We start from the raw sequence: 57,671 nt of genomic DNA on the forward strand, positions 1-57,671 counted from the left end.
TTAAATGCACGCTCTCAAAATATTTCAGGCACTAAAGCACTAATACTATATAATTTATATAAAAATAAATTAATATTATTTCAAACTATACAAAATATAGAAATTTAACTTATGATATTTAATGCAAGTTATAAATTCAATCTATAATTTTACTTTAATCTATTATTAATTTGATGATTCAAACGTTAACTTAAAATGTAAAAAGTTATTAACATTTTTTAATTCAGTTATTAACAACCCTAATATGTAAGTTAACATTATAACAACAACCAAAAGAAGTTAGTTTTTAACAAAATATTATAACATAGTAGTAATAATTATCTTTTTATTATTATTTATTGTAAATAATTATTTTAAAATATACAATTACATATCAATAATATATTATATGAAGTTAATTAAATTACTTTTAGTAAAGATGCATGTTTTATTATTCTTAAACATAAATTTTTAAAAATAGGATTATTAATGTTACGTGAACAAAATTTCGATGTTATTATAGTAGGGGGTGGACATGCAGGAACTGAAGCTGCATTAGCTTGTTCCCGAATGAAAAAAAAAACTTTATTGCTAACTCAAAACATAAATACAATTGGAGCATTGTCTTGCAATCCTGCTATTGGAGGAATAGGAAAAAGTCATTTAGTTAAAGAAGTAGACGCCTTAGGCGGAATTATGGCAAAAGCAATTGACAAATCTGGTATTCAGTTCAGAATTTTAAACTCTAAAAAAGGATTTGCTGTCCGTTCAACTAGAGCACAAGCTGATAGGAAACTTTATAGTCAAACAATAAAAAAGACACTATTATTTCAAGAGAATCTATTAGTGTTACAGGCAGAAGTGGATGATGTTATTGTTAGTAACTACAAAATAATGGGTGTTATAACCCAAACAAAAATTAAATTTTTTTCTAAAGCTGTTGTATTAACCACAGGAACATTTTTAGGAGGTAAAATTTATATAGGTTCTAAATGTTTTTTAGGAGGGCGAATTAATGATTACTCTTCTATTAATTTAGCCCAACGATTAAAAGACTTACCTATTAAAATAGGTCGATTAAAAACAGGTACACCCCCCCGAATTAATAAACATACTATTAATTTTTCAAAATTAGATGTTCAATATAGTGACAATCCCTTACCTATATTTTCATTTATGGGAAACCAAAAAGAACATCCAAGACAAATTCCATGTTATATTACTGCAACTAATGAAAAAACTCATGAAATAGTTAGAAAAAATCTTAAAAAAAGCCCTATTTATTCAGGTTTAATAACGGGAATAGGCCCTCGCTATTGTCCATCAATTGAAGATAAAATCGTTCGCTTCTCCGATCGTAATGCACATCAGATATTTTTGGAACCAGAAGGATTACATGACATTGAAATATATCCAAATGGAATTTCAACTAGTTTACCTGAAGATGTTCAAGTAGAAATGATACATTCGATTAAAGGATTAGAACGAGCACAAATTACGCGCCCTGGTTATGCTGTTGAGTATGACTATTGTGATCCTAGAACTTTAAAACTAACTTTAGAAAGTAAGTTTATTGAAGGTTTTTTTTTAGCTGGGCAAATAAATGGTACTACAGGTTACGAAGAAGCTGCTGCTCAAGGTTTATTAGCAGGATTAAATGCTTCACTATATGCGTCTAATAAATGCGGGTGGTTTCCAAATCGAGGGCAAGCATATTTAGGAGTATTAATTGATGATTTATGTACTAAAGGTACAAAAGAACCATATCGTATGTTTACAGCAAGAGCTGAACATCGATTAATATTGCGAGAAGATAATGCTGATTTAAGGTTAACTAATATTGCAAAAAGCATGAATTTAATTGATAATTCAAGATGGACACGATACGTTGAAAAATTATCAAATATTAAAAATGAAACAACCCGTTTAGAAAATCTTAAAATTCGTTCTAAATTATATAGCATTACTGAATTAAATAATTTCTTTAGTATAAAAATAAATACAGAATCTACTGCCAAAGATTTATTAAAAAGACCAGAAATAAATTACTCTACTCTCATGTTATTTAAAAAATTTAGCCCTGGAATAAAAGATAAAGAAGCTTATGAACAAATAGAAATTCAAGAAAAATATTGTGGTTATATTAAGAGACAGATAAAAGCAATAAAAAATCAACTTAATAATGATTATATTGTATTATCTAAAATAAAAAATTATAAAGTTGTCAAGGGATTATCTAACGAAGTAGTTTCAAAATTGAATTTTTATAAACCATATTCACTTGGACAAGCTTCCAGAATTTCTGGAATTACTCCAGCTGCGATTTCTATTTTACTAATATATTTAAAAAAAAAATTATATAGTACATAATTTTTTTTACAAAATTTATGTTTTTTATCTGTTTTCTGTTTAGTTCTTTAATAATTTTAAAATTAATAATATTTTGGAATATTAAAATTATTAATTATACTGATTAAAATTTTTTTATATTTTTTGAAATAAATCAAATGTATTTTATATTCGAAAATGATATTTTTATTTTTAAATATCATATATAAAATTATATAAATTTATGATTTTTAATTTATGATGTAATTTAAAAATATCATTTTTATATATTAATTTTTAAATGTATTATTTTTCTATAATACTTATGACATCTGAGTATCATAAAAAATGGGATTATAAATGAACTTAGAACATAATTTTAACTTACCAAACTACATAAATCATCATCTTCATCATTTACAATTAAACTTAAGTAATTTAAAATTTCTAAATTTTAATGACAATTACATTCGAAATTTTTGGGTATGTAATTTTGATTCAATTTTTTTATCAATATTTTTAGGATTAGTGATTTTAATTTCATTTTTTAAAATTTCAAAAACATTTACAATACAAACGCCAAACAAAATACAAATTTGTATAGAATTAATAATAGATTTTATTAATAATAATGTAAAAGAAATTTATCATGGAAAAAACAAATTAATAGCACCATTATCATTAACAATCTTTGTTTGGATTTTTTTAATGAATCTCATGGATTTAATACCTATTGATTTAGTTCCATTTATTTTTCAAAACTTTTTCGAAACACAAATACCAATTAAATTAGTTCCTACAACTGATGTTAATATTACTATTTCTATGTCTTTAGTTGTATTTTTATTAATAATTTTTTATAGTATAAAAATAAAGGGTATAAAGGGATTTTTAAAGGATTTGTTTTTACAACCATTTCATAATCCTATCTTTTTTGTTTTTAATTTTATATTAGAAAGTATTAGCTTATTATCAAAACCAGTTTCATTAGGTTTAAGATTATTTGGTAACATGTATGCAGGAGAAATGATCTTTATTTTAATTTCAGGATTATTGCCTTGGTGGTTACAATGGATTTTAAGTGTTCCTTGGGCGATCTTTCACATTTTAATAATTTCGTTACAATCTTTTATTTTTATGGTATTAACCATTGTATATTTATCTATGGCTTCCACAAAACATTAGTTCAATGGTATAATGTTAATTATTTATAATAATGGAATAAAAGAGGAACAAAATGGATAATGTAAGCATGGATATGTTGTATATAGCAGTAGCCGTAATGATAGGATTAGCAGCCATAGGAGCAGCAGTAGGAATTGGTATTCTTGGAAGTAAATTTTTAGAAGGTGTAGCTAGACAACCAGATTTAACGTCTTTATTACGCACACAGTTTTTTGTAGTTATGGGTTTAGTTGATGCAATTCCTATGATTGCAGTAGGATTAGGTTTATATATGTTATTTGCGGTTATATAATGCACTGTATTTTATATATTTTAAATTTAAAGAAGTTATTAATAAATTTATATATATTCTTTACGTTATAATTTAGTAACGTAAAGATATATAATTTAATTTTTTTAATATAGGACGTAATAATATGGATTTTAATGTTACAATTGTTGGCCAAGCTATATCTTTTGTTTTATTTGTTTTCTTTTGCATGAAATATGTTTGGCCTTCAGTAATATTTATAATAGAAACTAGACAAAAAGAGATTAAAGATTCTTTGACGTTTATTGAAAATTCTAAAAAAGAGTTAAACATTTTTAAAGAAAATTCTAAAAATGAAATTAAAATTATAAAAAAAAATGCTTCTAAAATAATAGATTCTGCTATACAACAAAAAACACAAATTTTAAAACAAGCATACTTAGCTGCGGAAAAAGAAAAACAAACAATTTTAAAGCAAGCAAAACTAGATGTAATGATTGAATATCAGAAAGCACGTTATGAACTACGTCAAAAAGTTAGTAAGATAGCTGTAGAGATTGCTAAAAAGATAATAAATCGTTCTATTTGCATAGAAGAACAAAACAGTATAATTAGTTCGTTGATAAAAAAAATCTAAGGATTCAAATTTATGTCTAGTACTAAAGACGAATTACAATTATATGCAAAAGCAATTTACAACTGTGCTATATCTAACCATCAATCGTTAGATCACTGGAAGACAATGCTTCAGTTAATGGCTAATATATTAAATAATGAGATTATTAAAAATTTAATTTCAAAAGCTTACTTCTCACAGCATGTTATTTCTTTATTTATTGATTTATGTTGTAATAAAGTAAATCAATATGGAATTAATTTAATTAAAATTCTAGCAGAAAACAAACGTTTGATGCTATTAGAAAAATTATATAAAGAATTTATAAATTTATGTGAATTATATCAGGGAGTAGTTAATATAACTGTTATTTCCGCACACAAATTGAATGAAGAATATATTAGCAAAATTAATATCATGTTAAAAAAACGATTTTTCAAAAAAATAAATGTGACATACGTGATAGATGAATCAATTATAGGTGGTTTAATTATAAAGTTTTGTGATACAGTTATTAATGCATCCATTCATTCTCGATTAGAAAAATTATTAAATATTCTACAATATTAAAAGAAAATATAATATGCAAATAAGTTCTAGTGAAATTTGTGAATTAATAAGTAAGAAAATTGCAAAGTTTGATATTATAAGTTCAATGCATAATGAAGGAAGAGTTATTTCAGTTAGTGATGGTATCATACAAATTTATGGATTATCTGATGTTATGCAGGGAGAAATGTTATCGTTGCCCGGAGATAAGTATGCTATTGCTTTAAATTTAGAGAAAAATGTAGTAGGTGCTATAGTAATGGGTGAATATACGCATATTACTGAAGGTACTAAAATAATAAGCACTGGTCGTATTTTTGAAATTCCAGTTGGTTCTAAGTTTTTAGGAAGAGTGATAAATGCGTTAGGTGTTCCCATAGATGGTAAGGGTCGTATACAGGAAGAAAAATTTTTACCGGTAGAAATAAATGCACCAGGTGTAATTGATAGACAAAAAATTAGTGAACCGCTGCAAACAGGTTATAAATCTATTGATGCTATGGTGCCAATAGGAAAAGGTCAACGTGAATTAATTATTGGAGATCGTCAAACAGGAAAAACATCTTTAGCTATAGATACAATTATTAATCAGCGTAATACTAAAATTAAATGTATTTATGTAGCAATTGGACAAAAATTTTCTACAATTGTAAATTTAGTACGACAATTAGAAGATAATCAGGCATTAAATCATACAATTGTAATTGTTGCTTCTGCTTCTGAATCAGCAGCATTACAATATTTGGTTCCATATTCTGGATGTTCTTTAGGAGAATTTTTTCGAGATCAAGGAAAGGATGCGTTAATAGTATATGATGATTTATCTAAACATGCGATAGCATATAGGCAGATTTCTTTATTATTAAGGCGCCCTCCTGGAAGAGAAGCATTTCCTGGTGATATTTTTTACTTACATGCTAGATTATTAGAACGTGCTTGTAGAGTTAATAGTAATTATTTAAAAAACATTTTAGGGACTGTAAATAAATTTAGTACAGGTTCTCTGACTGCTTTACCAATTATTGAAACGCAGGATGGAGATGTTTCGTCTTTTATACCTACTAATGTGATATCTATAACTGACGGACAGATATTTTTAGAATCGAATTTATTTAATTCAGGAATTCGACCTGCAATTAATCCAGGGATTTCTGTTTCTCGGGTAGGAGGGGCTGCTCAATGTCAAATTATACGAAAATTATCTTCTGGGATAAGAACATCGTTAGCTCAATATCAGGAATTAATAGCTTTTTCTCAGTTTTCTTCGGAGTTAGATGAAATAACTAGAAATCAATTAATTCACGGAAAAAAACTTATTGAAATATTAAAACAAAAACAATATCACCCTATGTCTATAGCAGAGCAAGCAATTATTTTATTTGCAGCTGAAAATAATTTTTTAAATGATGTTTCTGTAGAACAAATTATAAAATTTGAAAAAATGTTATTACTTTTTTTTAATACAAATAATAGTGAGTTAGTTTTAAGTATAAATAATTATAAAAGAATTAATGATGTCGTTGAAAACCAGTTGAGTGATGTTATTAATGCATTTAAATTAACCAAATGCTGGTCATAAATATAGTAGTAAATAAGCTTTAAGGAGAAAAAAGCTTATGATTGGAATTAGAGAGATTCGTAGTAAAATGAAAAGTATTAATAATACAAAAAAAATTACGAAAGCTATGGAAATGGTTTCAATTTCTAAATTAAGAAAAATTAAAAAGCGAATGTGTTCTAGTCGCCCATATTTTAATATAATAAATCAAGTTATTTCTCATGTCATAACTGGAAATTTAGAACATTATCATACATATTTTAATCAAAGAAATGTTAAAAGAATTGGGGTAATTATTGTATCTACTGATCGTGGTTTGTGCGGTAATTTGAATACTCTTTTATTTAAAAAAGTATTAGAAGTACTTACAGAACATATTAATGAACATATATTGAATAATTTATTTGTTATAGGTACTAAAGCGTTAACGTTTTTTAAATCTTTTACAAATAATATTGTTTTTAGTCTTTCAAATTTGAAAAATGATTTTAAAATAATTGATTTGATGGAAATGATTCGTATTTCATTGGAGATGTATATATCTGGAAAAATAGATAAATTGTTTCTTGCATATAATAAATTTAACAGTACTATTATACAAACTCCTACACTTGTTCAATTATTACCCATTCTAAAACCTAAATTGGGTAAAAAAGAAGTAAAAAAAACCTGGGATTATATTTACGAATCTAATTCAAAAGTTTTATTAAATGTTGTGTTAAATCGTTATATTGAATTTCAAATTTATCAATCTATTTTAGAGAATTTAGTTTGTGAACAAGCTTCGCGTATGTTAGCTATGAAACAAGCAACAGACAATAGTGCAGATTTGTTAAAAGCGTTACAAATGAATTATAATAAAGTACGTCAATCTAGTATTACTCAAGAACTTACTGAAATTATTTCCGGTGCCGCTGCAGTTTCTTTGAATTAATTTAATAATCATTAGAGGACATATTAAATGATTACTGGGAAAATAGTTCAAATTATTGGAGCTGTAGTTGATGTTGAATTTTCTCAGCAATCAGTTCCTAAAATATTCAATGCGTTAAAAGTAGATAATCAAGGTTCTATCTTAATATTAGAAGTACAACAGCAATTAGGATCGGGAATAGTTAGAACTATTGCTATGGGATCTTCTAATGGATTAAAAAGAGGTTTATTAGTGGTTGATTTGGAACATGGAATTAAGGTTCCTGTTGGTACAGCTACGTTAGGTAGAATTGTTAATGTGCTAGGACAGCCAATAGATATGAAAGGACCTCTAAAAAATCATGATAATTCTGATATTGAATATTGGGAAATTCATCGAAAAGCACCAAGTTATAGTGAGCAATTAACATCTTATGAAGTTTTAGAAACAGGAATTAAAGTTATTGATTTAATTTGTCCATTTTCAAAAGGTGGAAAAGTTGGCTTGTTTGGGGGTGCTGGAGTAGGAAAAACTGTTAATATGATGGAACTAATTAGGAATATTGCTACAGAACATTCAGGATATTCAGTATTCACGGGTGTAGGTGAACGAACAAGAGAAGGAAATGATTTTTACCATGAAATGTCTGATTCACGCGTTTTAGATAAGGTTTCTTTAGTTTATGGTCAAATGAATGAGCCTCCTGGAAATAGATTGCGTGTTGCATTTACCGGTCTAACTATTGCAGAAAAATTTAGAAATGAAGGTCATGATGTTTTGTTATTTATTGACAATATATATCGATATACTTTAGCGGGAACAGAAGTTTCAGCATTATTGGGTCGTATTCCTTCAGCTGTAGGATATCAACCTACTTTATCTGAAGAAATGGGTGTATTACAAGAACGAATTACTTCGACTAATAAGGGGTCTATTACTTCTATACAGGCTGTATATGTTCCTGCAGACGATTTAACTGATCCTTCGCCTGCTACGACATTTTCACATTTAGATTCGACTATTACTTTGAGTCGTCAAATAGTTTCTTTAGGTATTTATCCTGCTATTGATCCATTAAATTCTACGAGTCGACAATTAGATCCTCGTATTGTAGGTCAGTTACATTATGATGTTGCATTGGGAGTTCGATCTATCCTACAGAGATATCAAGAACTTAAAGATATTATTGCTATATTAGGTATGGATGAATTATCTGAAGATGATAAAATATTAGTGTCTAGAGCACGAAAAATACAGAAATTTTTATCTCAACCTTTTTTTGTAGCAGAAATTTTTACTGGATTTTCAGGAAAGTATGTAAAACTTCAAGATACCATTAATGGATTTAAAGATATTATTGAAGGTAAAGTAGATCATGTACCTGAGCAAGCGTTTTATATGGTTGGTTCAATTAATGAAGTTATTGAAAAATCAAAAAAGTTATAATATGAATAATAATAAAGTATATTCTTTAAACGTTGTTAGTTTCGAGAAAATAATTTTTAATGATTTTGTGAAAAAAATTCAGGTTTCAGGAAGTGAAGGAGAATTGGGTATTTATCCTGGACATTTACAATTATTATCTTTAATAAAACCTGGGCCGTTATTAATTTTAGATGATCATGATTATCAGCATGTTATCTATATTTCAGGTGGAATTATAGAAGTACAACCCACGGTTGTTAGTATTTTAGCTGATACGGCTATTAGAGGTTTAGATTTAGATTTAAATGTTGTTTTAGATAAAAAACTAAAATTAGAAAATAAAATTAGTAACGTTGATTGTATTGACCGAAATGATGTGATACAACAATTATCATGTGAGTTAGCTAAATTACGTGTTATTGAAATGTTTAAAAATCAATATATAAAAAAAAATAATTAATATTTAAGGTTCAAATTGTGATAAATTAGTTCAAGCGGCAGGGAATAATAAAAGTATGAACATTCCTGTCGCATATTGTATATTTATGATATTAATAGCTATTAAGAGATATTTTATTAGCAAATTATTAATTTTATATATCAATATTGCTGGCTTTTAGTGCGTATAATTCTATAAATAATTTTCGAGGTTCTACAGAATCTCCCATTAAGGTATTAAATAATTTGTTAGTAGTATCAATATTGTGAAGTGTTATTTTTAGCATTCTCCTAGTTTCTGGATTCATGGTTGTTTTCCATAATTGTTCTGGATTCATTTCTCCTAACCCCTTATATCGTTGAATTAAAACGTTTTTAAAAGAATTTTGAATTAATAATTCAAAGTTTTTTTGGAAATTTTTTATAGAATATGTTTTGTTATTTTTTTTAATATGTATATTTTTTTGAATCATTTCTTGTAACTTTTTTCCTAAAGAATATATTTTTTGATATTCATAGCTGTTTATAAAAGTAATATCAAATTTGTACTCTTTAACTTCTGCGTTTTTTTGTATTTTTATTAGTGGTTCAAATATTTTGTCTTTTGAATTAAAAGTAATATGTGCTGAATAGTTTCTAGTACTGCTAGATTTTTTTTGTAATTGTATGACAAAGTTGTTAATCCAGTTATTTACATATACTTCATCATTTAAATTATTCAGTTTAGGATGATATAACATTTCATTGAGTATATTTAATGGAAAATTGTCTTTAATCTTAAAAAATATTGTTTGAATAATTTTGTATTCTGAAATTATTTTTTTTAGAGTATAGTTACATTTTATTTTGATTTCTTTATCGGTATTACTTTCTAATATGGTGTTTTCTAGCGCAGTAGAAAGTTTGTAGTTTTCCATTGTATTTTTGTCTTTAATATATCTTGTTTTATTATTTTTTGTTACTTTATATAAAGGTGGTTGTGCAATATATAAATATCCTCGTTGAATGATTTCAGGCATGTATCGATAAAAAAATGTTAGTAGTAAAGTTCGAATATGTGATCCGTCAACATCTGCATCAGTCATAATAATAATTCGGTGATAACGTAATTTTTCAGGATTATATTCATTTTTTCCTATTCCACATCCTAGTGCTGTGATTAATGTAGTAACTTCTTGTGAAGAAAGCATTTTTTCGTATCTTGCTTTTTCGACGTTTAAAATTTTTCCCTTTAAAGGTAAGATAGCTTGATTTTTTCTATTTCGTGCTTGTTTTGCTGACCCCCCAGCTGAATCTCCTTCAACTAAATAAATTTCTGATAATGCTGGGTCTCTTTCTTGACAGTCAGATAATTTTCCAGGAAGACCAATTAAATCTAGAGTTCCTTTTTTTCTTGTCATTTCTCTAGCACGACGTGCTGCATTTCTTACTCGTGAAGATTCTATAATTTTTGTTACGATATTTTTTGATTCTTGTGGATTTTCTAACAAAAATTCCATTAAAAATTCATTTACTAATGATTCTAATGCTGATTTTACTTCTGATGATACAAGTTTGTTTTTGGTTTGAGATGAAAATTTTGGATCGTTAATTTTTATTGATATAATTGCAGTTAATCCTTCTCTTGTATCATCTCCTATAATGTTTATTTTATTTTTTTTAATATATCCTTCTTTATCAAGATAATTATTCATAGTTCTAGTTAATGCTGAACGAAATCCAGATAGATGTGTACCCCCGTCTTGCTGCGGAATGTTGTTAGTATAGCAGTATATATTTTCTTGAAATCCTTTATTCCATTGCATAGCAATTTCTACTTCAACATTATTTTTTTTAGAAGAGAAATAAAATATTTTTGAATGTATTGGTTTTTTATTTTTATTTAAATATATGATAAATTCTTTCAACCCCCCTTGTTGATAAAAATTTTCGTTAATATGTTTTTTAGCATCGTCTAAATATATAGATACGTTAGAATTTAGAAAAGATAATTCTCGTAAACGTTTTGATAAAATTTCCCAATTAAATTGAGTAACATTAGTAAATATTTCAAGATTAGGCCAAAATCTTATTTTTGTACCCGTGATTTTAGTATAACCTATTATGGACAATGTGTTTTTGGGATAGCCATTTTTATAAATTTGGTAATATATTTTTTTATCTCGATATATAAATAGTTCTAGTTTTTTTGATAATGCGTTCACAACTGAAACTCCAACTCCGTGTAACCCTCCAGATACTTTATATGAAGTATTGTCAAATTTTCCTCCTGCATGTAATACTGTCATAATAACTTCTGCAGCTGAAATACCTTCTTCATCATGAATGTCAGTAGGAATTCCTCTTCCATCATCTTGTATAGAGATTGAATTATCGTCATGAATTGTTACAATTATGTTTTTGCAAAATCCAGCTAAAGCTTCGTCAATAGAATTATCTACTACTTCAAATACCATATGATGTAATCCAGTACCATCGTCTGTATTTCCAATATACATTCCAGGGCGTTTTTTAACTGCATCTAGACCCTTTAAAATTTTAATATTCGATGAAGTATAAGTATTTTTCATTTTTTTTCCTAATTGTATTTTTAAAAGGTATACGATATAAATATATTTTTCCATATAAATTTTACGTATAGGTCAATTTAATTTATTTTAAAATATTTTAAATGTAATTTATTTATGTTTTTAAAATTTATGTTAAAAAATTAATATTTTTATGAGTGTTTTAAAATAAATGCAAATATGTACTATGCATATAATGGCATAATGATGTAAATAGCTTTAGGTGCAATTTTGTAGTGATGGGCTTGAATTTGTATACTATGTGTTACATCGTTTTTTGATAAACAAATTTCTTGATCTTGAATAGCATTAAGAATGTCTATCATATATGAAGCATTAATTGACATTTTAATTTTAATGTTAGTATAGATGATGTCTATTATTTCAGAAGCTTCTTCATCATGTTGGTTGCTAGTTGTTATTAATAATTTGTTTTGATCATTCTTTATATTTACTCCTCTAAAATTTTCGTTGGATAAAATTGCTACTCTTGATAATGCTTCTTTAAATAATGTAGTATTTAAAATCATTTTTTTGCTGATATGCGTAAGTATCAATGATGTGTAATCTGGAAATTTTTCTGTTATAATTTTGCTAGTAAAAATTAAGTTTTTAAACTCTATTTGAAAATAATTGTTACTAATGTTTATTGATATTACTTCATTTGAGTAGTTTAATAATTTTATGAGTTCTAAAACTCCTTTTCGTGGTAGTATTATTGAATTATACTTTTTTTTATCCAAGTTGTGTAATGGTTTTTTGCATATCGCTATTCGATAACCGTCGGTAGCTACTGCATATAAATGTTGATTTCTAACTTCAAAGAATAAGCCATTTAAAAAATTCCGTAGATCTTGAATCGCCATTGAGAAATATGTTGCGCATAAAACATCTTTTAAGTCATTTTGAGATATAACAAAATTATTTTGATTTTCCGATATTTTCAAATTTGGAAAGTTTTTTATAGGTAATGTCGCTAATAGGTATTGATTGTTATGTGAGACGATTTTTAGTTTATTGTTAATATACTGAATTTTCAAATTATGATCTTTAGGTAGATTTTGGCAAATATTTAATATTTTTTTTCCTGATACTGTTATACTTCCAGGTTCTAGTAATGTAACATCTAAGATTATTATTTTGATTTCCATATCTATGTTAGTAGAAGTTAAAGTTATCGTATTGTCTTTCGCTATTAACAAAATGTTTTCTAGTATAGGAAATATGTGATTTCGTGTTATTAGGTTATTAACTTTTTTTAGTGATTTTATTAAAAATTTATTTAGTATTTCAAATTTCATAGGTTTATGATGATAATATCTTAAGTAAGGTTAAAAAGTCTTTTTTTATGTTATTATTTTTTTCTTGTAATTTTTTAATTTTTTTACAAGCATATAGTACTGTAGCATGATTTCGTCCATTAAATTCACGTCCAATTTCAGATAAACTTTTATTAGTTAATTTTTTGGATATAGCCATAGCTATTTGTCTAGGTTTAACAATTGATTTTAGTCGACATTGTGATAGCAAGTTTATTATTGTTATGTGATAGTAATTAGATACTACTTTTTGAATGTTTTTAATTGTAATAGATTTTTTTGGTAAAGAAAACAATTCTTGTAAAGTTTTGTAAGCGAAATTTATAGTTATTATTTTTTTTTTTGAATCAGAATTAGCTAATATTTTATTTAGTGCGCCTTCTAATTCACGTATGTTAGATTTTAAATTTTTAGCAATAAAAAAAGCGACTTTGTAAGATAAGTTAATATCGTATATATGCGATTTTTTGATAAGGATTTTTGTTCTTGTGTTTAAGTCAGGAGGATCAATTCGAATTGTTAATCCACATTCGAATCTAGATTTTAATCGCGTTTCTATACCATGTATTTTTTGGGGAAATTGATCTGAAGTAATAATTATTTGTTGGTTTCTATTTAATAGTGCATTAATAGTATGAAATAATTCTTCTTGAGAATGTTTTTTATATGCAAAAAATTGTATATCATCAATTAATAATGTATTGACAGAGCGATAATATTTTTTAAATTCTTCAATAGTATTATTTTTTAGTGAGGTAATCATATTTTGTATAAAATTTTCCGAATTTATATATATAATTTTTATAGTATTTTTATATTTTAAAATAGTATTTGCTACTGCATGTAGTAAATGTGTTTTACCTAGCCCACTTTTTCCATATAAAAAGAGTGGATTAAAGTAATTTTTTCCAGGATTATGTGCAATTTTATATATGGTTTTAAAAGCTAGTTGATTTGATTGTCCTTTTGTAAAATTTTGAAATGTATAATTTGTATTAATTTCAGAAGAATATATTATATTTGATAATTTTGTATTAACATTATAGGTTAATTTTGAATTTAGTATATTTTTTTTTAAAGTTAGTTCATTAAAAAACTTTTTTTGGATAATTTTTGGTTTGCATATTTTTAGCATTAATGTTGGTGTTGTATTAATGTTGCAGAAATTTTTAAGTAACTTTTTAAGATTTTCGATGTAGTTGTCTTTTATCCAATTGAATGAAAATTCATTTGGTGCATATAATATTAGTATGTTTTTTTTAAATTCAGCTTTAAGCGGGCGTATCCACATGCTAAATTCTATAGGCGACAATTTATTTTGTAAATATTTAAGACATTTTTCCCAAATTGAAGGTGACATATTTAGTTCCAAATAATAAAATAAACAAAATGTATAATTATTTTCTATAGATTATAAATTTTACTGTAGTGTTTTAATTGGTATATGTTTTAAAAAATTTTATGTTAGATATAAATTATAATCTTATTGCTTCGTATGTTGTAACAAGCAAAATGTTGAATATTAGTTCGTAATATTATTAACATAATAGTTTATAATTAAGTTTAAGATATTTTTTAGATAAAAATTGAATTTTTATAAATTCTAAAAACATATTTTTTCAAATATAATAATTATGTTAAAATTATAAACATGAAATTTTTAAAGTTTTAAATAAATTGTTTTTATAGATGTTTTATTTATGTTTTTTTAATTTAAATATATTTAAATCAAGTTTATTATATCATTCTACTTTTTATGATAGGGATTTAAAAATATGAAACGTACTTTCCAACCTTCTACATTAAAGAGAAATAGGTCTCATGGATTTCGTGCAAGAATGAGTACAAAAAATGGGCGTCATATTTTGTCTCGTCGACGTAGTAAATTTAGAACACGATTAACTGTTTCTTCTAATTAAGTTACAATAATGATATTAAGATGATCGAATTTTATTTTAATAAAAAACGTAGATTAATTACACCGAATGATTTTAATTATGTTTTTAAAAGTCCTAATGTTATCAGATGTAAAGAAATAACTATCTTAGGACGTTTGAATTTGTTATCATTTTCGCGTTTAGGAATTAGTGTATCTCGAAAGAATGTCAAGTATGCGTATCAACGTAATAAAATCAAACGCTTAATTCGAGAAAATTTTAGAATTATTCAGCATCGATTAGTTAGTTCAGATTTTGTAGTTATTGTTAACTCGAGTTCTATGCAGATAAGTTTTAAGTTATTGGCAAAAAAATTGGAAAATTTATGGTCTTATTATTATCAATGATATCTCGATGTTTAATTTTAATTATTCTGTGCTATCAGCGTTATATTAGTGTTTTTCTTTCACCTCGTTGTCGTTTTTATCCTACGTGTTCGCATTATGCAGTAGATGCTTTATATACTTTTGGATTGTTAAAGGGATTGTTATTAATTGCAAAGAGAATATTAAAGTGTCATCCCTTTCATTCTGGTGGTTTAAATAGTATATCTATAAAAACTAAAAGTAAAAGAGAATATTAAATATGCATTTACAAAGAAATTTTTTTATTTTGATATTTTTTTTTATTTCGTTCTTATTGTGGAAAACATGGCAACAAAAGGAATTTAGTTCTGATGTACATAAGATAATTAATAAATACGAGAATGTGAATTTAGTCAATAATAATATTAACAAATTAGCATCAAATATTATTATTAAAACTGATGTTTTAAAAATTCAAGTAAATTTGTATGGAGGTGATATAGAGAAAGCTGAATTATTGCATTTTAAAAGTAAATTGAATTCTTCTCAGTCATTGGTATTATTAGATACTAACGAAAATTTTGTATATCAAGCACAATGTGGAATAACGGGAAAAGATGGAGCAGATAACCTTCAAAAGCATATTCGACCATTATATATAGCAAAAAGAAAATATTATGAATTATCTAGACATAACAAAAAAATTGAAGTGCCATTACAGTGGATTTCGAAAGATGGAATTATTTATAAAAAAATATTTGTTTTAAAGTCTGGAGAGTATGATGTTTCAGTAAAATATAAAATTAATAATATTACAAATAAACATCTTAAAGTTTCTATGTTTGGACAATTAAAACAAACTATTAATTTACCTGAAGATAAAAACACTTATACAAACAATTTTGCATTGCAAACGTTTAGAGGTGCAGCTTATTCTTCAGATAACGATAAGTATGTCAAATATTCATTTGATTCTATTGTTAATAAAGAAAAGAAAAATATAGTTGTTACTCATAGCGGATGGGTGGCTATGCTTCAAAAATACTTTGCGACTTCATGGATTCCCGATAATAGTTATTTAAATACTATGTATATTGGTAGTTCAGGGGATAATTTAGCTGAAATTGGTTATTATTCGCGTCCAATAGATATATTTCCTCATAGTACTATTTCTTTAAGTTCAAAATTATGGATTGGTCCTGAAATACAAAATAAAATGGCAGTTATCGCATCTAATTTAGATTTAACTGTTGATTATGGATGGTTATGGTTTTTATCTCAACCTTTATTTAAATTGTTAAATTTTTTATATAATATTTGTGGCAATTGGGGTGTATCAATAATTTTAATTACATTCATTATTAAAGGAATAACCTTTCCATTAACAAAATCTCAATTCAAAACTATGGCAAAAATACGAAAATTACAACCTAAAATTAATTATATAAAGAAAAAGTTTAAAAACAACAATCAGAAGATTAGTGAAGAAATAATGTCATTATATAAAACGGAAAAGGTTAATCCATTAGGAGGATGTTTTCCATTATTTATACAAATGCCTATTTTTTTAGCGTTATATTATATGTTAATTAGTTCTGTTGAATTACGTCATGCTCCGTTTTTTTTGTGGATTCATGATTTATCAGATCAAGATCCATTTTATGTTTTACCTATACTTATGGGTGTTACTATGTTTTTTATTCAGCGTGTTACACCTAGTAATGTTACCGATCCAGTACAGAAAAAAATTATGAATTATATACCGATACTTTTTACAGTATTTTTCTTATGGTTTCCTTCTGGATTAGTATTATATTATTTAATTAGTAATTTAGTAACTATCATTCAGCAAAAAATTATTATTAAAGCTTTAAATAAAACATTAAAGTAGAATGATAGTTGAAAATTTTAAAATTTTGTGCATAGTCTAGGTTAGATAATATTAATAGTTTTAAGTATAAGTAAATTAATGATATGTAAGTAGTTATATATTTATTTAGTTTTTTTAATAATTTATTAAAACATTTTTAAAGGTGTTATTGATAATATATGAATGTTTTTAATGATACAATTGTATCAAGAGTAACTTCAGAAGGTAAAAGTAGTGTTGGAATTATAAGAATTTCTGGAAAATTAGCTTTTGAAGTTTCTATAAAAGTGCTAAATCGAGATTATCTTCCAATAAGAACTGCTTGTTATTTATCATTTTTAGATCTTTCTGGAAAAATAATAGATCAAGGTATTGTATTATGGTTTCCAGGGCCATCTTCATTTACTGGTGAAGATGTATTAGAATTACAAGGACATGGAAATCCAATTATTATCGATTTATTAATTACTACGATATTATCTATTCCTGGTATACGTTTAGCTAATCCAGGAGAATTTTCTGAACGTGCATTTTTAAATGGTAAAATTGATTTAGCACAAGCTGAGTCGATTTCTGATTTAATAAATGCTACTTCTGAACAAGCTGCGCGTTCAGCTATGCAATCCTTACAGGGTTTGTTTTCTATTTATATTAATAATTTAATAAAAGATTTTACTAAGTTTAGAGCAAAAATAGAAGCTCAAATTAATTTTTCAGATCATGAAATTAATGCGGATAACTTAGATGTTTTTATTGAACATGAAATAAATAGAATTATTTCACGCATTAAGAAAATACGAAATACTGCCATTCAGGGAAGTGTGTTACGAGAAGGAATTAAAGTAGTTATATCAGGTGCACCTAATTCTGGTAAATCTAGTTTATTAAATGCTTTGTCTTTAACTAATCGAGCAATAGTTACTAATTTTCCGGGAACAACTAGGGATGTTATCTATGAAAATATTATTATTAATGGTGTTTTGTTTATTTTAATAGATACTGCTGGTCTTCGTATAACTAATAATCCAATAGAGAATATTGGAATTGAACGTGCATGGAATGAAATTAAATTAGCAGAACATATATTATTCGTTATTGATGGATCTCGTAGTGTTCAAAATCAATTAAAAAATTACAACAATTTTATTAAATCTTTATCAAAAACTAGTTGTATAACTATTGTTTTTAACAAATCAGATTTAAGTAAATTTAAAATTAATTCTGATCTTCGTAATCTAAATAATGGCGTATTGGTATCATCTAAGACAGGGGTAGGTATTGAAGCATTACGTCAGCATTTATATTTTAGTTTTAAATCTAGTTTTGAAGTTAACAATTCAGAAGGTGTTGTTTCAGCACGTCGTCGTCATATTAATATTTTATCAATGGTGCTTGAAAAATTTTTGAGTAGTAAAAAAGATTGGAAAAAAATAAATAATATTGAATTATTGGCTGATGATTTACGAACATGTCAAGATCTTTTAGGTGGTATTACTGGAAAAATTACTTCTGATGAACTTTTATCTGAAATATTTTCGGAGTTTTGTATTGGAAAGTAAAATTTTTAGTTTTCTTCAATTTGGGTTATAAAAATATAAAAAATTATAAATGTGTGTTTTTTGCGAAAAAAAATTGTTTATGCATGCTATAGGATTGTCAGGATATTCTATAAGAGAAATAGTTAGTTCATTAGATCAACCTGTTTCTAATAGTTTAGTTAGGAATAAAGGTTTTGTTGGTAAGATATTAGAGTTGATTCTAGGTGTTAATGTGTTGCATGGTTACAAATGTATTGATTTTCCAAGTTTGGGAATTGAACTTAAATCTATACCAATTAATAGTTCAGGGTATCCTTTAGAACCAACGTTTATTTGTAATATTCCATTAAAAAATAATAGCTTGAACATTACTTGGAATAATTCGTATTTTTATAGAAAAATAAAAAAAATATTATGGATTCCAATCATAGGTAATAGGGTGGTTTCATTCTTAGACAAAATTGTTGGAGAAGCATTTATATGGACTATGAGTAGTGTCCAAGAAAAAATTTTAAAAAAAGATTGGGAAGAATTTATGGATTTAATTATTATTGGTAAAGTTGAGTATATATCTTCCAAACATGGACAAGTACTTCAAGTAAAAAAAAAATGTAAGAACAAACATGTGTGTATTAAATTTATAAATTATAATGGTTGTGTAAAATTTACTAATCCAAGAGCATTCTACTTTAGGAAAAGTTTTACTTGGTCGCTATTAAATTTATCTAAATAAATTATTATTTTTTGCCTGAAGGCGGAATCGAACCACCGACACGAGGATTTTCAGTCCTCTGCTCTACCGACTGAGCTATTCAGGCAAAAACGTTTATCTATTTAAGCATCAAATATTTAGTTATGTCAATATTTATTTTAATATAAAATGAATACTATTATGGGATAACGTGAATATGTGATAATATTGTGCCGTTAGTATTTTATTTTGTTAAATAGTAATAGTTTTTTTATTTTTTTAAATAATTTTTTTTTTGCACTTGAAAGTTTTAATTAGCATCCATATATCTTAGAAGTGGATACGTAAATTAAAAATTTTAGCAGCAGAGATTTTTGATAATAGGAGATTTATAGAATGAAAATTCGTCCATTGCATGATCGTGTTATTGTAAAGCGAAAAGAGGCAGAGTCTAAATCAGCCGGTGGTATAGTATTAACAGGTTCCGCAGCAGGAAAATCGACTCGGGGTACAGTAATTGCTGTAGGTAATGGTCGTATTTTAGATAATGGAAACTTAAAGTCTTTAGATGTAAAGGTTGGAGATACTGTAATTTTTAATGAAGGTTACGGTGCAAAAGTAGAAAAAATTGATAATGAAGAATTATTAATTTTAACTGAGAGTGACATATTAGCAATTGTTGAAGAATAATTTTGGGTATTCGTTAAATAACCATATTTAAGTTTAAGGAAATAAATTCAATGGCCGCTAAAGATGTAAAGTTTGGAAATGAAGCTCGTGTTAAAATGCTTCGGGGTGTTAATGTATTAGCTGATGCAGTTAAAGTAACTTTAGGACCTAAAGGTAGAAATGTAGTTTTAGATAAATCTTTTGGTGCTCCTAGTATTACTAAGGACGGAGTTTCTGTAGCACGCGAAATAGAATTAGAAGATAAATTTGAGAATATGGGTGCTCAGATGGTTAAGGAAGTTGCATCTAAAGCTAACGATGCTGCTGGAGATGGAACAACTACGGCTACTTTATTAGCTCAGGCGATTGTTAATGAGGGACTTAAAGCAGTTGCAGCTGGTATGAATCCTATGGATTTAAAAAGAGGTATAGATAAAGCTGTTATTTCTGCAGTAGAAGAATTAAGAATTATGTCGGTTCCATGTGCTGATTCTAAAGCTATTACTCAGGTAGGTACTATTTCTGCTAATGCTGATGAAAAAGTAGGATCTTTAATAGCTGATGCTATGGACAAGGTTGGTAAAGATGGAGTTATTACTGTAGAAGAAGGTACTGGATTACAGGATGAATTAGAAGTAGTCAAGGGTATGCAATTTGATCGAGGTTATTTATCTCCTTATTTTATTAATAAACCAGAAACTGGTATTGTAGAATTAGAAAATCCTTACATTTTAATGGCAGATAAAAAAATATCCAATGTTCGAGAATTATTACCAATTTTAGAAGCTGTTGCAAAATCTGGAAAACCATTATTAATTATTTCTGAAGATTTAGAAGGTGAAGCTTTAGCTACTTTAGTAGTTAATTCTATGAGAGGAATTGTAAAAGTAGCTGCAGTTAAGGCACCAGGATTTGGTGATCGAAGAAAAGCTATGCTTCAAGATATTTCTATATTAACTTCTGGATCTGTGATATCTGAAGAATTAGCAATGGAGTTAGAAAAGTCTACATTAGAAGATTTAGGGCAAGCTAAGCGAGTAGTAATTAATAAAGATACTACTACAATTATAGGCGGAATTGGTGAGAAATATAATATTCAAAGCAGAATAAGTCAAATTCGTCAACAAATTCAAGAAGCCACTTCTGATTATGATAAAGAAAAATTAAACGAACGTTTAGCTAAATTGTCTGGTGGTGTAGCTGTATTAAAAGTTGGTGCAGCTACAGAAGTAGAAATGAAAGAGAAGAAAGCTAGAGTAGAAGATGCATTACATGCTACTAGAGCTGCAGTGGAAGAAGGGGTTGTTCCTGGTGGTGGAGTTGCATTGGTTAGAGTAGCAGCTAAAATTTCTAACATAGTTGGTCAAAATGAAGATCAAAATGTAGGAATTAGAGTTGCACTTCGCGCAATGGAAGCTCCTTTGCGTCAGATTGTTTCAAATTCAGGTGAAGAACCATCTGTTGTTACTAATAATGTAAAAGATGGAAAAGGTAATTATGGATATAATGCTGCTACGGATGAGTATGGAGATATGATTAGTTTTGGAATTTTAGATCCAACTAAAGTTACTCGTTCGGCATTACAATATGCATCATCTGTTGCTGGGTTAATGATTACTACAGAGTGTATGGTTACAGATTTACCGAAAGATGAAAAATCTGATTTAGGAAACAGTAGCGCTCCTTCTGCTGGCGGTATGGGCGGAATGGGTGGTATGATGTAAAGATTCTAGTAATTATTTTGGATAATTTTTTAATATTTCTCTCCTTTATATTTTAGTTTTGGAGAGAAATATTGTGTATATTTTATTTCATGTTAAGATTAATATATATTTTACTATTTTTACCAGGGTGTTCACACACTAGCTTTGGGACTAAAAATCCTGATATCATACTAAGTAATTCAACAACAATAATAGATGCTTGCTTTTCAGACACATAAAAATGTGTAGTACTTTTTACTTTATCTAAGATATGTAAATAATACGGTAATATATTGATGTCGAACAGTTTGTTACTTAATTGCGATAGAATTTTTGCATTATCATTGATTCCGCGTAATAATACGCTTTGATTTAATAGTGTTATTCCTAATTTATGTAGTTTATTGATATTATATTGTAATTCATGATTGATTTCTTGAGCGTGATTGATGTGAGTAACAATTAGTATTTTTAATCGTGTTGTACTTAGTATTTTACATAAATTATTTGTAATTCTGCTAGGAATCACTATGGGTAGTCGTGTATGTATTCTTAATCTTTTAATATGATAAATATTAGATAAAGTATTGACAATCCATTGTATTTCATGATCTTTTGCCATTAGTGGATCACCTCCGGATAAAATTACTTCATTCAAATCAGTTTGATTTTTTATATATTGTATTGCTAAATTTAAATTTTCTTTATTTCCAGGATGTTGGGAATAGGGAAAATATCTGCGAAAACAGTATCGACAATTTATAGCACAATTTGTTTTCAGCAATAATAAAATGCGATTGTTATATTTTCTTATCAGTCCTGGAATTATTACATTTTTGGTTTCTTCTAGAGGATCTTGAACGAAGTTATGATTGTTTTTTAATTCTTTTGTGTGAGGTAAAATTTGCAGTAAAAGAGGATCAAAAGGATCGTTTTTTTTCATTCTAGATACAAAAGTTTTAGGAACGCGTAATGAAAATAGTTTTTGTACTTGAATATTTTTAAAATATTTAGTATTAGATTTTAAATTTAATGTACGTAAGAGTTCGTCAGGATTTGTAATTGCGTTAGTTAATTCTGTTATCCAGTCTTCTTTGTGATTTTTTTTTATTTTTTTATTTAGCATTTTTTTGTAATTAGTTTTTGAAATAGGTTAATTTTTTATGGAGTTATGTCATAGTAATCAATTAAAAATTGGTTTAAAAATTATTTATAACAATGAACCATGCATTGTTGTTTCTAATGAATTTATTAAACCGGGAAAAGGACAAGCATTTTTTCGTGTTAGATTAAAAAATTTATTAAATAAAAAATTGATAGACAAGACTTGTAAATATTCGGATTGTTTTAAAATAGCTAATGTAATAGAGATTACTGCTACTTATATGTTTACTGATAAAAAAGTATGGACTTTTATGGATAAAAAAAGTTTTGAACAAATATTTGTTGAAAAAAATATTATTAAGAATGTTCTTCCATGGTTATTAGAACAACATGATTACATAATTTCATTGTGGAATGATCAGCCTATATCAATTGTTTATTCAAGTAATTTTATTGAATTAATAGTTGTGAATACGATTCCTAATGCGAGATCTGGTGCTATTAATACTTATAGCAAATTAGCATTACTAAATACTGGTGTAACTATAAAAGTTCCAATTTTTATTCAAATAGGCCAAATAATAAAAGTTGATACCCGAACGAGCGAATACATTTCCAAAATTTCATAATTAAAATTATAAAACTTAATAATGATATTTTTTTTAAAGTTGCAATATGTATTTGTTTAAAATTCGTTCCCATGAATTTTTTTTCTATAACTGTCCCAGTTAAACGTCAACCATAAACTATTACCTAATCGCATACGATCAATGACACGTTCTCCTAATAAGATTTTTAAACCTCTATAATCTAAATTTGATAACATGCCTGTAGAACGTTTAGAAGATGAACGTCGGTCTACGATTTGGTTAATTATTACTTTTTCGTATCGAGACTCTATCTGCATACCTATTTCGTCAATCATTAATAGATCTACGTTGCTTAAGTTATTTAATAGTCTTTCTTCAGTAACATTGTTATTTCCATTAAATGTACTTTTTATGTTTGACATTAGATCAGCTACAGTTACAATTAACACACTTTTTCCATTTAAAATTAAATAATTTCCTATAGCTGAAGCTAAATGATTTTTTCCTGTCCCTGGTTTTCCAGAAAATATAAAACTAGCCATATTTTTGTTAAAGTTATGTGCGTACTCTTTTGACGCTATGACTACTTTTTTGTGTCCTTCATGTTCTATGTGATAATTCTCGAATGAGCAGTTCATGTATAGTTCGCGTATTCCTGATCTACCTAAAATTCGTTGCATTTTCATAGCTTTATTTTTTCTTAAAATAGCTTCTGATGATAATCTTCCTTGTTCTTGGTTCCATGCTAAAAGTTCTTCATCGTTATGAAATTTTGGTTTTATATGTTTTGGGACTATGCATTTCAAGCGTTTTAAAAATTTTATGTGATTTTTCACTATTCACCTCGAAAACCGATTTTAAGAGTTCTATTTTGGTTGAGAGATGGGTTTTAAAAAAAGTATTTTTTAAATGTTATATTAAGCTAATTATGATATTTTATATTAATTATTTTAGGTATGAGAATTGACGATTTATTTTGAATCATATATCTTATCATATAAAGTTAATAACACGTTATATTTTAAAAAATAATTTTTATTTGAAATTAATTATAATGTTTTTAAAAATTATTTACGTTCATGTATAAAGAGTAATGTATTTTTTTTGTTTTTTTTTCTTTTTTTAAGATCCAATTATTAGGAGGTGTAATTAATTTATTTAGTGTGTTTTCTTGTTCAATATAAATTAATGCATTATTTTTTAACCAATTATTTTTTATTAAAAGAGCAATTGTTTGTTTTAGCAATGTTGTTTTAAAAGGTGGATCTAGAAATATTATATCATAGGATTTATTTGGTTTTTTCAACCATTGGATAGTATTAGCGCGGATGACATGTACGTTAGTTATAGATAGTTTTATAAGTATTTTTTTTAAAAAAAATATGGCTTTTTTTTGTATCTCTATGCATGTAGAAGATAATGCGTAACGTGAAACAGCTTCTATTCCTAATGCCCCGCTACCGGAAAAACAATCTAAACAATGAGATTTTTTAATTTTTTCATTGCTAATCCAATTAAAAAGCGTTTCACGTATGTAATTAGTAGTCGGACGTAAATTTTTTGTATTTATTATAGGTATTCGAGAATTTTTGTATTTTCCGCTAATTATTTGAATTGAAGTAATTTTTGATTTTTTTTTAAGTATTTTCATTATTTTAAGATGTTTGTTTGTTATATTATATAATATTTAAGTTACTTTCCATGTATTTTGTTAATTAATGTTTTTTTAATGTTTTATTTAAAATTTTAATTAATTATATCAAAATAGGAATCCTAATTAAATGTTTAAAAAAAGAGTTTTTTCATGGTTTGGTTTTAAAAAAAATAAAACAAAGATTAATGATTTAGACGATCACATTAAAAAAAATAATCAGGATAATCTATCTCAAAAAAAATGTAATAATATTTGTTCTCAGGATAGTATAGCAAAAAGTACGAAAAGTGATTGTTGTTCAGAGAACGTCGCTAATTCGTCTGCAGTAAATGAAAGTCATAGTAGTTCTTTGATGAAATTAAAGTTAAAACAACACGTTAGTCATGTTAACAATAAAAATAGTTTTTTATTAACTTTAACTACAAAATTAGTGAGAACTAAAGAAGCTTTTAGCATTAAACTAAAAAATTTATTTTTTAAAAAGAAAACATACAACTCATTGTTGGATGATATAGAAGAGCAATTGTTAGTTTCTGATATAGGTGTGCGTACTACACGTGAATTAGTAGATAGTTTAATTAAAGTTTCTACTCAGCATGAGCTTAAAAATTTAAATTTAATTATTGAAATTTTAAAAAGTAAAATGAAAAAAATTTTAAACAAAGTTGAAGGCCCGTTAAATATTAATTATAAAAATTTGTTTGTTATTTTAGTTGTAGGTGTAAATGGTGTAGGAAAAACTACTTTAATTGGAAAATTAGCTAAAAATTATAAAAAGAAAGGAAAATCGGTAATATTAGCAGCTGGTGATACATTTAGAGCAGCAGCTATTGATCAGTTGAAACTTTGGGGAGAAATAAATTCTGTATCAGTCATAACTAGGGAAATTGGGTCAGATCCGGCTTCAGTGGTGTATGATGCAATTAAGATTGCAAAGTTGAAGTGCATTGATATTTTAATAATTGATACTGCTGGAAGATTACATAACAAAAATAATTTAATGGAAGAACTAAAAAAAATAAAAAGAGTAATACATAAAATAGATTCAACTATTTCTCAAGAAACTATGTTGGTATTGGATGCGTGTATCGGTCAAAATTCAATTAAACAGGTAAAAATTTTTCATGAATCATTGAATGTAACTGGATTAGTTATTACAAAGTTAGATAGTACAGCAAAAGGAGGTGTAATATTTTCTATTGCGCAAGAATTTTTAATTCCTGTTCGATATATTAGTTTTGGTGAGGATTTTGAAGATATTCAAGTTTTTAATAGCAACATTTTTGTTAACGCAATTTTAAGTAACAATACTTTAAAGTAATTATTATATTTGTAAACAAAGTATTTTTGTTTCAAGAAAAAATGTGATTTAGATATAAATATAAATATACGTTGGATTTTTTATGTTTTTAAAGTACTATATATAAGTAGAATTTTGTTCTATAAAAATAAAACTTTGTATGAATATTGAGTAGCAAAAATGATAAAAGTAGAAACAAAAACTTTGCCAGCTATTTCATTAGGTAATTTAGATTCGTATATTAGAGAAGCTAATTCATGGCCGATGTTGTCCTCTCAAGAAGAAAAATATCTTTCTGAAAAATTATTTTATCATGGTGATTTGAATGCAGCTAAAACGTTAATTTTATCTCATCTTCGGTTTGTAATTCATGTATCACGAAATTATTCAGGATATGGTTTATTACAAGCAGATTTGATTCAGGAAGGTAATATTGGTTTAATGAAAGCAGTTCGAAGATTTAATCCAAAAATTGGAGTTCGCTTAGTATCTTTTGCTGTGCATTGGATTAAATCTGAAATACATGAATATGTATTGAGAAATTGGCGAATTGTAAAAGTTGCTACGACTAAGTCGCAAAGAAAATTATTTTTTAATCTTAGAAAAACAAAACAAAGATTGGGATGGTTTAATGATCATGAATTAGAATTAGTAGCACAAGAATTAGGAGTAAAAAGGGAGGATGTAAGGGAAATGGAATCTCGAATGTCTGCACAAGATATTGCTTTGCATCATGTTCCCGACAATTTTCGTGAAGAACAAAATTTTTCATATACAATTCCATATTTAAAAGATAGTTTATCAGATTTTGCTAACCATGTTGAAGAAGATAATTGGGAAGCACACAAAACTAATAAATTAAGTAATGCTCTTTCTAGTTTAGATGAGCGAAGTCGTAATATTATTCATGCACGATGGTTAGATGATAGTGACCATAAGATGACGTTACGTGAGATTGCTCATAATTATGGTATATCTGCAGAAAGAGTTCGTCAATTAGAGAAAAATGCAATGAAGAAATTAAAAGTTGCTATAGAAACATGAATTTTTTAACATTACATTTTTAATTTTAACTCAATTAGATATATTTTTTTAAATTAATGTATAAGTTAATTTATATATTATTATATTTAATGTAGTATTATTCTACAGTGACTGATTTAGCTAAATTCCTTGGTTTGTCAATATTTTTTCCTTTTATTAAAGCAACGTAATATGCTAGCAATTGCAAAGGAATTACATAAATAATTGGTGATAGCAGAATTCCATCATAAGGAAGTCGTATAACGTTAGTGTTATCGTTAAATTTTGTAAGGTTATCTGAAAAAATATGTAATACCCCCCCTCTAGTGCGTATTTCTGAAATATTTAGTTTTATTTTATCGATTAAATTGTCATTTGGAGCGATTACGATAATTTGAGTAGATGAATCAACTAAAGCTAGTGGTCCATGTTTTAATTCTCCAGCAGCATATGCTTCTGCATGAGTGTATGAAATTTCTTTTAATTTTAAAGCACCTTCCATAGCAATGGGATAATTATGTCCTCTACCTATAAAAATGATATTATTTTTATCGGATAATTCTTTAGCTAAAGAATATATTAAACTATCGCATTTTAAAACGTTTTTAGTGATTTCAGGTAGTAAACGAAGAGTCTTAGCTACTTTATTTTCTATTTTTTCATCGTTTGTTTTTAGATTATTTATTTTTGCTGCTATCATTAATAGTATAGTTAATTGGGTTGTAAACGATTTCGTAGATGCTACCCCGATTTCTATACCTGCGTTGGTTAATATAGAAAAATTAGACTCATATACTAAAGAAGAACTAGAAGAATTGCATATTACTAGAGATCCTAAATATTCATGTTTTTTTGAATTTCTTAATGCTGTTAGAGAGTCTGCAGTTTCTCCAGATTGTGATAAGATTAAAAGTAAACTATTTTTCTTTACTATAAATTTTCTATGGCAAAATTCAGAAGCAATTTCTACATTACAAGATATTTTGGATAATGATTCAAACCAATATTTTGATACCATTCCAGCGTTGTAAGACGTCCCGCATGCTATTATATCAATATGTTCTATTTTTAATAATAATGCATGAGCGTTGTTGTTTAATTCGGAAAACTGTATTTTTTCATTTTTAGTAATTCTATTTCGAATTGCATTTTTAATTGCATAAGGTTGTTCGTATATTTCTTTTTTCATGTAATGTTGGTAGTGTCCTTTTGTTATAGAATCATTTTGAATGTTTGATATTACTATTGGTCTATGTACTAAAATACTGTTTTTGTTAAAAATAGTAATTTTTTTGTGAGATAATATAGCGATATCACCTTCATTTAGGTAGATAAATTTTTTAGTTATTTTTAGTAAAGATAATTGATCAGAAGATATGAAATTTTCTTGTTTTCCTAATCCAATTAATAAAGGACTTCCAGATCGAATAGCAATTAGAATATTTGGATGATAGCGATCCATAATTACCATGCTATAACTTCCAGTTAATTTCAAAATTACAGTTTGAATAGTTTTGAGCAAACTTTTATTGTTTTTATTTTGTTCATAGTGAATAAGATGCGCAATTACTTCTGTATCAGTATCTGATGTAAAGATATAACCATTTTTTTGTAATTTGGTTTTTATATTTAGATAATTTTCGATAATTCCATTATGAACGATAGCAATGTTTTTAGAGACATGCGGATGAGCATTTTTTTTTAATGCTAATCCGTGTGTTGCCCATCTGGTGTGTGCTATGCCGATGTTCCCTATTAACTGTTTAGTTTTATGAATTAAATTAATTATATTTTTAATTTTCCCTTGTGATCTTAGACGTATTATTTCTTTTTTTTTATTTATAATAGCCAGTCCTGAAGAGTCATATCCTCTATATTCTAGACGTTTCATTCCTTCTATTAGGATGTTTGTTACATTTTTTTTTGAAATCGCAGAAATTATTCCACACATATTGACGTGTGCTCCAACATGTTAAACTATGTTTTTTGTTATGTGATTTTAATAAGTAAATAAAATAATATTAGTATTATACATTTCACAGTTTTTTATGTATTTGTTTTTTTTCATTATAAACTAAGCTAGGTTCATGAATGTTTTTCATAACAGTTGTTCCTGCTGCAATAATTGTTCCTTTTTTAATATTAATAGGGGCAATTAATTGTGTACTAGATCCAATAAAAACGTTATCTCCAATGATAGTATCTAATTTTTTTTTTCCATTGTAGTTACAAGTAACAGTACCTGCTCCTATATTTACTTTTTGGCCAATTTGAGAGTTTCCTAAATAACTTAAATGTTTAGCTTTAGAATAGCTTCCTAATGTTGTTTTTTTTATTTCTACAAAATTTCCTACGTGTGTATTGTTTTTTAATACAGTTCCATGCTGAAGGTGTGTAAAAGGTCCAACAATACATTTGTTAGATATAATTGTTTTTTCAATGATACTATAGGCTTTAATAGTGCAGTTATTACCTATAGTACTATTTTTTATAATGCAACCTGGTTCAATTATTACTGAGTTTCCTATTTTTACAGATCCTTCTAGAATTACTCCATGATCAATTTTTATATTTTTCCCGTGTTTTAGTGTACCTCGTAAACTAAAATTAGATGGATTATAAATCATAATTCCAGATAATAGCAAAAGTTTAGCTTGTTGTTTTTGATATATTTTTTCTGCACGAACTAGTTGCAATAGATTGTTAATACCTTGTATTTCATCATTTTTTTCAGGACGAACAGAATTAATTTTATGATTGTCTTTATTAGCTAATGATATTATATCTGTTATATAGTATTCATTTTGATTATTTTTAGCATGAATTTGAAATATCCATTTTTTTAAGTTTGTTGAGGATACAATTAATATTCCTGAATTTACTTCTTTTATATTTAGTTGTTCATCAGTTGCATCTTTATATTCTATTATTTTAACAATTTTTTTATTTTTTCTGATGATTCGTCCATATTCTTCTGGATTATTTAATTTCGCAGTTAATAAAGTAATAGTAGAATTTTTCTTCTTTAGTAGCATTTTTTGTATGGAATTTTTTGATATTAAAGGTACATCTCCATATAAAATAAGTATATTTTCATGGTCTTTGTAATTATTTATGATTTGGCTAATTGCATTTCCAGTACCTAATATTTTTTTTTGTTTGATCCAAGTAATTGAGTTATTTTTGTTTTTAATTTTAAATTTTTTATATTGTTTATTGTAAATTACAGTGATTGTTTTAGGACAAAGTGATTGTGCTAGATTTATTACATGTTCAAGAATTGGTTTTCCTCCTAATAGATGTAGTAGTTTAGGATGATCAAATTGCATTCTAGTTCCTTTTCCAGCAGCTAAGATAATTATGTTGAGAGTATGGTTATTCATAATTTTATATTTTATTAGTTCATAATTTATAGTGTATTACGTTTTATGTATTAAAATACTAATTGATACAGTATTTAAAATTTTAATTTTCGTAAAAAATTTAGTATTAGTAAAATAATATTCATTTTAATGATTTTCAAATGTTAAATGTAATAATTTATATTATTAAGTAGATAAAATTAGTACATGTATTATTACTAAATAGTATTGTAAAATATTTATAATTGTTTTGTTGAATTTATAATTTAAAATAGTATAAAGTTTTTTAGATGTATTATATGGGAGAATTAATTTATGTACTATATCGTTGCATCAGATTTAGATGGAACTTTATTATCTCCTCAATTTTATTTAACAGAATATACAAAAAAAATTATTAAACGGTTAGTAAATAAAGGTATTTATTTTGTAATTGCTACTGGACGACATTATAATGAAGCTAAAGAAATTCAAAAAATGCTGAATGTTCCTGTCTTTTTAATTACTTCTAATGGTGCTAGAATTTATGATTTAAATAAAAAATTAATATATAGTTGTGATATAGAGCAAAAAGTAGTGAAAGAGTTATTACAAAAATGTTTACTTAATCACGATATATTAATTCAATTATATTCTCATAATAATTGGTATGTTAGTAACAATAATTATTCAGCATCATCTTTATATGTATCTTTCTCATTCAGGAGTAAAATTTTTGAATTTAAAACTATAATTAAAAAAAAAATTAGTAAAATATTTTTTACATGTAAAAATGTAAAAAAATTATTATGTTTGGAAAAATATATAATTAGTCATTGGGGAAAATATGTTAATGTTAGTTTTTCTTTTTTAAATTGTTTAGAAATTATGTCTAAAACGGTATCTAAAGGGAATTCATTACAATTAATAGCTAACATGTTAGGTTTATCAATTAAAAATTGTATTTCATTTGGTGATGGTATGAATGATAAAGAAATGTTAGACATGTCTGGAAAAGGTTGTATGATGGATAATAGTCATTATTTATTGAAAAAAAGTTTACCTAATTTGGAAATAATTGGGAGTAATAAATTTGATTCTGTAGCTATGTACTTAAATAAGATTTATTTTAAAAAATAATATTTTAGATGTAACTAGGAAATGTTAGTAGTTATTTATGATTAATACAAATTAGGTTATATGTTTAGTTTTGATAAGTTAATTTTAGATTTCAGTACTACTATATTATTTCAATTGTTTAAGATGATACTTTGTATAAGTCAATTAATGTTATCTTAAGCAATAAATAATTTTATACAGGATTTATATTATAATGATTAATAATCATACATTAGGTTTTCCAAGAATTGGTTTGTTTCGAGAATTAAAAGTCGCGCAGGAAAAATATTGGTCTAGAAAAATATCTAAAGAAGAATTGTTTTCAGTAGGAAAAACCTTAAGGGTTAGACATTGGCAGCAGCAGAAAGAATTGGGGATTAATTATATTCCTGTAGGAGACTTTTCTTGGTATGATCATGTGTTAGGAACGAGCATGTTGTTAGGAAATATACCTAAACGACATAAAAATGGCAATGATTTAGTAACCTTAGATACTTTATTTCGTGTTGCTAGAGGTGTAGCTCCTACTGGCGCATCTGTTTCTGCATCTGAAATGACTAAATGGTTTAATACTAATTATCATTATATTGTTCCTGAATTTAGTATTAAATCTGAATTTTGTTTTTCGTGGAGACAAATATTAGATGAAATTGATGAAGCACTATTATTAGGACATCAAGTTAAACCTGTGATTTTAGGACCTTTAACGTATCTATGGCTTGGAAAAGTAAAAGGAAAAAAGTTTGATCGATTGAATTTACTTAAAGAAATACTTCCTGTATATAAATATCTTTTATCAGAAATTAATGATAGAAACATTTCTTGGGTTCAAATTGACGAACCTATTTTAACATTAGAATTACCAGAAAAATGGAAAAATGCTTTTCGTTTTGCATATCAAAGTTTGTATGGATACAATAGTTTGTTATTAACAACATATTTTGGATCTGTTCAACATAATTTTTCTTTGATTTGCGAATTACCGATTCAAGGAGTACATTTAGATTTAGTTCATGGTAAATATGATTTAGTATTTTTAAATTCTTTTATTCCTGAAAAATGGTTAATATCTTTAGGAATAATTAATGGAAAAAATATTTGGAAAGCTGATTTAGTTATGTGGTTTAAAAGATTGCAGTTGTTTTCAAAATTACGTCATTCTTTATGGATTGGTACTTCTTGTTCGCTTTTACATGTTCCTATCGACCTTAAACTTGAGAATAAAATAAGTTCAGAAGTTAGGAGTTGGTTTTCGTTTGCGTTACAGAAGTGTCAAGAGTTAACATTATTACGTGATGCGTTGAATAATAGTAATACAGTTACAGAAGATATTAGAGTATGGAGTCAACCTATTCATTCTCGAAAGAAATCAGCTATAGTACATAATGTTGATGTAAAAGAACGCCTAAAATCAATTACATCGAATGATTTTAAACGAAATAATGTATTTTCAGTTCGGAAACAAAAACAACATAAGAATTTAAAATTACCAATTTTACCTACTACTACTATTGGTTCATTTCCTCAGACTGCAGATATTAGAAAAGCTCGATTTGATTTTAAAAAAGGAAATATCAATCACGACCAGTATAATACATTTATTTCAAAACATATTCAAAATGCTATTCTTAAACAAGAAAAATTAGGCATTGATGTATTAGTGCATGGTGAATTTGAACGTAATGATATGGTAGAATATTTTGGTGAACATTTAAATGGCTTTGTTTTTACTGAATTTGGTTGGGTACAAAGTTATGGTTCTAGATGTGTAAAACCACCAATAATTATTGGTGATGTTAGTCGTTCCAAACCTATTAGCTTAGATTGGATTAAATATGCTCAAACATTGACAAGTAAGCCAGTTAAGGGAATGTTAACTGGGCCTGTTACAATTTTGCTATGGTCATTTGTTCGAGAAGATTTATCTAAAAAAATAATATCAAGACAAATTGCATTAGCTTTGCGTGACGAGGTATTAGATTTAGAACAGTCTGGAGTAAAAATTATTCAAATTGATGAACCTGCTTTGAGAGAAGGACTTCCACTTCGTTTGAGTTTAAGAAACGAATATTTATCTTGGGCAGTAGATTCATTTAAGTTAAGTTCTTCTGGTGTTTGTGACGAAACTCAAATTCACACTCATATGTGTTACTGTGAATTTAATGATATTATGAATGCTATTGTATTATTAGATGCTGATGTAATTACTATTGAAACGTCGCGTTCAGACATGGAGTTGCTAGAATTTTTTAAAGAATTTAAATATCCAAATGATATTGGTCCTGGTGTATATGATATTCATTCTCCTAACATACCTAGTATAGAGTGGATAATGACGTTGTTGCGTCAAGCAATGCATTATATACCTGTAAAACGTTTATGGGTGAATCCAGATTGTGGTTTAAAAACTAGAACTTGGGATGAAACTTATTATTCTTTAGAAAATATGGTGCGTGCTGCAAAAATTCTTAGGAAGAAGTTATAACTTTCAATCATAATTTTTGTGTATTATATTGTAAAACGATGTTATAAATATATATAGCATCGTTTTTAATATATTATAATTGGCATTATATGTATTTATTAAATTATATGTGTTTTTTTAGAGTATTTAATAGTATATTATATACTATAAGATTAATGTTTAAATTTGTTTATGATTATATTATCAAATTAGTTTTTAAAATTTTGAAGTTTTCATTATTTTTTTTTTGATTATATTTGTTTTATTGTAGTTTTTATAATTTACTTGGGTATTTCGGTAAGATTTTGTGTTGCGTATTATTAATAATAATATTTAAAATATATAGTGTTTTTATTTTATTGATTTTTAGATATTAATTAATATTACAAAATTAAAGTACTAAAAAAATAAAGTTTAGTTTTTTATTAATTGAATTATTTTGAATGATATCAGTGTGCTTATGAGTATTATTTTTTGTTCTCTAAGAAATTAAATTTATAAATTACGGATTTTATTTTTGAGATTTTGTTAGAAATTTATTTATGTTTATTTTTTAAATAGTGTTGTTTAGTCTAGATTTTTTTTGAATTAATTTTATTTTACTTTGAAATTTTTAATGATATAAGAGATAATTTGGATATAATTATTATATTTTTTAGAAATAATATTGGTTTTGAAATTATATTCATAGGTTATTTTTAGGATTTATTAGTATAGGTATTAAAATTTTTTGTGTATTATGTTATTTAAACAAGTTTTTTATAAATAGAATTGTTTAGTAAAGTCGAAGTTTTATATGATATAAAAATTAATGATAAATTTTTTTTGATTTTATTTGAAATTTTTATACAATTCTGTATTGATTTTTAATTTTTTGAGTTAGTGTTTTAGTATGTTTTTATATTAGCATCGACTTTTTTAGTTTTAGTAATATTTTTTATGTTAAACAATTTTAGTATAGATGTTAGAACGCTTTTAAAAATTTTGAATTCATTAATACATTTTTGAAATAGATATTAATTTTTGCAGCGTAATTTTGAGAATTTGAAATTATTAATTTTATTAGTTTTATTAGCTTATGTGTTTCAAAAAGAATGATTTTGAAATTTATAAAAATTTAATGATGTTTGGTTTTCTTTTATGTGTATTAATAAGTTTTTTTATATATAGTAAGTTAATTTTATAATTTATATGATAAAACGTGTATTATAGCAGATATGTTTTTTTGTTTGAAATAATTTAATGAATTATTGAATTATAGTTTAAGTACAAATGTTATTTTGTGTTAAGTTTTTTATTAAAAATTTATTAACAATTAAAATTTAAAGTTTAAAATTTATCTTTAATATTTCTTGTTAATATATACGTTCTATTTTAGTGTTTAAAATATCTTTGTTTAGTAAAGATCATGGAAATGTTATATTTATTAGCTGACATTATAATTTCATTATCTCGAATTGACCCCCCTGGTTGAACAATACATGTTATTCCTGATTTAGATATTAAATCAATGCTATCTGAAAATGGAAAAAATGCATCTGAAGCTAATGTTGTATGATTTAAAGAAATATTATTATTGTTTGCTTTATAAATTGCGATTTTTGTTGCGTCTATTCGACTAGTTTGTCCTGATCCGATACTTATCGTAATTTGGTTTTTAATTAATACTATAGAATTAGATTTTAAATGTTTTACTACTCGTAAAGCAAATTTTGCGTCATTTATTTCTTGTTCGTTTGGACGTTTTTTACTAACTATATCCCATTGATTTATATTAATAATACTATTTGTGTTACTTTGTACTAAGATATCTCCATATATAGATTTAATGTCTATATTGTAATTCAGATAATTGTAGTTTGGATCATATTTTATGATTCTTAAGTTGGGTTTTTTATCGAAAATTTTTTTTGCTTCTTGCGTGAAATCAGGTGCTAAAATTATTTCTGAGAATTGTGTTTTAATAATTTTTCTAGCTGTTACGTCGTTTAATTTTTGATTAAATACAATTATACCTCCGAAAGCTGAAATTGGATCTGTTTCGTATGCTAATTTATAAGCTTGATCATTATTTTTTGCTGTTGCAACTCCGCAAGGATTTCCATGTTTTATAATAGCGCAAGTAGTTTTGTTAAACTCGTGAATACAAGATAATGCTAAATGAATATCAGAAAGATTATTATATGATAAAATTTTTCCTTGTAATTGTTTAATTTTCATTCTTCCAGATGTATTTTTTGAAGTGTTTGTATACCATGATGCTTGCTGTTGTTTGTTTTCGCCATAGCAAAGATCTTGTTTTTTTTTAAAATTAATTGTTAAATGTGATGGTAGTAACGTTTGTAATTGAGTATTTTTGGGTACAGTTTTATTTTTTTTAGATAAATATTGATAAATGTTATTATCGTAATTCATAGTATGTTTAAAAGCTATAGTTGCAAATTTTAGTTTTGTTGTTTCGGAAATAATGTTGTTATTTAAATTCATTTCATTGACGATGGATTGGTATAAATTAGGTTGCGTGACTACAAGAACGTTTTTATAATTTTTTGCTGCTGCTCGAACTATGGCAGGTCCACCAATATCAATATGTTCTATTATGTCATTTAAATGTAAGTTCGTATTATTTGAAGCTTCTTCAAATGGGTAAAAATTGATTACAACTATATCCATTAATATAATATTATATTTTTCTATTGTTTTTTTATCATGTTTTGGTTGTGCTAATATGCTAGCATATATTTTATGATGTAAAGTTTTTATTCTTCCATTCATAATTTCTGGAAAATTAGTATAATTAGTAATATCTGTTGCATAAATATTATTTTTTTTTAAGAAGTTAGCTGTACCTTTAGTTGCAAATAATTTTATGTTTTTAGATATTAGTGATTTAGAAAATTCAATGATATTTGACGTATCGGAAACACTAATTAATACGTTTTTTATTACATTTCTATTTGTCATAATTTTTAGTGTATACTTCATGGTTTTTAATATTGATTTGTAAATTTAATATAGGAAGTAAGGGTACTTCCTATATTGGTTAGTATTCATAATTTAAATTGTTTTAATAGCTGTTTTGAATGTTTTTCCAGAAATAAAAACTGGTGTCTTTGTGGCTGATATATGAATAGTTTGTCCAGTTTGGGGATTTCTTCCAATCCTAGCTGCTCTATTATTTACTTTAAAAGTACCAAAACCAACTAGTTGTACAGAATTTCCATCCTTGAGTGATTGTATAATAGCTGTTAATGTTATTTCCAAAATATTTTTTATTTGAATCTTGGATAAATTACTTTTTTTAGAAATAATGTTAATTAATTCAGATTTATTCATATTTTCCTCGCATTCATATATTTTAATAAAAATGTTATTTGAAACGTACTTTGTAGCATGTTTTGAAAACTTATATTTAAATGTAAAATATATCATATATTCAGATAATATAATTTATGTTTATATTTTAATATGTATTTTAGAATTTTTCATATAAAATTTTATGTTTTATATTTTTAGGTAGTATGTTATTTTAAAAGCGTGTTGTTATGTAAATATATTTTCTTTTTTGTTTAATTATTTTAGTATTTAATAAACTTACTTTAATTAATAATATTTTATGACGTAATTTTGGTAATGAAATAAATTAGAATAATTTTATTATCTTTTTAATATATTTTAAAATAGTTATTTTATTTTTAAATAAACATTTGCTTTTGTGCAAATGTTTATTAATATAAAAATATTACAATGTTGAATTTAGCAGTTCAGATAAGTTTGCAGATGCTTCTTCAACGCTAATTGATGAAGGTTTGTTTTTTTCTTTGGTTTTGTCTTTTTGGCAATTTTTTAGTCGTTTTTTGTGATATGCATATCCTGTACCTGCTGGAATTAAACGTCCTACAATGACGTTTTCTTTTAGTCCTCTTAGTTCATCTTTTTTTCCTGCTACAGATGACTCAGTGAGTACTCTAGTTGTTTCTTGAAAAGAAGCAGCAGAAATAAATGATTCTGTTGCTAATGATGCTTTAGTAATTCCTAACAAATCACGCGAAAATATTGCAGTTTTTTTTCCAATTTTTGAAAGATTACGATTAGAAACTTTTATTCTAGAGTATTCAACTTGTTCTCCATCTAAAAATTCTGAATGTTCAGATTTAATAATAGTAGCTTTTCTTAACATTTGTCTAATAATTACTTCAATATGTTTGTCGTTAATTTTAACTCCTTGTAAGCGATATACTTCTTGGACTTCATTAATAATATATTTAGTAACGGCTTGTACTCCTCTCAGTCTTAAGATATCATGAGGAGATTCAGGTCCATCAGATATAACATCTCCCTTTTCTACTCTTTCACCTTCAAAAACGTTTAATTGTCTCCATTTTGGAATCATTTCTTCGTATGGAGTGTTATTATTATATGGTGTTATTATTAATCTTCGTTTACCTTTAGTGTCTTTACCAAAAGATATAAATCCGCTAATTTCTGCTAAAATAGCTAATTCTTTTGGGCGTCTTGCTTCAAATAAGTCTGCTACTCTAGGTAATCCTCCAGTAATATCTTTAGTTCCTCCAGATTCTTGAGGAATTCTAGCTAATGTGTCTCCAGAACTAATTTTGATAGAGTTATCAACTTGAACTATAGATTTTCCAGGTAAAAAATATTGTGCAGGCATGTCTGTTCCAGAGATTAATACATTTTCACCGTTAGAGTCAACAATTTTTAAAGCTGGCCTTAAATCTTTTCCTAAGGAAGTTCTCTCTGATGTATCTAATATTACTATGGAAGTTAAACCGGTTAGTTCATCTGTTTGTCTTGTAATACTTTGTCCATCAATCATATCAACAAATTCTATATATCCATTAACTTCTGAAATTACTGGTATAGTATGAGGGTCCCATTTTGCTACTATTTCTCCAGAATTTACTAATTCTTCGTCCATTTTAGCTATTATAGCTCCATATGGTACTTTATAACTTTCTTTTGTTCTTCGAAATTTGTCAAGTATTTTTAATTCTACGTTTCTTGATGTTATTACTATTTTTCCTTCTGAATTTATAACTGATTTAGCATTGTGTAATTTTATAATTCCTGAGTTTTTAACTTGTATACTAGATTCTGAAGCTGCTCTAGAAGCAGCACCACCAATGTGAAATGTTCGCATGGTAAGTTGCGTACCTGGTTCACCAATAGATTGAGCAGCTATGACTCCAATGGCTTCTCCTTTATTAACTAAATTACCTCGAGCTAGATCTCTTCCATAGCAATTAGCACATACACCAAAATTAGTGTCACAGTGTACTACAGATCGTACCTTTATACTATCTATAGAATATTTTTCTAAAACATTACACCATTTTTCATTTAATAGTGTGTTTCGGGTAATTAATATATCTGAAGAATAGGGTTTTATAATGTTTTCAGCTGTTACTCGACCGAGTGCTTTTTCTCGTAATGATTCTTTAACGTCTCCTCCCTCTATTACAGACGTCATAATTATACCTTTATGGGTATTGCAATCATCTTCAGTAACTACTAGGTCTTGTGCGACATCTACTAAACGACGGGTTAAATAACCTGAATTAGCAGTTTTTAATGCAGTATCAGCTAATCCTTTTCTAGCTCCATGTGTAGAAATAAAGTATTGAAGTACATTTAATCCCTCTCTAAAATTTGCTGTGATTGGAGTTTCTATGATAGATCCATCGGGTTTTGCCATTAATCCTCGCATTCCAGCTAATTGTCGAATTTGTGCTGCTGAGCCTCTAGCACCAGAATCGGCCATCATAAAGATACTGTTAAAAGAAATTTGTTTTTCTTCATTTCCTTGTTTGTTTGTTGTGGATTCTGTAGATAAATTTTTCATCATGGCTTTAGACACTCGCTCATTTGCAGCAGCCCAAATGTCAATTACTTTATTATATCTTTCACCGGCAGTGACGAGTCCAGATTGAAATTGTTCTTGTATTTCGGACACTTCTATTTCAGCTTCAGATATAATATCTGATTTTTTTTTTGGAATTTCCATATCATCTATGCCAACTGATGAACCAGATCGTGCAGCGTAATTAAATCCTGTGTACATAATTTGATCTGCAAAATTTACTGTAGATTTTAATCCTAGTATTCTATAACAGGTATTAAGTAATTTAGAAATAGATTTTTTTCCTAATATTTTATTTACCATAAAAAATGGTAACCCCTTGGGAACAATCATCCATAAAATTGCCCTTCCTATAGTAGTATTTTCTATTTTTGTATTTTTTAAAAAATTTTGTTTGTCTATTTTTTTATATTCGGTAATTCGAACTTGTACTTCAGCGTGTAATTCAGAAAAACCCATCTGATACGATTTTTCAGCTTCTTTAGAATTTTTAAAAATCATACCTTCTCCTTTAGCATTAATTTTTTTTCTTGTCATATAGTACAAACCTAGTACAACATCTTGAGAAGGTACAATAATTGGTTCTCCATTTGCTGGAGACAAAATATTGTTTGTAGACATCATTAATGATCTTGCTTCATATTGTGCTTCTTTAGTTAATGGAACATGTACTGCCATTTGGTCTCCATCAAAATCTGCATTATATGCGGCACAAACTAATGGATGTAACTGGATAGCTTTACCTTCAATTAAAATTGGTTCAAATGCTTGAATTCCTAGTCTATGTAAGGTTGGCGCACGATTTAATAAGACAGGATGTTCATGAATTACTTCATCTAAGATATCCCATACAATAGATTCTTCTCGTTCTACCATTTTTTTAGCTGCTTTAATAGTTGTAGCCAATCCTTTTTTTTCTAATTTTCCATAGATGAATGGTTTAAATAATTCTAATGCCATTTTTTTTGGTAATCCACATTGATGTAATCTGAGATAAGGTCCAACAGTGATTACTGATCTCCCAGAATAATCTACTCTTTTACCTAACAGATTTTGGCGAAAACGTCCTTGTTTTCCTTTTATCATGTCAGCTAAAGATTTTAAAGGTCTTTTATTTGAACCTGTTATAGCTCTTCCTCTTCTTCCATTATCTAATAGTGCATCTATGGCTTCTTGTAACATTCTTTTTTCATTTCTAACAATGATGTCAGGTGCTGATAATTCTAGTAGTCTTTTAAGTCGATTATTTCTATTGATTACGCGACGATATAAATCGTTGAGATCTGATGTTGCAAAACGTCCTCCATCCAGTGGTACTAACGGTCTAAGATCTGGTGGTAAAATAGGTAATACTGTTAAAATCATCCATTCTGGTTTATTGTTTGAATGTATAAATGACTCTAATAATTTAATACGTTTGGTGAGTTTTTTTCTTTTTGTTTCTGAATTGCTATTATTAAGTTCATCTCTTAATTTATTACATTCTTGTTTTAAATTTATACTATTAAGTAATAATTTTATAGCTTCTGCGCCCATTTTAGCATCAAATTCATCTCCAAATTTTTCTAATGCATTTAAATATTGTTCTTCAGATAAAATTTGATTTTTTTCTAAGTTAGTCAATCCTTCATTAACTATGACATATGATTCGAAATATAGTACGCGTTCAATGTCTCGTAACGGCATATCTAACAGTAATCCAATTCTTGACGGTAGTGATTTTAAAAACCAGATGTGAGCAATAGGCGTAGCTAGTTCGATATGTCCCATTCTTTCGCGACGTACTTTACTTTGCGTTACTTCTACCCCACATTTTTCACAAATTACTCCGCGATGTTTTAATCGTTTATATTTTCCACATAAACATTCATAATCTTTTACTGGACCAAAAATGCGTGCGCAAAATAATCCATCTCTTTCTGGTTTAAAAGTGCGATAATTTATAGTTTCTGGTTTTTTTACTTCGCCGAATGACCATGAACGAATCATATCTGGTGAGGCAAGTGCAATTTTAATTGCGTCAAATTCATCAGTTTTAATTTGTGATTTGAAAATTTTTAATAAATCTTTCACGAATTATTTCCCGTCAGATTAAAATATTTAAAGATAATAAAATTAGCGAATAAAAAATTTAAATTTTAAATTTTAATATCTTTATTAACTATTCATTCTCTAATTCTATATTGATAGCTAATGATCTAATTTCTTTTAATAATACGTTAAAAGATTCTGGCATTCCCGGCTCCATTTTATAGTTTCCATCAACTATATTTTTATACATTTTAGTTCGCCCATTAACGTCATCAGATTTTACTGTTAACATTTCTTGTAAGGTATATGCAGCACCGTATGCTTCTAGTGCCCATACTTCCATTTCTCCAAAGCGCTGACCTCCGAATTGTGCTTTTCCTCCTAATGGTTGTTGTGTAACTAAACTATATGATCCAGTAGATCGAGCATGCATCTTATCATCGACTAAATGATTTAACTTTAACATATACATATAACCTACAGTTACTGGTCTTTCGAATTTTTCTCCAGTGCGGCCGTCAAATAATGTTATTTGCCCGGATGATGGAAGATCAGCTAGTTTTAATAATGCTTTAATTTCGCTTTCTTGTGCTCCGTCAAATACAGGTGTTGAGATTGGTATACCATTTTTGAAATTTTTAGCTAAAGATAATATTTCATCGTCAGAAAAATTATTTAAATTTGTTTTTTGTCTAGTATTATTTCCTAAGTTAAAAGCTTTTTGGATAAATTTTCGGATATTCAGAATTGATTTTTGCTGTTTTAGCATAGTATCGATGATATTACCTAGTCCCTTTGATGCTAATCCTAAATGTGTTTCTAAAATTTGTCCAATATTCATTCTAGATGGTACACCTAATGGATTTAATACAACATCAACAGGAAGTCCATTTTGATCGTATGGCATATCTTCTATGGGATTTATTTTAGAAATAACTCCTTTGTTTCCATGACGTCCAGCCATTTTATCACCTGGTTGAATGTGTCTTTTGACTGCTAAATATACTTTTACAATTTTTAATACACCAGGGGCTAAATCATCACCTTGGGTTATTTTATTTCGTGTTGTTTCTAATTTTTTATTAAAACATTTTTTTAATTCTTCATATTTTAAAAATAGTTTATGTATTTTTTTTTGGTATAAATTATTAGTTACTTTAACTTTAAATAGTTCTGATTTAGGTATTTTGTTTAACTGATCAATGTTCATTCCTGAATTTATAAGCGTGGATTTAATTTGAGTAAATAATCCTAATTCAAATACTTTTTGTTCTTCAGTTAGATCTTTTTTTGCTTGTTTTAATTGCATTTCTTCAATTTCTAAAGCTCGTTTATCTTTTTTTACTCCATCTCTAGTGAATATTTGAACATCAATTACTGTTCCTAAAACTCCATTAGGTACTCTAAGAGAAGAATCTTTAACGTCTGAAGCTTTTTCTCCAAAAATAGCTCTTAATAGTTTTTCTTCTGGTGTTAGTTGTGTTTCTCCTTTTGGAGTAACCTTTCCAACAAGGATGTCACCTCCGTTGACTTCAGCTCCAATATAAACAATGCCAGATTCGTCTAATTTTGATAAAGCAGCTTCACCTACATTTGGTATATCTGAAGTAATTTCTTCGGAACCTAATTTAGTATCGCGAGAAATACATGCTAGTTCTTGAATATGAATAGTAGTAAATCTATCTTCTTGAACAACTTTTTCTGATATTAATATTGAATCTTCAAAGTTATATCCATTCCATGGCATAAATGCTACTCGCATATTTTGTCCTAATGCTAGTTCTCCTAAATCGGTTGATGGTCCATCAGCTAATACGTTTCCTTTTTCTACGTTTTCTCCTAGCGAAATACATGGTATCTGATTAATACATGTATTTTGGTTAGATCGTGTATATTTTTTTAAATTATAAATATCAATCCCGGCTTCTTCTGAATTTATTTCATTTTTTTTAACTTTAATAATTATTCTAGATGCGTCGACATATTGAACTATCCCTCCTCGCTTTGCTATTATTGTTACGCCTGAATCGACAGCTACTGCTCTTTCCATTCCTGTACCTACTAATGGTTTTTCAGAACGTAAGGTAGGTACGGCTTGTCGTTGCATATTTGCTCCCATCAACGCTCGGTTAGCATCATCATGCTCGAGAAAAGGAATTAATGACGCTCCTACGGATACTATTTGCTGTGTTGATACATCCATATAATTTATTTGATTTTTATTAAATAAACTTGATTCACCTTTATAGCGACAAGTTATTAAATCTTCAACAAATGCGCCTGTTTCATCTAAGTTTGTATTTGCTTGAGCAATAATAAAATTACCTTCTTCAATTGCAGATAAATATTTAATTTCATTTGTAACTTTTCCATTATGTATTTTTCGGTACGGTGTTTCTAAAAATCCATATGAATTGGTTTGTGCATATACTGATAAAGAGTTGATTAATCCAATATTAGGACCTTCTGGTGTTTCAATGGGACATACTCGTCCATAGTGTGTAGGATGTACGTCTCGTACTTCAAATCCTGCTCTTTCTCGAGTTAATCCTCCTAATCCCAACGCCGAAATACGACGTTTATGCGTAATTTCTGATAAAGGGTTATTTTGGTCCATGAATTGAGATAATTGACTAGATCCAAAAAATTCTTTTATTGCTGCAGAAATAGGTTTAGCATTGATCATATCTTGAGGCATAAGCATGTCTAAGTCTCCTAAAGATAATCGATCTTTAACTGCTCGTTCTACGCGAATTAGTCCAATCCGAAATTGATTTTCTGCCATTTCTCCTACTGATCTAACACGACGGTTTCCTAAATGATCAATATCATCAATTTCTCCATGTCCGTTTCGAATATCAATTAACTTTTTAATAACACTAATTATATCTGATTGATTGAGTACTCCTCTTTCTGTGATGTTTTGTTTTTGCAAAGAACGATTAAATTTCATGCGACCTACTGAGGATAAGTCATATCTTTCTTCACTAAAAAATAAATTTTCAAATAAGTTTTCAGCTGCTTCGCGTGTTGGAGGTTCGCCTGGTCTCATCATACGATAAATTTCTACTAGAGCACTGAGTTTATCATGTGTTGGATCGATATTTAGAGTTTCAGAAATATATGGACCGTGGTCTAAATCGTTGGTAAAAATAGTTTCGATATTAGTATATTCATTATTTTTTAGTTCTTTTATAATATTAATATTTAGTTCTGTATTAGCAGATACAATAATTTCATTAGTTTTTTTATTGAAGTAATTTTTAGCCGATATTTTTCCTATTAAATATTCAGTGGGAACTTTAATTGTATGGATTTTTTTTTCTTTTAGTATATTGATATGTCGCGCAGTAATTCGTTGACCTTTTTTTATATAAGTTTTGTTATCGATACATATGTCAAAAGATGCTGTTTCGCCTCGTAGTCTATGTGGAACTAATTTCATTAAGATGCTGTTTTCAGTAAATTTAAAAATATTTTTTTTAAAAAATGTGTCTAATATTTGTTCTGTATTATAATTTAATGCTTTTAAGATAATGCTTATAGGTAGTTTTCTTCGTCTATCGATACGAAAAAATAAATTGTCTTTAGGATCAAATTCAAAGTCTAACCATGATCCTCTATATGGAATGATTCGAGCGTTATATAAAACTTTTCCTGATGAATGTGTTTTTCCTTTGTCACTATCAAAAAATACCCCTGGGCTGCGATGTAATTGAGATACAACTACTCTCTCAGTACCGTTAATTATAAAGGTTCCATTGGTAGTCATTAAAGGAATTTCTCCCATATATACTTCTTGTTCTTTTATATCTTTTACAGTAATGTCTAATGTTTCTTTTTCATAAATAACTAAACGTAGTTTTACGCGTAATGGAGATGAATAGGTCATTCCACGTGTTTGACATTCTTTTACATTAAAAATAGGTTGTCCTAATTTATAATTTATATATTGTAGTTCTGAATTGCCATTATAACTCCGAATAGGAAAAATGGAGCGGAATGCTGATTCTAATCCATGTATTCCATTTGGATCATGTTTAATAAATTTCTGAAATGAATTTAGTTGAATAGAAAGAAGGTAAGGTATATCCAAAACTTTTGGACGTTTTCCGAAATCTTTGCGTATTCGTTTTTTTTCTGTACTAGAGTAAACAACCATACAATTCCTTAGTTAGATAATTCAAAAAATTAGTTATTTACATTTTTTAAACTGAAATATTTTAAAATATTAGTGTTGGTTTTATTGTTTATTTTTATTAAATTTTAAGCTTAGATTTTTATGAAAAACATTAAGTTTAAAATTAAAAAAAGGCTGGTGATTTATAATAATCACCAGCAAACTAACATATATATATACATATTAGATTTAAGATATGAAATGATGTATTATTTAATTTCTACTTCTGCGCCAGTTTCGTTTAATATTTTTTTTAAAGATTCAGCTGCGTCTTGAGTAATTCGTTCTTTTATTATAGTAGGAGCAGATTCGACTAGATCTTTTGCTTCTTTTAATCCTAAGCCTGTTGCACTTCGTACAGCTTTGATTACTGATACTTTATTTCCACCAATAGATTTTAATAAGACATCAAATTCTGTTTTTGCTTCAGCAGTTTCAATATTTTGAGTTGATGTTGAACTGGAAGGAATGATAGAAGATACACCAAATTTTTTTTCCATATCAGAAATTAATTCAACTATATTCATAACGGACATTTCTGATATAGCGTCTAAAATTTGTTCTTTAGTTATAGACATGATAATTGTTCCTAATAACAATTCAGAAATTAAGAAGTAGTGTTATATGTAGAATATAAAAATTTTGATAAAACTATGAATTTTCTTTTATATTTTTAATAGATACTAATATGCGTAATAGTTTTCCTGCAGATATTTCTTTTGCTATAATTATAAAACGACGTAGTGCTTCATTAAATGTTGGTATGTCAGCTAGTGAGTTAATATTTGAGCCTGATATGGCTTTTCCTTCGAACACAGCTCCTAAAATTTTGAAATTTGGATTTGAGCTTTGTGACATGGAAAAGTTTTTTAGTAATTTAGCTGCACTGCCTGGATGTTCTGAAGAATACGCAATTAGCGTAGGGCCTATTAATATGTTTTTTAAACATTCAAATGGAGTGTTTTTTATTCCTAGATTTAGTAAAGTATTTCTATAAACACCTAGTTTAACATTTGATTTTCGAGCTAATTTTCGAAGTTGAGTAATGTCATTAGATTTTATGCCTTGGGGATTGGCAACAACTATTGATAATGCTGTTTTGGCTATTAAATTTATTTGGGTAACTAATTCTTTTTTCTTTTTAAAATCTAACATCATTTATCATGTACTCCTACATTTTTAGCTAAAAGTCACTAGAATTTTTACTTTATTTAAGATAAAATAGTTAGCGGTTACTGTAAAAATTCCAGATTATTAAATTAAGTTTTATTTTAAAATAATGTAATTTGTTAAAATTACTCTATATTTAAAAATTTGAAATCGACGATATATATCATGTATTTTGTGTATTTTTTTATATACGTTTGTTTGATAGGATAAATTTAGACGTATATTTTTTATTATAAAGAGTTTTTTTCTCAGCGTAAAGTATAAATCGATTAACTCGCGTTATTTAATGTATTTAAATCTATTTTAATTCCCGAACTCATTGTCGTCGAAATAACTACTTGTTTGATGTATGTTCCTTTTGATTGTGATGGTTTAGATTGTTTAAGAGAAGATATTAAAGCATTTAAATTTTCTTTTATTTTTGTATTTTCAAAATTAATTTTTCCAATAGAAATATGAATAATTCCGTTTTTATCATTTTTATAATGTATTTGCCCTGATTTTGCATTTTTTATTGCATATTCAAGTTTTTCAGTGATAGTTCCTAGTTTAGGATTTGGCATTAGACCTCGGGGGCCTAATATTGGACCTAGTTGACTAACATAAGGCATAACATCTGGAGTTGCTATAGCTACATCAAAAAGGATTGTTTTAGTTTTGACAGTTTCTATTAAGTTATGTAATCCTACAAATTCTGCACCAAATTTTTTTGCAATTTTTTCGTTTTCTCCTTGAGTAAATACTGCTACTTTAATTAATCGTCCAATTCCATGAGGTAAAATGGTTGTATTTCTTATGTTTTGGTTTGTATTTTTTGGATTTATTCCTAAATTTATAGCAACATCTAAACTTTCTATAAATTTTGAAGTTGCCATTTTTTTTAGTAGCGTGATACCTTCATCTATATCATATTTTTTTGTATGATTTAAAAATGTTTTAAATAAGTTTTGTTTTTTAGTTAATTTTTTCATTTATTAGTCCCTTCTGCTATAATTAAACCTATAGAATTTGCAGTTCCTATAATAGATTTTGAAATATTATCTATATTTGACCCGGTCATATCTATTTTTTTTATTTGTGCAATATCTAATATTTGTTGCATTGTAATTGTCCCAACTTTGTTTTGATTTGGTTTTGAAGATCCTTTTGTAATTCCGGCAGCTTTTTTTAGTAGTACCGAAGCTGGAGGTGTTTTAGTAATAAAAGAAAATGATTTATCTGAATAAACAGTTATAATAGTAGGAATAGGTAAACCTTTTTCTAAATTATTTGTTCGAGTATTAAATGCTTTACAAAACTCCATAATATTAATACCTTTTTGACCTAATGCTGGACCTATTGGTGGGCTAGGGTTAGCTGTCCCAGCTGATACTTGTAATTTTATGTATGCTTGTATTGTTTTTGCCATTTTGTGTATATCCTATATGAAATTATTAAATAGTATTTCATTATTATTATTAAATATAGTAAGTAGTTGTAATTATTTTTAATAATGAGTTATTTAGTGATTTTATAAAACATTTATGATAAAACACGTTTTTTCTGATCTTAGTAATGTGTGCGTATCTATCTTATATTTATTGAATGTTTAGCTAAAATAGTGGTTTATTTTAAAAATTTTATTAATTTTTTTTAACTTGACTAAAATCTAATTCTACTGGTGTTGATCGTCCAAAAATTGAAACTGACACTTTTAATCTGTTTTTTTCGTAATCTACTTCTTCTACAATTCCATTAAAATCTGAAAATGGACCATCGTTTACTCTGACTGTTTCTCCTGGTTCAAATAGTGTTTTAGGTCTTGGCTTATCTCCTACTTGTTTAAGTTTATTAATAATAGTGTTAACTTCTTGATCGGTGATAGGTAAAGGTCGATCAGGAGTTCCGCCTATAAATCCTAAAACACGGGGTATGCTTCGTACCAAATGCCAACTTGATTCGTTCATAATCATTTGAATTAATACATATCCTGGAAAAAATTTATATTCACTTTTTTTTCTTTGTCCTGCTTTAATTTCTATAACTTCTTCAGAAGGAACCATAACTTCCCCAAATAATTTTTCCATTTTTTTTAGTTTAACATGTTCGCGTATTGATTGTGCTATGCGTCCTTCAAATCCTGAGAAAGCTTGTAGTACATACCAACGTTTTTTGTAACTTTTGTACATGTATTTATAACCTTAGGCTGGTGATTAATGATATGAACCAGATTAAAATATTGTCTAGCCCCCATAGAATTAATGCAAGTAAAATAGTAACTATTATTACAGTAAATGTAACGTGTAATGTATCTTTGAAATTTGGCCACGTAATCAGTTTTGTTTCATGTATTGCGCTTTTAGTAAAAATTAAAAATTTTTTTCCTGATTTTGTTAGAAATATTAATCCTGTGCTTAGTATTGTTAGGCTTGTTAGTAGTATATTTTGAAATATATTAGAATGTTTTATATAATAGTGATTACTTAGTATGAATAATATTATTAGTATACCTAAAAATGACCATTTTGCTATTTTTAGTTTATCGTATTTTTTTTTTAATTTAGTAGCTTTAATCATATTTTATCCTATAAATATTAATTAAATAAGATGTTCGGAATGTAGAGACACTATTATTTTTATTTATCTTCATTTTATTAATGTTAACAATTGTTTGTAATAAAGTATTTAAAATGTATATAAACATTGTTATAAGTTATAGTTTTTGTGTCCTAATTAAGTTATATAATGTTTAAACAAGTATATTAGAAGAAAGTTAGGTGATAGAGTATGATAATTTAAAGTATTAGTTATATATTATGGGTTGGTTATTTTAATATTTTTTTAAGTATGATTATATGAAGGTCACAATGTATGGTTTTGTTTATAGAAATAGTTTTTGTAATATAATAAGATTATATAAGAAATTTAAAAATGTTTTTTGTTTATTAAAATAGTACTTTGAATGCTGATACCCAGGTTTGAACTGGGAACCTCACCCTTACCGAGGGTGTGCTCTACCAAACTGAGCTATATCAGCAAATGTATTTTTTGGAGCGAACAGCGGGAATTGAACCCGCATCATCAGCTTGGAAGGCTGAGGTAATATCCATTATACGATGTTCGCTTGTTTTTGAGATAGTTTTCTGTGTTACACAAATTTTTTGGTGGGAGAAGGATTCGAACCTTCGAAGTCTTTGACGGCAGATTTACAGTCTGCTCCCTTTAGCCACTCGGGAATCCCACCATTTTATGTTTTTGGTAATACATATTGCCGGCTACCGGAATCGAACTGGTGACCTACTGATTACAAGTCAGTTGCTCTGCCTGCTGAGCTAAGCCGGCTTTATTTATAATATATTACGGATAGATTAATATTTATGCAATAAAAATTTATTAATTATTACTAATATCTTAGTATAAATTTTCATATAAGTTAATAATAATATCATAGTATTTAACATTTTAGTAAATATTATTTTTAATACAATAATTTGTGACATTTTATTAATGTTTAATTTATTCAAATATAATTTGAGCTAATGAATTAACTATTTTATATGCAATTTTGTTTATTTTATAAATAATTTCGTAATTTCAATTGGATTTTATTTATTTTACATTATATTTATGGATATTGTAGAATACTAAATTTTTAATTTTTTTTATTGTAATGTATAAAGTTTCGTAGACAAGTTACAAATTTATAGACTTGATTTTAATTAATAATTTGAACTTCGAGTTCTAAAGTGATGTCAAATTTTTTTTTAACTTTGGAAATAATAATTTTAGCTAGTTTTATTATATTTTTAGATGTAGCTAAATTATTTTTGTTTATTAATATTAATGCTTGTTTGTGATATATTTTAGCATTTCCAACTGAAAAATTTTTTAACTTGCATTTTTCGATTAACCATCCAGCAGAAAGTTTTATCATTCCATGTGGCTCTGGATAAAAAGGCAAATCTTTGTATTCGCAAATTATTTTATGAGCTTTATTTTTTTTAATTATAGGGTTTTTAAAGAAACTTCCTGCATTTCCTATTTTTTTTGGATTGGGTAATTTTTTTTTTCGGAGTTTGCAAATATAGTGGAATATTTGATGTGACGTAATGTTTTTAAAAGATAATTTTTGTAATTCTAAATGTGAAATTTTTGGTTTCCAAGTTTTAGGTAATTTTATTCCTACTGACAAAATTATTGAATTAGGATTATGTTTTTTCTTAAAAATACTGTCTCTATAACCAAATAAACAATTATTTGAATTAATTCGAACAATTTTAGAATTGTTTAAGTATAAAACGTCTACGTATTGACATACATCTTTGAATTCTACTCCATATGCACCTATATTCTGTATAGGGGCTGCTCCTACAGTTCCAGGAATTAAAGCTAAGTTTTCTAATCCGTAAATTTTTTTTTGAATAGTATATTTTACTAAATTATTCCATTTTGTTCCTCCTTTTACATGTAATAACCAATAGTCTTTTTGTTCATGAATAGTAATTCCAGAGATTCTATTAACAACTACAAAACCGTTATAGTTTTTAGTGAATAAAACGTTACTTCCTTTTCCTAATAATAAAAAAGGCAAATTTTCTTGGTTGCATTTTTTCCATGTTTTAATCAGCGTTTTTATAGTTTTAACAATAATTATTTTTTTTGCAAACACGTTTATTTTAAATGTATGAAATTTTTTTAAAGATGTATAGTAAGTTTTCATTGCATAGTGTTTTAACTTTTTAGTTAAAAAACTTGTTTTTTAATATCAATTAGATTAAAAAATATAGCTTGAATTATTGTTGTTAATATGCATGGTACCATATATACTTTTAATAATAAACTTGTACATATTTATTTATATATTTAATTTTAATTTATAAACTAGAGGAATAATGGTATGAAATTAGTTTATAAAAATTATCATGAAACGTTAAATCAGCATTTAATGAATATTTGTGAAAAAGTAAATATTTCATTTGAATTTTTTCCTCCTAATAATATATTGTCAGAAAAAAATTTATGGCAAGTAATTGATAAATTAAAGTTATTAACACCTAAATTTTTTTCAGTAACTCATGGAACTAATTCTAAAATACGCGCTACTTGTACTTCTAATATTGTTAAAAAAATTAAGAAATATACAGGTATTGAAACAGTTCCGCATTTAACGTGCATAAATTCGACTGAAGAGGAATTGAAGGTTATTGCTAAAACATATTGGGATAGTGGAATTCGTCATATTTTAGCGTTAAGAGGTGATATATTTAATACTAATTGTAAACCTAAAATATATGCAGTTGATTTAATTAAATTATTAAAATCAATAGCTAATTTTGAAATTTCTGTTGCTGCTTATCCAGAAGTGCATCCAGAAGCTGTTAATGCTAAATATGACATAATAAATTTAAAAAGAAAAGTAGAAGCTGGTGCTACTCGTGCAATTACTCAATTCTTTTTTAATATTGATTGTTTTTTGCGATTTAGAGATCTTTGTGTAAAAAATAATATTACTATAGATATAGTTCCCGGAATATTTCCAATTAGTAATTTTAAACAATTGCTTAAATTTTCAAGTGTGAGTAATGTTAGTATTCCTAAGTGGTTATGCTGCATGTTTCATGGATTAGATAATGATTTAAATACTAGCAGAATTATTGGCTCTAGTATAGCAATAGACATGGTTAAGGTTTTATATAGCGAAGGAATTCGAAGTTTTCACTTTTATACTTTAAATAAATCAGAAATATCTTTTGCTATTTGTAAAATTTTAGAGAATAAATCATAATTTAATTATTTAGAATTTTTAAAGATTGTAATATTAAATGTGTGCATTGCGTTTAAGATTATAATTTTTAAAAATTTAGTTATTATTTTTTAGTTTTTTATTTTTTAGTGATCAACAGAAGTAATGTATTAAATTCAATTAATATTTCAGATAAATGGGATATGCTTTAAGAGAATGATGTATACAATATAATAATTACTAAGATTGGTTTATAATTTGTAAAAATGACAATCTTTAGATTGTTTGTAATTATTATTTAACAATAACTATTTTTAGGATTTTGACTTTGGAATATAAAGATGCGAAATAAAAACATCAAAAAAGTTGTACTAGCTTATTCCGGTGGATTAGATACATCAGCTATTATTCCTTGGATAAAAGAAAATTACTCTTCAGAAGTAATAGCGTTTGTAGCAAATGTAGGACAAAATCAAGCGGATTTAAAAGACATTGAATACAAAGCTCTAAAATCTGGAGCATCTCAATGTATTATTAAAGATTTAAGAGAAGAGTTTATACGAGATTATGTATATCCTGTTTTAAAATCTGGAGCATTGTATGAGGAAAATTATTTATTAGGTACTGCTTTAGCTCGTCCTATTATTGCTAAATCACAAGTAGATCTAGCTCTAAAATTAAAAGCTGATGGTGTTTGTCATGGCGCTACTGGAAAAGGTAATGATCAAGTTCGATTTGAAACTGCATATGTAGGATTAGCTCCAGAATTAAAAATTATTGCACCATGGCGAGAATGGAGTTTTAAATCTCGAGGAGAATTATTATCTTATCTAAAAGAAAAAAATGTTAAAACTACTGCTTCTATTGAAAAAATTTATAGCAAAGATGAAAATGCTTGGCATGTTTCTACTGAAGGAGGTGTTTTAGAAGATTTATGGAATAAACCGAATCAGGATTGTTGGACTTGGACTAATGATCCAAAAGATGCTCCTAATGTTCCAGAAATAATTTCTATTAAGATAAAAAACGGTAGCGTTATTGCTGTTAATAATGAATTTTTGAGTCCGTTTAAGTGTTTAGAAAAATTAAATTTAGTTGGAATTAAACACGGTATAGGACGTATTGATGTTGTTGAAAATCGTTTAGTAGGTATGAAGTCGCGAGCGTGTTATGAAACTCCAGGTGGAACTATTTTAGTAAATGCGTTACGTTCACTTGAACAGTTAGTATTAGATAGAGATAGTTATAAATGGAGGCAACAAATAGCTTTAGAAATGTCTTATGTTATTTATAATGGAAATTGGTTTAGTCCTTTTCGGAAATCATTGCAAGCTGCGGCTACAGAGTTAGCGACTGAAATAGATGGAGAAGTTATTTTAGAATTATATAAAGGTACAGTAACAGCTATTAGGAAGTTTTCTCCTAATTCTTTATATTCTAAGGAATTTGCAACATTTGATCAAGACGAGGTATATCGTCAATCTGATGCTGATGGATTTATTAAGTTATATTCTTTGCCTTCGAAGATAAGAGCTATAAATAAGTGTATGAATAAGGCGTTAATGAAGTAGTTAGTATTATATTTATTATGTCGAGTGAGTATTTTTTTAATATTGATTATTTTTAGAATGTTAGTATAGAGTAAAAATGTATTTATATATATGAAATTAATTGGAGTAATTGTATGAAATTGTGGGGAGGCCGATTTGTTCATGAATCTAATTCGTTTTTTAAAAAATTTAATAGTTCTATTCAAACTGATTATAAATTAGTAGAACAGGATATTTTTAGTTCTATGTCTTGGGCAGATGCGTTATTAAAATCAGGGGTATTAATAAAATCAGAATGTAATGAAATAAAAAATGCTTTGCAAAAATTATTATGTATTGTCAAGAAGACACCTAATATAGTGTTAGATAGCAACTTAGAAGATGTACATAGTTGGGTAGAAACGCAATTAATTTTGTTAGTTGGAGATTTAGGAAAAAAATTGCATACTGGAAGAAGTAGAAATGATCAGATAGCTACAGATTTAAAATTATGGTGTAAACATAAAATTAAGGATTTATTTAATAGAATTATTGAATTTAAAATAGAATTGATAAAAATTTCAGATAATACACAGAGTGTTATTATGCCTGGATATACTCATTTGCAACGCGCACAGCCAATTACTTTTTCTTTTTGGTGTTTAGCATATTTAGAAATGATAAAAAGAGATGAAGATCGTTTAAAAGATGCGTTAAAGAGATTGAATAGTAGTCCCTTGGGTTGCGGTGCAATATCTGGAACTACATGGAACATTGATAGAGAAAATTTAGCTAAAAGTATGGGGTTTAAATCTGCTACGAATAATAGTTTAGATAGTGTATCTGATAGAGATTATGTAGTGGAATTAGCGTCTGTAGCTTCTATTAGTATGATGCATTTATCAAGGTTTGCTGAAGATTTAATTTTTTTTAATTCTTCAGAATCAAAATTTGTTGAATTATCAGATACAATTACATCTGGTTCATCATTAATGCCACAAAAAAAGAATCCTGATTCATTAGAATTAATTAGAGCGAAATCTGGGAGAGTTTTTGGCTTTTTAGTTAGTATTTTGGTAGTTTTAAAAGGTCTTCCATTATCATACAACAAAGATATGCAAGAAGATAAAAAAGGATTGTTTGACGCTTTGAATACTTGGAGTAAATGTTTATTTATGTCTTCGTTAGTTTTAAAAAATTTACATATAAATAGTATAAATTGTTTGAAAGCATCTAAAAAAAGCTATTCTAATGCTACTGAATTAGCTGATTATTTGGTTAACAAAGGAATTACTTTTCGTGATGCTCATCATATTACAGGACAAATTGTCTTAGAGGCTTTGAAATTGAATGTTCCGTTAGAAAAATTAGATTTATCTATATTCAAAAAATATAGTTCTAGTATTGAATTAGATGTGTATAATTTTTTAGATGTTATATCATTATTAGAAAAACGAAACTCCAAAGGTGGGGTAGCTCCAAAAATAGTTTCCAAGGCTATTATTTGTGAGAAAAAACAATTAAAAATATAAATTTTAAAATTATTTGTTGTTTTATAGTTAGATGTAAATAAAAATATATCTTTGATATTTCTGTTTTAAAATTTAATTTCTTTTTAGAATTTAAGTTATAATAATACGATTTATGTATAACTAATTTTTTTTAGTGTGTTTGATAAAATTATAGTTATTTAATTTAGGATTGGAAATTTTATTTTGTTTAAAATTATTGTAAGTTTTTTTTGTGATCATGTTTTTTTAAGTGTTATTTGGTTGATTTCTTGTGTATTAATGATTTTTTTTACATTAAAAGATATTTTATTTTGTACACAATTTATTAGCATTATGAAATTAATACGTTGTATAAATTATGATAGATGTTTGTTAATCATAGATGCTAGAACTGAAAAGTGTTTTTTAAAAGGTCATATTATTAATTCTGTAAATATACCTTATATAGATGTTAAATCTGTTTGTAATATAAGTGTATTTAAAAAATATAAAAATTTTTCAATAGTTATAGTTTTTAAAAATGATAATCAAATAGATAGAAATTATGTTAATTTTTTTAAATCTATTGGATGCAATAAAATTTATATATTAAGGGGCGGTATGAACGGTTGGTTGTCTAATAATTATCCAACAGTTTGTCTTAAATAGCTACGTCACATTTTTTTGAGCATGTTTTTTAGAGTGTATAAAGTGTATTTAAAATAATGAATAGGTTGAGGTTACATAGTATTTTTTAAAGTGTGATATTAATATATAAAGGGTATTGTCTTAACGTTGGTATATTTTGTGTTTATAATAAAATTATTAAAAATTAATTTTAATAATGTGTATATTTTTATTTAAAAAATAACTGTATTTATAGTATAGTTAAGTTGCGTATTACATTTATTTGGAAATGATAATGTCATCTAAAGAAGTAGAGATAATTTGGCATCAAATTATATCTGAAGTAGAAATTTTAATGGACCAAGAACCTGAATTAGCTGGATTTTATCATGCTTATATACTTCAACACGATAGTTTTGATATGGCGTTAAGTTATATTTTATCTAACCAATTGTCAAATAAAGTTATGTCTACTGTTTTTGTTCGAGATATAATTAATAAAGTATATATTGCTTGTCGTAAAATAGTTGCATATGCTATTCAAGATATAAAAGCTTTGTTTAATCATGGTTTAGTACATTGTTATTCTTTTTCTTTGTTACA

General features: G+C 26.7%; 46 protein-coding genes and 5 tRNA genes (1 of these 51 running past the window's edge). 27 read left to right on the plus strand and 24 right to left on the minus strand.

Annotation, left to right across the window (positions count from 1 at the left end):
• Positions 1-468 precede the first annotated feature (468 nt).
• The 9 genes from mnmG to atpC all read left to right on the plus strand — a co-directional run bounded on the left by mnmG (position 469) and on the right by atpC (position 9,263).
• Positions 469-2,349, plus strand: coding sequence for a tRNA uridine-5-carboxymethylaminomethyl(34) synthesis enzyme MnmG (gene mnmG / locus BBP_RS00005; protein ID WP_011091146.1), 1,881 nt, complete (start codon positions 469-471; stop codon positions 2,347-2,349).
• Between the two features lie 318 nt (positions 2,350-2,667).
• A complete protein-coding gene (gene atpB, locus BBP_RS00010; protein WP_011091147.1) occupies positions 2,668-3,492 on the plus strand; it encodes a F0F1 ATP synthase subunit A in 825 nt (274 codons plus the stop codon).
• Positions 3,493-3,544: 52 nt separating this feature from the next.
• On the plus strand, positions 3,545-3,784 hold the full coding sequence (gene atpE / locus BBP_RS00015) for a F0F1 ATP synthase subunit C (protein WP_011091148.1): 240 nt from the start codon (positions 3,545-3,547) through the stop codon (positions 3,782-3,784).
• A gap of 124 nt (positions 3,785-3,908) precedes the next feature.
• The gene (locus BBP_RS00020; RefSeq protein WP_011091149.1) at positions 3,909-4,379 is read left to right on the plus strand and encodes a F0F1 ATP synthase subunit B; all 471 of its coding nucleotides are present in this window, start codon (positions 3,909-3,911) and stop codon (positions 4,377-4,379) included.
• A 12-nt stretch (positions 4,380-4,391) separates the two neighbouring features.
• On the plus strand, positions 4,392-4,928 hold the full coding sequence (locus tag BBP_RS00025) for a F0F1 ATP synthase subunit delta (RefSeq protein WP_011091150.1): 537 nt from the start codon (positions 4,392-4,394) through the stop codon (positions 4,926-4,928).
• 13 nt (positions 4,929-4,941) lie between these two features.
• The gene (atpA, locus tag BBP_RS00030; RefSeq protein WP_011091151.1) at positions 4,942-6,486 is read left to right on the plus strand and encodes a F0F1 ATP synthase subunit alpha; all 1,545 of its coding nucleotides are present in this window, start codon (positions 4,942-4,944) and stop codon (positions 6,484-6,486) included.
• Positions 6,487-6,523: 37 nt separating this feature from the next.
• On the plus strand, positions 6,524-7,399 hold the full coding sequence (gene atpG, locus BBP_RS00035; protein ID WP_011091152.1) for an ATP synthase F1 subunit gamma: 876 nt from the start codon (positions 6,524-6,526) through the stop codon (positions 7,397-7,399).
• Positions 7,400-7,426: 27 nt separating this feature from the next.
• Positions 7,427-8,824, plus strand: a complete 1,398-nt coding sequence (gene atpD / locus BBP_RS00040; protein ID WP_011091153.1) for a F0F1 ATP synthase subunit beta — start codon at positions 7,427-7,429, stop codon at positions 8,822-8,824.
• 1 nt (position 8,825) lies between these two features.
• Positions 8,826-9,263, plus strand: coding sequence for an ATP synthase F1 subunit epsilon (gene atpC / locus BBP_RS00045; RefSeq protein WP_011091154.1), 438 nt, complete (start codon positions 8,826-8,828; stop codon positions 9,261-9,263).
• Positions 9,264-9,396: 133 nt separating this feature from the next.
• Here atpC and gyrB read toward each other — a convergent pair whose 3' ends face one another.
• The 3 genes from gyrB to dnaA all read right to left on the minus strand — a co-directional run bounded on the left by gyrB (position 9,397) and on the right by dnaA (position 14,487).
• Complete coding sequence (gene gyrB / locus BBP_RS00050) at positions 9,397-11,811, minus strand: DNA topoisomerase (ATP-hydrolyzing) subunit B (protein WP_011091155.1); 2,415 nt, start codon at positions 11,809-11,811, stop codon at positions 9,397-9,399.
• 182 nt (positions 11,812-11,993) lie between these two features.
• A complete protein-coding gene (gene dnaN / locus BBP_RS00055) occupies positions 11,994-13,109 on the minus strand; it encodes a DNA polymerase III subunit beta (protein WP_011091156.1) in 1,116 nt (371 codons plus the stop codon).
• Between the two features lie 4 nt (positions 13,110-13,113).
• Entirely contained in the window at positions 13,114-14,487 is a 1,374-nt protein-coding gene (dnaA, locus tag BBP_RS00060; protein ID WP_011091157.1) for a chromosomal replication initiator protein DnaA, read from the minus strand.
• A 415-nt stretch (positions 14,488-14,902) separates the two neighbouring features.
• Here dnaA and rpmH point away from each other — a divergent pair, with 415 nt between their 5' ends.
• From rpmH to mutH, 6 genes are all read left to right on the plus strand, one after another.
• Positions 14,903-15,046, plus strand: coding sequence for a 50S ribosomal protein L34 (rpmH, locus tag BBP_RS00065; protein WP_011091158.1), 144 nt, complete (start codon positions 14,903-14,905; stop codon positions 15,044-15,046).
• A 20-nt stretch (positions 15,047-15,066) separates the two neighbouring features.
• On the plus strand, positions 15,067-15,411 hold the full coding sequence (rnpA, locus tag BBP_RS00070) for a ribonuclease P protein component (RefSeq protein WP_011091159.1): 345 nt from the start codon (positions 15,067-15,069) through the stop codon (positions 15,409-15,411).
• Entirely contained in the window at positions 15,390-15,647 is a 258-nt protein-coding gene (yidD, locus tag BBP_RS00075) for a membrane protein insertion efficiency factor YidD (protein ID WP_011091160.1), read from the plus strand. Before rnpA ends, yidD begins: the two co-directional genes overlap by 22 nt.
• Before the next feature lie 2 nt (positions 15,648-15,649).
• A complete protein-coding gene (gene yidC, locus BBP_RS00080; protein WP_011091161.1) occupies positions 15,650-17,260 on the plus strand; it encodes a membrane protein insertase YidC in 1,611 nt (536 codons plus the stop codon).
• 158 nt (positions 17,261-17,418) lie between these two features.
• A complete protein-coding gene (gene mnmE, locus BBP_RS00085) occupies positions 17,419-18,798 on the plus strand; it encodes a tRNA uridine-5-carboxymethylaminomethyl(34) synthesis GTPase MnmE (RefSeq protein WP_011091162.1) in 1,380 nt (459 codons plus the stop codon).
• A gap of 49 nt (positions 18,799-18,847) precedes the next feature.
• A complete protein-coding gene (mutH, locus tag BBP_RS00090) occupies positions 18,848-19,510 on the plus strand; it encodes a DNA mismatch repair endonuclease MutH (RefSeq protein ID WP_011091163.1) in 663 nt (220 codons plus the stop codon).
• A 12-nt stretch (positions 19,511-19,522) separates the two neighbouring features.
• Here the strand turns inward: mutH and BBP_RS00095 are convergent.
• Positions 19,523-19,595 (minus strand) — tRNA-Phe (locus BBP_RS00095).
• A gap of 269 nt (positions 19,596-19,864) precedes the next feature.
• Between BBP_RS00095 and BBP_RS00100 the strand changes: the two genes are divergently transcribed.
• Both BBP_RS00100 and groL read left to right on the plus strand, forming a co-directional pair.
• Positions 19,865-20,158, plus strand: a complete 294-nt coding sequence (locus BBP_RS00100; protein WP_011091164.1) for a co-chaperone GroES — start codon at positions 19,865-19,867, stop codon at positions 20,156-20,158.
• 50 nt (positions 20,159-20,208) lie between these two features.
• Positions 20,209-21,861, plus strand: coding sequence for a chaperonin GroEL (gene groL, locus BBP_RS00105; protein ID WP_011091165.1), 1,653 nt, complete (start codon positions 20,209-20,211; stop codon positions 21,859-21,861).
• An 82-nt stretch (positions 21,862-21,943) separates the two neighbouring features.
• Here the strand turns inward: groL and epmB are convergent, their stop codons facing one another.
• Positions 21,944-22,966, minus strand: a complete 1,023-nt coding sequence (gene epmB, locus BBP_RS00110; protein ID WP_011091166.1) for an EF-P beta-lysylation protein EpmB — start codon at positions 22,964-22,966, stop codon at positions 21,944-21,946.
• A gap of 37 nt (positions 22,967-23,003) precedes the next feature.
• On the opposite strand from epmB, the gene efp reads away from it, so the two are divergent.
• Positions 23,004-23,573, plus strand: coding sequence for an elongation factor P (efp, locus tag BBP_RS00115; protein ID WP_011091167.1), 570 nt, complete (start codon positions 23,004-23,006; stop codon positions 23,571-23,573).
• Between the two features lie 56 nt (positions 23,574-23,629).
• On the opposite strand, the gene dnaC is transcribed toward efp, so the two are convergent.
• Both dnaC and rsmD read right to left on the minus strand, forming a co-directional pair.
• Positions 23,630-24,370: a DNA replication protein DnaC gene (dnaC, locus tag BBP_RS00120; protein ID WP_011091168.1), complete on the minus strand. Its 741-nt coding sequence runs from the start codon at positions 24,368-24,370 to the stop codon at positions 23,630-23,632.
• A gap of 224 nt (positions 24,371-24,594) precedes the next feature.
• Positions 24,595-25,185 carry a 16S rRNA (guanine(966)-N(2))-methyltransferase RsmD gene (gene rsmD, locus BBP_RS00125; protein WP_011091169.1) on the minus strand — a complete coding sequence of 197 codons (591 nt, stop codon included), beginning with the start codon at positions 25,183-25,185 and terminating at the stop codon, positions 24,595-24,597.
• A gap of 130 nt (positions 25,186-25,315) precedes the next feature.
• Here rsmD and ftsY point away from each other — a divergent pair, with 130 nt between their 5' ends.
• A complete protein-coding gene (ftsY, locus tag BBP_RS00130) occupies positions 25,316-26,509 on the plus strand; it encodes a signal recognition particle-docking protein FtsY (RefSeq protein ID WP_011091170.1) in 1,194 nt (397 codons plus the stop codon).
• Positions 26,510-26,668: 159 nt separating this feature from the next.
• On the plus strand, positions 26,669-27,532 hold the full coding sequence (gene rpoH / locus BBP_RS00135; RefSeq protein ID WP_011091171.1) for an RNA polymerase sigma factor RpoH: 864 nt from the start codon (positions 26,669-26,671) through the stop codon (positions 27,530-27,532).
• Between the two features lie 97 nt (positions 27,533-27,629).
• Here rpoH and glmS read toward each other — a convergent pair whose 3' ends face one another.
• Both glmS and glmU read right to left on the minus strand, forming a co-directional pair.
• Positions 27,630-29,462, minus strand: coding sequence for a glutamine--fructose-6-phosphate transaminase (isomerizing) (gene glmS / locus BBP_RS00140; RefSeq protein WP_011091172.1), 1,833 nt, complete (start codon positions 29,460-29,462; stop codon positions 27,630-27,632).
• A gap of 85 nt (positions 29,463-29,547) precedes the next feature.
• The gene (gene glmU, locus BBP_RS00145; protein ID WP_011091173.1) at positions 29,548-30,894 is read right to left on the minus strand and encodes a bifunctional UDP-N-acetylglucosamine diphosphorylase/glucosamine-1-phosphate N-acetyltransferase GlmU; all 1,347 of its coding nucleotides are present in this window, start codon (positions 30,892-30,894) and stop codon (positions 29,548-29,550) included.
• 294 nt (positions 30,895-31,188) lie between these two features.
• On the opposite strand from glmU, the gene BBP_RS00150 reads away from it, so the two are divergent.
• Both BBP_RS00150 and metE read left to right on the plus strand, forming a co-directional pair.
• On the plus strand, positions 31,189-31,992 hold the full coding sequence (locus tag BBP_RS00150) for a Cof-type HAD-IIB family hydrolase (protein WP_011091174.1): 804 nt from the start codon (positions 31,189-31,191) through the stop codon (positions 31,990-31,992).
• Positions 31,993-32,182: 190 nt separating this feature from the next.
• A complete protein-coding gene (gene metE / locus BBP_RS00155; RefSeq protein ID WP_044010445.1) occupies positions 32,183-34,456 on the plus strand; it encodes a 5-methyltetrahydropteroyltriglutamate--homocysteine S-methyltransferase in 2,274 nt (757 codons plus the stop codon).
• A gap of 1,353 nt (positions 34,457-35,809) precedes the next feature.
• Here metE and purH read toward each other — a convergent pair.
• The 15 genes from purH to murB form a co-directional block, all read right to left on the minus strand.
• On the minus strand, positions 35,810-37,399 hold the full coding sequence (purH, locus tag BBP_RS00160) for a bifunctional phosphoribosylaminoimidazolecarboxamide formyltransferase/IMP cyclohydrolase (protein WP_044010448.1): 1,590 nt from the start codon (positions 37,397-37,399) through the stop codon (positions 35,810-35,812).
• Between the two features lie 93 nt (positions 37,400-37,492).
• Positions 37,493-37,771 (minus strand): HU family DNA-binding protein, encoded by a 279-nt coding sequence (locus BBP_RS00165; RefSeq protein ID WP_011091177.1) that lies wholly within the window; start codon positions 37,769-37,771, stop codon positions 37,493-37,495.
• 406 nt (positions 37,772-38,177) lie between these two features.
• On the minus strand, positions 38,178-42,392 hold the full coding sequence (rpoC, locus tag BBP_RS00175; protein ID WP_011091178.1) for a DNA-directed RNA polymerase subunit beta': 4,215 nt from the start codon (positions 42,390-42,392) through the stop codon (positions 38,178-38,180).
• A gap of 88 nt (positions 42,393-42,480) precedes the next feature.
• Positions 42,481-46,512 (minus strand): DNA-directed RNA polymerase subunit beta, encoded by a 4,032-nt coding sequence (gene rpoB / locus BBP_RS00180; protein ID WP_011091179.1) that lies wholly within the window; start codon positions 46,510-46,512, stop codon positions 42,481-42,483.
• A 227-nt stretch (positions 46,513-46,739) separates the two neighbouring features.
• Entirely contained in the window at positions 46,740-47,108 is a 369-nt protein-coding gene (gene rplL, locus BBP_RS00185) for a 50S ribosomal protein L7/L12 (protein ID WP_011091180.1), read from the minus strand.
• Positions 47,109-47,181: 73 nt separating this feature from the next.
• Positions 47,182-47,685, minus strand: a complete 504-nt coding sequence (rplJ, locus tag BBP_RS00190) for a 50S ribosomal protein L10 (RefSeq protein ID WP_416224302.1) — start codon at positions 47,683-47,685, stop codon at positions 47,182-47,184.
• Positions 47,686-47,969: 284 nt separating this feature from the next.
• A complete protein-coding gene (gene rplA / locus BBP_RS00195) occupies positions 47,970-48,671 on the minus strand; it encodes a 50S ribosomal protein L1 (RefSeq protein ID WP_011091182.1) in 702 nt (233 codons plus the stop codon).
• Positions 48,668-49,108, minus strand: coding sequence for a 50S ribosomal protein L11 (rplK, locus tag BBP_RS00200; RefSeq protein WP_011091183.1), 441 nt, complete (start codon positions 49,106-49,108; stop codon positions 48,668-48,670). The genes rplA and rplK overlap by 4 nt, the downstream gene beginning before the upstream one ends.
• Before the next feature lie 214 nt (positions 49,109-49,322).
• On the minus strand, positions 49,323-49,868 hold the full coding sequence (nusG, locus tag BBP_RS00205; protein WP_011091184.1) for a transcription termination/antitermination protein NusG: 546 nt from the start codon (positions 49,866-49,868) through the stop codon (positions 49,323-49,325).
• A gap of 4 nt (positions 49,869-49,872) precedes the next feature.
• Complete coding sequence (gene secE / locus BBP_RS02965) at positions 49,873-50,256, minus strand: preprotein translocase subunit SecE (protein WP_011091185.1); 384 nt, start codon at positions 50,254-50,256, stop codon at positions 49,873-49,875.
• 386 nt (positions 50,257-50,642) lie between these two features.
• Positions 50,643-50,716: transfer RNA gene (locus BBP_RS00215), tRNA-Thr, on the minus strand.
• A gap of 12 nt (positions 50,717-50,728) precedes the next feature.
• Positions 50,729-50,803: transfer RNA gene (locus BBP_RS00220), tRNA-Gly, on the minus strand.
• A 38-nt stretch (positions 50,804-50,841) separates the two neighbouring features.
• Positions 50,842-50,923, minus strand: a tRNA-Tyr gene (locus BBP_RS00225).
• 25 nt (positions 50,924-50,948) lie between these two features.
• Positions 50,949-51,021: transfer RNA gene (locus BBP_RS00230), tRNA-Thr, on the minus strand.
• A gap of 373 nt (positions 51,022-51,394) precedes the next feature.
• Complete coding sequence (gene murB, locus BBP_RS00235; protein WP_011091186.1) at positions 51,395-52,399, minus strand: UDP-N-acetylmuramate dehydrogenase; 1,005 nt, start codon at positions 52,397-52,399, stop codon at positions 51,395-51,397.
• A 177-nt stretch (positions 52,400-52,576) separates the two neighbouring features.
• On the opposite strand from murB, the gene metF reads away from it, so the two are divergent.
• The 5 genes from metF to BBP_RS00260 all read left to right on the plus strand — a co-directional run.
• Entirely contained in the window at positions 52,577-53,464 is an 888-nt protein-coding gene (metF, locus tag BBP_RS00240; RefSeq protein ID WP_011091187.1) for a methylenetetrahydrofolate reductase, read from the plus strand.
• 299 nt (positions 53,465-53,763) lie between these two features.
• Positions 53,764-54,993, plus strand: coding sequence for an argininosuccinate synthase (locus tag BBP_RS00245; protein ID WP_011091188.1), 1,230 nt, complete (start codon positions 53,764-53,766; stop codon positions 54,991-54,993).
• Between the two features lie 113 nt (positions 54,994-55,106).
• On the plus strand, positions 55,107-56,483 hold the full coding sequence (gene argH, locus BBP_RS00250) for an argininosuccinate lyase (RefSeq protein WP_011091189.1): 1,377 nt from the start codon (positions 55,107-55,109) through the stop codon (positions 56,481-56,483).
• A 183-nt stretch (positions 56,484-56,666) separates the two neighbouring features.
• Positions 56,667-57,110, plus strand: a complete 444-nt coding sequence (locus BBP_RS00255; RefSeq protein WP_011091190.1) for a rhodanese-like domain-containing protein — start codon at positions 56,667-56,669, stop codon at positions 57,108-57,110.
• 253 nt (positions 57,111-57,363) lie between these two features.
• Positions 57,364-57,671: the 5' end (the start) of a serine O-acetyltransferase gene (locus BBP_RS00260; RefSeq protein ID WP_050703092.1), read on the plus strand. Its footprint extends 451 nt past the window's final position; only the first 308 of its 759 coding nucleotides appear in the window; it begins with the start codon at positions 57,364-57,366; the stop codon falls past the right edge of the window.

Source organism: Buchnera aphidicola str. Bp (Baizongia pistaciae), from assembly GCF_000007725.1.
Lineage (GTDB): Bacteria > Pseudomonadota > Gammaproteobacteria > Enterobacterales > Enterobacteriaceae > Buchnera_B > Buchnera_B aphidicola_H.

Coding starts and splice junctions, on each gene's coding strand:
- rpoB (WP_011091179.1), bottom strand. CDS start 46,512: ATGGTTGTTTACTCTAGTACAGAAAAAAAACGAATACGCAAAGATTTC.
- yidC (WP_011091161.1), top strand. CDS start 15,650: ATGCATTTACAAAGAAATTTTTTTATTTTGATATTTTTTTTTATTTCG.
- dnaA (WP_011091157.1), bottom strand. CDS start 14,487: ATGTCACCTTCAATTTGGGAAAAATGTCTTAAATATTTACAAAATAAA.
- secE (WP_011091185.1), bottom strand. CDS start 50,256: ATGATTAAAGCTACTAAATTAAAAAAAAAATACGATAAACTAAAAATA.
- murB (WP_011091186.1), bottom strand. CDS start 52,399: ATGAAAACTTACTATACATCTTTAAAAAAATTTCATACATTTAAAATA.
- epmB (WP_011091166.1), bottom strand. CDS start 22,966: ATGCTAAATAAAAAAATAAAAAAAAATCACAAAGAAGACTGGATAACA.
- glmU (WP_011091173.1), bottom strand. CDS start 30,894: ATGAATAACCATACTCTCAACATAATTATCTTAGCTGCTGGAAAAGGA.
- rplL (WP_011091180.1), bottom strand. CDS start 47,108: ATGTCTATAACTAAAGAACAAATTTTAGACGCTATATCAGAAATGTCC.
- rnpA (WP_011091159.1), top strand. CDS start 15,067: ATGATCGAATTTTATTTTAATAAAAAACGTAGATTAATTACACCGAAT.
- metF (WP_011091187.1), top strand. CDS start 52,577: ATGAAATTAGTTTATAAAAATTATCATGAAACGTTAAATCAGCATTTA.
- BBP_RS00100 (WP_011091164.1), top strand. CDS start 19,865: ATGAAAATTCGTCCATTGCATGATCGTGTTATTGTAAAGCGAAAAGAG.
- BBP_RS00165 (WP_011091177.1), bottom strand. CDS start 37,771: ATGAATAAATCTGAATTAATTAACATTATTTCTAAAAAAAGTAATTTA.
- efp (WP_011091167.1), top strand. CDS start 23,004: ATGGAGTTATGTCATAGTAATCAATTAAAAATTGGTTTAAAAATTATT.
- atpG (WP_011091152.1), top strand. CDS start 6,524: ATGATTGGAATTAGAGAGATTCGTAGTAAAATGAAAAGTATTAATAAT.
- groL (WP_011091165.1), top strand. CDS start 20,209: ATGGCCGCTAAAGATGTAAAGTTTGGAAATGAAGCTCGTGTTAAAATG.
- argH (WP_011091189.1), top strand. CDS start 55,107: ATGAAATTGTGGGGAGGCCGATTTGTTCATGAATCTAATTCGTTTTTT.
- rpmH (WP_011091158.1), top strand. CDS start 14,903: ATGAAACGTACTTTCCAACCTTCTACATTAAAGAGAAATAGGTCTCAT.
- yidD (WP_011091160.1), top strand. CDS start 15,390: ATGGTCTTATTATTATCAATGATATCTCGATGTTTAATTTTAATTATT.
- nusG (WP_011091184.1), bottom strand. CDS start 49,868: ATGTACAAAAGTTACAAAAAACGTTGGTATGTACTACAAGCTTTCTCA.
- ftsY (WP_011091170.1), top strand. CDS start 25,316: ATGTTTAAAAAAAGAGTTTTTTCATGGTTTGGTTTTAAAAAAAATAAA.
- gyrB (WP_011091155.1), bottom strand. CDS start 11,811: ATGAAAAATACTTATACTTCATCGAATATTAAAATTTTAAAGGGTCTA.
- purH (WP_044010448.1), bottom strand. CDS start 37,399: ATGACAAATAGAAATGTAATAAAAAACGTATTAATTAGTGTTTCCGAT.
- rplK (WP_011091183.1), bottom strand. CDS start 49,108: ATGGCAAAAACAATACAAGCATACATAAAATTACAAGTATCAGCTGGG.
- dnaN (WP_011091156.1), bottom strand. CDS start 13,109: ATGAAATTTGAAATACTAAATAAATTTTTAATAAAATCACTAAAAAAA.
- rplA (WP_011091182.1), bottom strand. CDS start 48,671: ATGAAAAAATTAACTAAAAAACAAAACTTATTTAAAACATTTTTAAAT.
- atpE (WP_011091148.1), top strand. CDS start 3,545: ATGGATAATGTAAGCATGGATATGTTGTATATAGCAGTAGCCGTAATG.
- atpB (WP_011091147.1), top strand. CDS start 2,668: ATGAACTTAGAACATAATTTTAACTTACCAAACTACATAAATCATCAT.
- atpC (WP_011091154.1), top strand. CDS start 8,826: ATGAATAATAATAAAGTATATTCTTTAAACGTTGTTAGTTTCGAGAAA.
- BBP_RS00150 (WP_011091174.1), top strand. CDS start 31,189: ATGTACTATATCGTTGCATCAGATTTAGATGGAACTTTATTATCTCCT.
- mnmG (WP_011091146.1), top strand. CDS start 469: ATGTTACGTGAACAAAATTTCGATGTTATTATAGTAGGGGGTGGACAT.
- atpA (WP_011091151.1), top strand. CDS start 4,942: ATGCAAATAAGTTCTAGTGAAATTTGTGAATTAATAAGTAAGAAAATT.
- rsmD (WP_011091169.1), bottom strand. CDS start 25,185: ATGAAAATACTTAAAAAAAAATCAAAAATTACTTCAATTCAAATAATT.
- mnmE (WP_011091162.1), top strand. CDS start 17,419: ATGAATGTTTTTAATGATACAATTGTATCAAGAGTAACTTCAGAAGGT.
- rpoH (WP_011091171.1), top strand. CDS start 26,669: ATGATAAAAGTAGAAACAAAAACTTTGCCAGCTATTTCATTAGGTAAT.
- BBP_RS00245 (WP_011091188.1), top strand. CDS start 53,764: ATGCGAAATAAAAACATCAAAAAAGTTGTACTAGCTTATTCCGGTGGA.
- mutH (WP_011091163.1), top strand. CDS start 18,848: ATGTGTGTTTTTTGCGAAAAAAAATTGTTTATGCATGCTATAGGATTG.
- rplJ (WP_416224302.1), bottom strand. CDS start 47,685: ATGTTAGATTTTAAAAAGAAAAAAGAATTAGTTACCCAAATAAATTTA.
- glmS (WP_011091172.1), bottom strand. CDS start 29,462: ATGTGTGGAATAATTTCTGCGATTTCAAAAAAAAATGTAACAAACATC.
- BBP_RS00020 (WP_011091149.1), top strand. CDS start 3,909: ATGGATTTTAATGTTACAATTGTTGGCCAAGCTATATCTTTTGTTTTA.
- atpD (WP_011091153.1), top strand. CDS start 7,427: ATGATTACTGGGAAAATAGTTCAAATTATTGGAGCTGTAGTTGATGTT.
- BBP_RS00025 (WP_011091150.1), top strand. CDS start 4,392: ATGTCTAGTACTAAAGACGAATTACAATTATATGCAAAAGCAATTTAC.